This window comes from Rothia sp. HMSC064D08, assembly GCF_001809525.1.
GTDB classification, from domain to species: domain Bacteria; phylum Actinomycetota; class Actinomycetes; order Actinomycetales; family Micrococcaceae; genus Rothia; species Rothia dentocariosa.
Genome location: NZ_KV797895.1, coordinates 237,098 through 293,824, shown reverse-complemented (window position 1 = coordinate 293,824; position 56,727 = coordinate 237,098). Strand labels below are relative to the sequence as shown.

Genomic DNA, 56,727 nt, shown 5'->3' with positions numbered 1-56,727 from the left:
GCCAAGGATCGTTCACGAGATGGCGATTCTTCCTTCGGCTGGTTAGAAGATTCCGACGAGTCTGCCGGCAGCGACTCCGTGGATCAGTTGCGCCCCGCCGTGCCCAGCAGCATGGTTACCTACAGTACGGAGGCGCTTCCCCCGCTCCCTGAGCAGCCCACGACGCCCAGGGAAGGCGGCGACAGCGATGCCATTGTGGCCGTGTCTGCTCCTTCCCCCGCGCAAAATTACCTTATAGAAGACAGTGAAGATACCGACGAGCACGCCCCCATTCTTACGGCGGCAACTGCGTTCGAGCTTCAGAAAGCACGCTACGGACGACTTCAGGTTATCCCCGGGCTGATGGGCTGGTTCGCCGCAATGGGTGTTTTGCAGTTTTTGCTCTGGGTTACAGCGACCGTGGTAGAGGCCAATCACGGAGCCCCCTACGATTCCTTGGCCCCCATTGTGCGTGGGCTATTCTCGGGGAACGATGCGCTCGCCCTCTGGCAGGGTATCGGAACCGGTGCCGCATACCTGGTGGCGTACTGCATCGGCGGGTATGTGGCTGGCCGCATGGCACGGTTCTCCAGCGCAAAGCAGGGCATTTCGGTGTGGCTGTGGCAGGTCATGATCATGTTTGCGGCAAGCCTGCTCACCTATTTCACGCCCCAGGTTTTCCAGGGAGGCTCCGCAAACCTTTCCGTGCAGTGGTATACGCAGCACGGTACGGCAAGCGCTATTCTTTCGGTTGCGTTGGTTCTCTGCATCACCTTCATCGCCGCAGTTCTGGGCGGCCTGTTGGGCGGTCTCTATCACCGTCGTGTGGAACGCTACGCACAAAACTATGTGGACCAGGAGTTATAGCGTTTCAGGTATATAGCCCATAGGGAATATAGCGATCGGGGCAGGGTTTCGTGACGACATGAGAACCCTGCCCCCATTTTTGTGTGCACGATATGGCTATATGCCAACTCGGGAATATTCCAGAAACAGAATATGTGTGGTTTCAAGACCCAAAAAAAATACACTAGGGCGCCGAAAGAGGAGAATCCTTCGGCGCCCTTGAGCGTTACTGTACTTGTAAGCGCTACATATCCAAAAGCATAGCGGGCTCTTCGAGAATCGCGGCAACATCCGCCATGAAACGCGCCGAGAGATCGCCGTCTACCACGCGATGATCGAAAGAACCGCCCAGCGTGGTTACCCAGCGCGGAATAACCTCACCATCAACCACCCAGGGCTTCTGCTTAATCGTGCCGAAGGCAACGATCGCCACCTCGCCGGGGTTGATAATCGGGGTCCCTGTATCGATACCAAGCGAACCGATATTCGTAATCGTCAGGGTTCCATTCGCCATCTCGGCGGGCTGGGTCTTCCCCTCACGGGCGCGAGTCGTCAGGTTATTCAAGGCGATCGCCAGCTCACGCAGAGAGAGCTCCTGCGCGTCCTTGATATTCGGCACCATCAGCCCGCGCGGGGTCGCCGCCGCAATACCCAAGTTCATAAAGCGCTTGATCTGAATCTCGCTGTCCGTCCACGTAGCGTTCACCTGGGGGTTCCGTTCGGCCGCCCAAATCACGGCGGCGGCAAGCACCAGCAGCGGAGTTACCTTCACGCCCTCGAAGTGGCGCGACTTCTTCAAACGCTTGATAAATTCCATGGTGCGCGAAGCATCCACGTCCACGAAAATCGACACGTGCGGGGCGCTAAACGCCGAAGAAACCATAGCCTTCGCCGTTGCCTTGCGCACCCCGCGCACCGGAATATGCTGCATGCGGTCGCCCTGCGCGGACGGGGACTGCCAGAAACGCTGGCTCGTGGACTCCTGCACATCGTTAAGATGCGCCACATAGTTCAACAGGTCTTGTTTCGTCACCTGCCCGCGCGAGCCGGTTGCGGTCACATTCGCCAGATCGACGCCCAGCTCTTTTGCCGCCAAACGCACGGGTGGCGCCGCCAGCGACGGGCGATGCGGCACCGACTCCTGCGTCGACTGTGCGGTTACGACGGGCACCTCAGCCCCACCCTGGAAACGCTGCACAACCGTATTGAACGGGCTGTTCTCTACGAATTTGGAGGCGCGCTCGGCAAGCTCGCTGAAAAGCCCCTGATTGCGTGACTCCGGCACCGAGGGAGTATGCGCCACCGGCATCTCCTGAGCGGGCGAAGCCTGGACCTGCGGCGCGGCGTTCTGGGTCCTTGCGGATGCGGGGCGCTTGCGGGCGCGGCGCTTCACCGAATCGGCCTTGGGCCCCGAACCCACGAGTGCCTGGTTACCGCTCTCGCCCTCATCGGCGGATGCGGCGGGCGCATCCTGCGGTTCGTCTGCGGTGGATGCGGCACTGCCGGAGATCGCGATAATAGGCGTCCCGACTTCGATCGTCTCACCCTCGCTCACCAGAATCTTCTCCACGGTGCCGGTGTAGGGCGAAGGCAGTTCCACAACCGATTTGGCGGTCTCGATTTCGACGAGAACATCGTTGATGCTGACCTCGCTACCAACGCTGACTTTCCAGGTGAGGATCTCAGCCTCGGTAAGACCCTCACCCACATCTGGGAGATTAAAAATCTGGGACATTTTATGCCTTTCGCTAGGGAATATAGCCTATCGGGAATATTCTTCGCGGGTTATATAAGGAATATGGAATATACGGTTTAGTATTCAAATGAGCGATCAACGGCTTCAAGAATACGGTCAATATCGGGCACGTATTCGTCCTCCGTGCGTGGTACCGGGTACGGCATATAGTAGCCGCCCACGCGCAGCACCGGGGCCTGCAGGCTGTAGAAGCAGCGCTCAGTGATCGCGGCGGCGAGTTCGCCGCCCATGCCCCCGAAGGTCGGCGCTTCGTGGGCAACGATCAGGCGCCCGGTCTTCACCACGGATGCGGCGACGGTGGGCACATCCATCGGGGAGATCGACCGCAGGTCAATGACTTCGATCGAGCGCCCATCTTCGACGGCAGCCTCTGCGGCGGCGAGCGCTACCGGCACCAGCGGGCCGTATGCCACGATGGTCGCGTCTGTGCCTTCGCGCACCACCTGCGCCTGGAACGGATCAAAATCGGTGTCCGCAAAATTCACCTCGCCCTTGAGCCAGTAGCGGCGTTTGGGTTCGAAAATAATCACCGGGTCGTCGCATTCAATGGATTTACGAGTCATCCAGTAAGCATCATGCGGTGAGGACGGCGTTACGATGCGCAGCCCGGCGGTGTGCGCGAACAGTGCCTCGGGCGATTCCGAGTGATGCTCGACCGCCCCGATTACGCCGCCGTAGGGAATGCGTATCGTAACCGGAACAATGTATTTTTTGTCGCTGCGGTTGTGGATTTTGGCGAGCTGGGTGGTGATCTGGTTGTAGGCGGGGAAGACGAACCCGTCGAACTGAATCTCGGCTACGGGCCGATAGCCGCGCATCGCCATGCCGATGGAGGTGCCCACGATACCGGCCTCTCCAAGGGGAGAATCCATCACGCGCTTCTGCCCGTGCTTCGCCAGAAGCCCTTCGGTTACGCGGTATACGCCGCCGAGTTTGCCGATATCTTCGCCGATCAGCACGACTTTGCGGTTATCTGCCATCGCGTCGTCGAGGCCGCGAGTGATCGCTTTCGCCAGGGTCAGGCGCTCAACCTGTGCATTCTGCTCGCTCATTCTTAGTCCTCCTCGAAACCTGCGACGTAGTTGCGGTAGAACTCGCGTTCTTCTTCTACCTGAAGGTGTTCTTCGGCGTAGGCGCGGTCGAAGAATCGGTCGAATTCATAGGGTTCGGAGGCAATCGCCGCCTCGCGCACTCCGTTAGCAAGTTCTTGTGCTTCTTCGGCGAGTTTTTCGAAGAAGGCATCATCTGCGTGCCCGTTCTCGCGCAGATATTTTTCCAGGCGAATCAGCGGGTCTGCGTTCAGACGCTGCTGGAGTTCTTCGTCGCCACGGTATTTGGTGGGGTCGTCGGCGGTGGTATGCGGGCCCAGGCGGTATGTTTCCGCCTCGATCAGCACGGGGCCTTCGCCGCGGCGGATTTTATCGAGCGCGTAGCGGGTGACGGCGAGGGTTCCGAGCACATCGTTGCCGTCAACGCGCAGCCCTTCAAAGCCGTAGCCTTGGGCGCGGGTTGAGATGGGCACGCGCGACTGCACGTCGAAGGGTACCGAAATAGCCCAGCGGTTGTTTTGCACGAAGAAGAGTACGGGGGCATCGTAGGATGCGGCGAAGGCCATGGCCTCGTGGGCTTCGCCTTCGGTGGAGGAACCGTCGCCGAAGTAGACGCCAACGGCGGGTTTCACGGTGTCGTTATCGGGGTTGGTGGCCTGCCCTTGGCCTGTTTGCAGCTGCCCGGTTTCCGCCGCAATATCGGCATCAAAGTTCAGTCCCATAGCGTAGCCGACTGCGTGCGGAATCTGCGCGGCAAGCACTTTGGTGTAGACGTGGAAGTTATGTTTTTTAGGGTCCCACCCGTGGGTGTGTGAACCGCGGAAAACCGTGATGAGTTCGCGGAAATCTACGCCGCGGGCAAAGGCGACCGCGTGTTCACGGTAGGAGGGAAAAATATAGTCGTTGGGGGCGAATGCCAGTGCGGAGCCGACCTGCGCCGCTTCCTGCCCGCGGCTGGGCACCCACAGAGCCATTTGCCCTTGCCTCTGAAGCGCCGTTCCTTCGTCGTCAATGCGGCGGGTGATGTACATCAGGCGGTAGGCTTCGCGAAGCTGTTCTGCGTCTACGTCCTGCACATAAGAGCTGAAGGTGGGGTTCTCGTGTACCTTGCCGTTCTCATCCATCAGCTGGATGCGTTCAGGTACTCCCGGATATTTTTCGTTCTCGTGCATCAATCCTCCACGCAGATACGAGCTGTCCTTCACGCTGAGCGCACACAGAGAGTTTCGGCGCGCGGGTCGGAAGGCTTGGGCATATTTCCTCTTATTTTACTCGCTTAAGAACGAAGTGAAGGTTTATTGTGCGGTTTTCTATGCTTTCCTTCTGGCGTAATGCACCGTCCCGTGTGCATGTTGGTTCGCGGAATACTTACATGAGCGAAGAGCATTCTAAGTGTTGTCGCCGAGAGCCCACACGGTCCCTTCCCGATCCCTCGGCGACATAGCTCAACCCCGCGGAGTTGAGGGAGTTTAGACTCTGTGCGGGAACTGCTCGCAGATGCTGATGAAGCGATCATTTGCCTCGTCTTCACCGATGCTCACCCGCACGCCCTCGGAATCGAAAGCGCGCACCGCCAGAGCGTTAGCGCGCGCCAGTTCGGTAAATTCCGCAGTGTGTTCTCCCAGAGGAAGCCACACGAAGTTGGCGTAGGTTTGCGGAATGTTGTACCCCAGCTCGTGCAGCCGGGCGACCACACGCTCACGCTCAGCCACCAGGTGTTGCACACGTTCCATCACCTGATCTTCATGTTCTATGGAGGCGACGGCGGCAGCCTCTGCCACGGCGGTGACGGCGAAGGTTGTGGCGCTCACCCGCAAATACTGGGTCAGCTGCGGATGCGATACCGAGTACCCCACGCGAAGCCCCGCAAGTCCCTGTGCTTTCGAGAAGGTTCTGAGCACGATCACGTTCGGGTATTCACGGTACAGGCGCAGACCGTCCAGCGGCGCATCTTCCCCATCGGGTACGGGTGATACCGTGCAGAACTCGAAATATGCTTCGTCGAGCACCACCACAATATGAGGCGGCACCTGCGCTAAGAACTCGCGGATTTGTTTTTCGGTGACGGCGGGCCCGGTGGGGTTGTTAGGAGTGCACACCAGGATCACGCGAGTGCGGTCGGTGATCGCATCGATCATTCCCCGCAAATCGTGGGCACCGTTGGGCAGGTTCGGAATCTGCACGCTTTTTGCGCCCAGCAGCCCCACCAGAATGGGGTATGCCTCAAAGGAACGCCAGGCGTATATGACTTCGTCCTGCACGCCGTCGGCATCGACTCCGGCAAACGCTTTGAGAATCTGGTTGAGTGCGCCCAGGCTTCCGGCGCCGGTCACGATATTCTCGGCATCCAGGTTGAACCGCTTGGCGAGCGCTTCACGCAGCTTCGTTGAGAGCGGGTCTGGGTAACGGTGTACCGCATCGAAGGTGCTGAGAATTTCGGCGACCTTGGGTACGGGTCCGAGAGGGTTCTCGTTGGAAGATAGTTTGTACTGGGTTAGTCCGGCAACCTGCGGCGCGGGTTTTCCTGCTACATAGGCCGGAAGGTTCGCAAAAATATGGCGCGGGGGAATCGGTGATGTCTGCGGTTGGTGTGATTCACTCATATCCACAGTATAGTGCTCGCCAACCTCCCCGCCCCGGATTTTCACGCTAGGTCACGCGGGTTTCTGCCGATCGGGCGCGGTTGTGTTTACGCCGGTGCGCCCAGGAGCCTGGGGTCGTGTGAGGTGCGCATCTCGGGGTCTGGGGTGATGGTGGGCATACGGCTGCCGGTATCGGCGGGGGTTACGGTCTCACCATCGGGCTGCAGCTGATTCTGCGGTATGTGCAGGTGTGGTGCCTCGGCGGGGTTGTTCATCAGGTGCTCCCCCAGCGGCGGCAGGTACCCTTCCTGTGTTTTCAGGTCAAGGTTCGGCAACAGGTTTTCGCCTTCGTCCGTGCTGTGGGGTATATCGAGCTTGGGCAGGTTCAGGTCATCCAGCAGGCGCGGCGCATAATACGGTTCGGCGTGAGAGCCTGCCCCGGAAGGTATGATCCCTGCCCCGTGATAGCTGTACGGCATGGGTTTTGGCCCCGATATGTTCTCCAGTGACTCGGGCACATGCCATGCTGCAGGTGAGTGTTGGGTATCTGCGGTGCCGGGATTCTGCACCGGTGCGGGCAGTCCCGAAATCTTCGGGTCCGTGTAATCCACGGGCTTTCGTGGATCAAGCGCATCCATACTGGGTTTCAAAAAATCGGGTGTCCATGACCGTGCCTTATCTTGAGCCAAGTCAATCCCCATATTTCCAGCTACTTGAGGATTTACACCACGCTCATTTGATAATGTTGCGGCTCCGCTCTCCCATAACGAAGGTCCTCCCTCAGAGGTAGCGTTATAGACATTTCCGCCTTCGTAGGTGTATTTACCTTGAGGCGTAACAGCCATAGGTTTCTGCGCGTTAGCATCCCGTTCTAATGATTCACGATAAAACCTCATATCGTGAGTCATTTCATGTGGTTTAGGATCTCCGCCCTGGCGAAAACTTCTACGGTCAGTAATCACGGTCGAGTCACCTGGGCGTTCCTTCCACGTCTGGCCGCTAATGATTGCGGGTATAGGATCGCCTTTGTCTTTGGTTTGATGCACGCGGAAGGTCTTATTTCCTCGGTCTGGTAAAGCTTGTACGGGGCCGCCAAAAGTGTACACATCGCTCACGTGGTAGCGTGAGGCAAACTCGTTGTTATTGGCGGCGTTATAGGCGATAGCTGCGCCTTGAGAATGTCCCACAAGAATCACATCATCGGCTGAGGTTACGCCTTGATCTCTCAGCGCACGGTCTAGGGCGCGCATCATGATATGGCTGTCTTGGATAGAGGCGTTCGGGGTATCGGCGCCTATCTGCAAGGTGCCTTGGATACCGTCGGGTTCGCCAGGTTTATTGGAAAAGTCCGTCCCTGGGATATAGGCATATACGATTTTGCGGCCGGTTTGGGGGTCTCGGTATACCTGTACCTCAATCCCCGAGTAACCCTTCCCGTCTTTATCTTCGCCTTCGTATTTTTTCGAGAGGTCTCCCTTGCTCACGCGCTCCATATTCTGGGCGATCTCGGCGCGGGTGCGGGGCATTTTATCCGTCGGTTCTGCCTTATCACGATGCCAGTTCTTGAGTTCACCTCGGTTCTTGTTGTCCTGTTCTTTCTTCCCGAGCCACGGCATTTTTCCATTCACAATTCGTTCGGCTATCTCACGGGGAATACCCATTTTTTCGAGTCTTCGCGCTATACGCCTGCGCGCCATCTCTGGGTTAGCACGCATATCCTGGTAGGCGGTCGCCCCGAAAAGGGTAATCGCCGTCAGTGCGGAAAAGCCCATAATATAGGGGTTGCCGCTACGCATACCCCACCCGAAAATACTCTCTGCGGCACTATATCCAAGCTCGTACTTTTCCCAGGACCACATGTCGTTGAAGGCGCCTTGCGGATGCATGATCGCGTTGCGCATCCACTCTTCCTGCGACATACCGTTAGGCATCTTCCCACCCTGAGTGAGCCCGATGCGGCTGAACAGTCCCTTCGCGGCTTCTTCTGCCTGATGGTAGCCCTTCGAGCAGGTATCTATTGCACTGGCGGTTGCCTCCAGCTTAACGGCCCGCTCCCCCAACGTCGCCGCGGCAGAGGTGGTCATGACCGAGGCTTGCCGCCCGTGCTCGTTGGTGCCGAGAAAAAGCATGAGCTGCGCCGCGATACCGCCCAGCGGCAGGGGTAATGACCCGCAATCGCCGCCTAGCTGGTGTACATTCTGTGCGAGCTGCGGCAGCTCTTCCAGCAGAACGCTAATGGTTTTATCGTCCCCACCGGCTGCTATCTGTTGTCCCGGAGTGTTCATCGTGAGTCCTTCCCTATTGTCTAGCGATTAGTGAATGCCCGAACTCTGCAAGAGCCCGGTGGGAACCTGCGAATAATTGAGTAACTGATCCAAGGCATGCTGAGCGTTCAGCGCGCCGGAGGATTTGATGATGTCTGCGGGGTTCAGGTTGTCGAGGGCATCGGCGGTGGTATTCAGCAGGCCTTTGAGCATCCCGTCTAATCCGGCGGCGGCACCCAAAATAGTGTTTGCTTGGGACTCCAAGGCTGCGGCAACTTCTTCGCCAGCGCGGCGCGCATCCTCGGCGGCATTCCGTACCTGCTGGTGAGTTTCGGTCAGGCTTTTTTCGTGCTGGTCTAATGCGTTTCGATAGGCTCTCCCAGCCGAGGATTTCCAGTGTTCGGCACGCATACCGTGGGCTTTGTGAAGCATCGTCTGAATGCTCGCAGCATGCTGTTCTAAGCTGGCGGCGAGTTCCTGGCTCTTACTGCGCGCCTGCCCCGCTAACCCTTGCAAAGACGCCGCAAAACTGGTTGCGGCGCTGGTACCGATCCCCATGTCACCGGCGGCACGCAGAATATCTGCGGACGTGGGCGGATGCGCTCCCGGGGGAATATCGCCGGTATGCGGCTGGGGCGTTGGTGCGGGTGCGATGGCTGTCATATCTTCCTCGTTAGCTCTTAGGTCACGGCGGGCAGCTCCCGGTATGCGGCCGCACGGGTACGCCTGAGTGCCCGTTGCGCGTGACCGATGCTGTGGCTGCTGTACCTGTTTACCTTCACCCTAGAAGGCTCGGCTCCGGTTAATACCCGCTCTCTCGTTGCCCTGTGGATAACCTGCCGTGGCGGGACACTTTTCCTCGTTATCCACAGACTGTTTCTCCCGATTTTGTCGGGTTCGCACCCTCACGTGACCGAATATGACGCAGACCCGCACAGGCGTGGCAGACCGCGCATCCCATAAATAACGCCTTAGCAGATCACAGAAAGACACCCAAAATTCCTGAGACGCTGTGCTCAAGACAGACACGGCACGTCATCCGCCGCAGAAGACACCCAATCTGACCTTTTACGCCAAAACATGCGAAGATAGAGGTATGTCTCACCCTGAAAACACGCTCCTGCCCTCGGGAAGAATTGACCTGGGCACCAGTAATCTCGCGCTCGGCCCTCTCGATGGGCGTTACGCCCCTGTGACCGCGCCTTTAACGAACTATCTCTCCGAAGCCGCGCTGAACCGCGACCGCATCCACGTAGAAGTCGAATGGTTCATATACCTGTGCGAGCATGCCGTTCTTCCCGGGCTCACGCCGCTCACCGATGAGCAGAAGTCCGGTTTGCGCGCTATCGTGACCGAGTTCAACACCGACTCCGTCACCGAACTCGCCGAGATTGAGGCGGTCACTGTTCACGATGTGAAAGCCGTCGAGTACTATATCGGTCGCCGCCTCGAAGCGCTGGGGCTGGGACATCTGGTACCGCTCGTGCATTTTGGGTGCACCTCCGAAGACATTAATAACCTCTCCTATGCCCTGGGTATTAAGGACGCGGTCGAGAACGTATGGCTTCCCGCCGCCCGCGATCTGGTGCAGGTTTTGCTGGATCTCGCCGAGACCGGCAGAGATGTTCCGATGCTCTCACGCACGCACGGCCAACCCGCAACCCCCACCACGTTGGGCAAGGAAATGGCTGTGCTGGCGTACCGTTTGAAGCGCCAGATTTCCCATGTTGCCGCCACCGAATTTTTGGGCAAGATTAACGGCGCGACGGGCACCTATGCGGCGCATTACGCCTCGGTTCCGGGGGCTGACTGGCAGGCTATTTCGCGGGGTTTCGTGGAGCATCTGGGCCTTAGCTGGAACCCGCTAACCACGCAGATCGAATCGCATGACTGGCAGGCGGAACTGTACTCTGATGTGGCGCATTTCAACCGCGTGCTGCATAATCTGTGCACCGACGTGTGGAGTTATATTTCGATTGGTTTCTTCCGCCAGATTCCGGTGGCTGGTGCAACGGGCTCGTCGACGATGCCGCATAAAGTGAACCCGATCCGCTTCGAGAATGCGGAAGCTAATCTTGAGCTCTCAAACGCGATCTTCGATTCGCTGGCATCCACGCTGGTGACTTCGCGTTGGCAGCGTGATTTGACCGATTCTTCGGCGCAGCGCAATATTGGCGTGGCGTTTGGGCATTCGGTGCTGGCGATTTCCAATGTGATTAAGGGTCTGCAGCGCCTCGATATTGCCGCCGACGTTATTGCCGCCGATCTGGAGTCCAATTGGGAGGTTCTGGCGGAAGCCATTCAGATGGTTATGCGCGCGGAGGCAATCGCGGGCACCCCCGGCATGGAGAACCCCTATGAGCGTTTGAAGGAGCTTACGCGCGGTCATCGGGTGGACGCGGTTCGCCTCAAAGAATTTGTGGGCACCCTGGGCCTGTCTGCCGAGGCGCAGGAGCGGCTGTCAAACTTGACCCCGCATACGTACAACGGCATCGCCGCGCAGCTGGTGGATCACGCGAAGGATGCGCAGGGCTAAAACTCCTACGGCTCCTTTCGCCCGCTCTCTACGTTCTAAATAAGGCTCTTTGTTCACATAAAGCGGTTTTTCCAATGCTTTATGTGGACAAAGAGCCTTTTTATGGTTCCGAAAGGGGCTATAGAACACCCATTTATTCGCCAGGTTTTCTCATCAACACAAAAAGTTGTTAGATTAAGGAGGCTCTAATCTAACAACTTTTCGCACTTTGACAGAAAACTGTTAGATTAGCACCCCGCTAATCTAACACTCTCCCGTGTATGTCTCGTGAAAACCGCATCAAAACGGGCGCTCTTACCCGCGAAATACCGGCGAGCAGGGGCAAGGGGTTAGTTTCTTCTAGTTCTCCATCGTCTTGCGATGCTGCGCGCCAGGATTTTGCAGCCCGTGAGCGTGCGCATCATGATTCTTCGTATCGGTCTTAGTGCGCTTGAACTTGCCGGTCAGTGCTCGCGTAACCTTGGGTCCGTGAGAGTTTTTCTGCTCATCAGACGTGAACTTGGGGGCGCGCGGGGTAAGCATCAGCTCAGCCGGGAAAAACGCGGGAGCATCACCAAACGCATTACGGGCGCTCTTAACCACGTCACGCCCCAGCGCCAAGTTTGCGCCGCCGCCGACCACCGCGCCCACACCGAACGGCAGGGCACGCCCCAGCAGGGCTCCGCTCTGGCGGGTCAAGAAACGCTTGATAAACATATTGCGAATCGTGCGTTCCACGCTGAAAGTCTTGCTCGCTGACTTACTGCCCAGCAGCATGCCCCACCGATTGGAAACGCCGCTCGCCTTCCCGGTCTGCAGCAGCACGGTATTCATCAGCTGCGAGCCTTCTTCGCCGAGCATAATCGCCATCACCATCGAACGTGCGACCTCGGGGTTCTCCACGTGCACGCCGTGTAGCTCAGCCACCGCCTGCGCGAACAGTGCGGTCCTTTCCAGGTACCCGCCAACCGCGAGCGCCGAAAGGCTCATCGAGGTCACGGTTCCGATTCCGGGCACGAAGGCAGATGCGCCCGTCACCCCGCCGATCGCGGTCACGTCACGCAGATAGTTGCGTTCAAGGCGCCGCAGAATCTTTTCGGGGGTTTCATCCGGATGCGCCGCCCGCAAACTTTTCACCATCGACAGCGCTAGGGGGCGCTGAACGCGCAGAACGGTATCAAGCGTTTTGGTGAGTGCCGGGCGGGGATTGCCGTTATCGTCAAAAAGTGACTTTTTCGGGTCTAGCATAATGTCAGTAAAGCACGTTTTGACTCAAAGTAGGTACCGCATCCTGCAGAAACGGTGCTTATTCCGCCCAGCGAGTATTCCGCCGCGTTCATGACACGCCCCTGGCCTGGAATTTTAGTGCGTCAAGAACTACTTTCCCCGGCTCTACCTGTGCACACTACACATGACATAAATCTTGCCCGCTAACCCATCGGTACGGTATATACGCCCCAAGTCCAGACCTGGTATCTCAAAGTGGCATGGCTCTTTCCGCCGCTTGCCTTCGATAGATTTCATGATGGAGTAAATTTCACGGTATGACGTTTCAGTTCGGCTTTTCGCCCCGAGGGCTTAGAATTGAGCTAGGTTACACAACACACTCGTTCATTCAGGCGCTCCGACGCGTCTTCTGCGGTGTTTAGCAATGGCACTAACACCGGCCTTCACACAGTAAGGAACCTATATGTCTGCTCCTGCTTCGGCGCGCTCGCCACTGGCGGCTCAGGGCCTCGGTATGGCGTATGCTATCGGCGCCATTATTTCGGCACAGTTCGGTTCTGCGCTCGCTAAGACGATGATGGGCGATCTGGGCGCGTGGGGCGTGGTGGCTCTGCGCATGATCACCTCGTCGCTTCTGCTGTATCTCTTTTTCCGCCCGCAAGTTCGTCAATGGACGCGCCCGCAGTGGCTTGCCGTGATCGTCTTGGGGGTTGCGCTTTTCGGCGCAAACGCTTTCTTCTATGTGGCAATTCAGCAGGTTCCGCTGGCGATCGCGGTGGCTATCGAGTTTATGGGTCCGCTCGTGTTGGCAACGGTTCTTTCACGAAGAAAACTCGACCTGATATGGATTCTCCTTTCCTTTACCGGTATGGCTATTTTGACGGCAGAGTCGCAGTCAAAGCCCGAAGATTTCGCACTGATAGGTATATTTTTCGCTATTCTCACCGCCGTTTCTCGTGCCGCCTATATCCTAGCGACGGAGCGTGTGGGCGCCACAATTCCGGGGATGGGCGGTATGGTGATGGGCAATCTTGTCTCCACACTCTTAGTTATCCCATTCCCTTTCTTCATCACGGGCAATCATTTAGGGAAAGTCATCACCGACCCTGCCTTACTGGCGCTTGGTTTTGCGATGGGGCTTCTGGCCTCTGCGCTTCCCGCACTGGGCGAGATTTCGGCGCTTCGCATGCTCCCCTCGAATGTATACAGTGTGGTGCTTTCGCTGGAACCTGCGGCGGCGGCGCTGGTGGGCGTTATTATTCTGCAAGAACCCACTGATGCGGTGCGTTGGGTTGCAATTGCGCTGCTGATTACGGCGAGTATCGGGATTACGATATCGCACGCTCGGGTGGAACGCCAAGCCCTTGAGGAAGGTACAGCGGAGACAATTACGCACTTCCTGCCCGGCGCGGTTGACAGCATCGGTGCCGATATTGTGCAGAAGACCGGGGTGATTACCCTGCCCACCACCGAGCAGATCAAGCTCGATCGGCAGGCTAAAGAAACTCCGTCAGAAGGGGCTTCCCAAAAATAGGACATATTTCAAATTTGGGGTATGTCCTAGGTTACAACAGTACGCAGGCGGCGATACCATTAGTCTCACGTGGTACCGCCGCCTGTTGTCGATGTGATCCCTAGGAGGTTTCTTGACCAGCCTAAGCCCTCATAGTCACCGCAAGCGCCCCACCGTCGGCATTATTTTTGTGATCATCTCGTGCCTTTCTCTGCAATTCGGCGCGGCTTTCGCGGTGCACCTTTTCCCGCTTTTTGGTCCGTGGCTCGTCACAGTTCTGCGCCTGCTTCTCGCCGCGATCACGGTGGGTGCGGCGGTCTGGATTGCCGGGCGCTGGCGGGCGCATCGGGCAGGTGCACAAACCGCATATATGGCAATACCTGCGAAAACATCCGGCGGGTTCTTAGGCTGGTCTTCCCGCCAGTGGCGTGCCATGCTCATTTTTGGTGTCACGCTTGGGCTCATGAACGGCTTCTTCTACAATGCGCTGGCGCGCATCCCGCTCGGGCTGGCGGTGGCGGTCGAGTTTACCGGTCCGCTCGTGCTGGCTTCTATCCTCACGCGGCGTAAACGCGACCTAGTGTGGGTATTCTGCGCGGCGGCAGGCATGGCGGTACTTGGTTTCGAAGCGGTACACGGGCAGGAAACAGACTTGCTGGGCGTACTATACGCCCTGATTGCGGGCGCATTCTGGGCACTCTACATTCGCTCAAGCGCCTCGGTCGGCGAACTCGTGCCCGGCGCAAGCGGACTCGCCGTAGCAATGGCCGTGGGTGCCATCTGTGTGGTCCCCGGAGCCCTACTTTTCCCCGGCCCCGTAGCGCTCTGGAGCGTTACGCACGATACCCAACTGGTGCTCTTCATGATCGGAACCTCCCTGCTGGCATCGGTCGTGCCGTACAGCAGCGAGTTGGCAGCCCTGCGGCACCTTCCCGAACAGGTCTTCAGTGTGCTTCTCAGCCTGGAACCGGCGATTGCGGCGCTCGCGGGGTGGGCGCTGTTGGGCCAGGAAACCGGCCTGATGCGCTGGGTTGCGATCATCCTGCTGATCACGGCAAGTATCGGAATTACCCAAACGACCGGGGGCTCGGCGCCTGCGGACGAAACTTCTGATTCTTACCGGAGGAACGAGCCTCCCGAGCAAACCTCTCCCCTGCCGCTGCCGGAATAGACTACGGGATACTACGCTGCGTGCAGGGTCGGTTCTGCGGCGGACGGCGTGGGCGGTTATTGCTCGGCCAGGTACCCCAGAAAATCCCGCAGTTCTTCGGTACTCAGCACCTCCGCCGGATGCGGTCCCCGCGCGAACAGCGCATCGGCGGTGTCTTCGTCGAGTTCGCGTGCGGTTGCGATCAGCACCAGGTTCCCCTCGTGTTCACCGCTCAGCATGGAAGAATCGCACAGGCACCACACATGCTCGAACGTGTCTAATAGAGCGCGCGCCTGCCCTTGGAAGAAGGGCAGCCCGGCATCATCGCCAACGTTCACGGCGAGTACCCCGCGGGCGCTCAGGAGCTCACGCAGCTCGGCGTAGTAGTCGGCGTTGGCAAGGTGTTCGGGCGCATCCATGCCCGTAAAAATATCAAGAATAATGGCGTCGATCCCGCGAAAAACGCCGTCGTCGGATGCGGCATGAGCGCCGAAAAGCGTGGGAATCTCGGGGAGCACGGCGCGCGCATCCGAAACCACGAACTCGCACCGAGTACCTGCGGGTAACGGCAGTATCTCGGTCACAAACCCCATCAGCTGTGGCTCATAATCGACGGCCACTTGCGAAGACCCCGGGCGCGTGGCCTGCACATAGCGGGCAAGCGTGAGGGCCCCGGCCCCCAAGTGAAGAGCCGTCACGGGTTCGCGCGAAGGGGCAAGTACATCCAGCACATTGGCGATGCGTCGCAGATACTCGTAAAACACGACGGTCGCATCAGCAGCATCAACATGGGATTGTTCGGCACCGCCGATCTCAAGCACATAGCCGTGCTCGCTGAATCCGTCCTCAAGAATGCGGGCGCGCTGGCCGCTCACACTCAGGTGAACGCCCAGCGCGGCACGCTCTCGCTGTCTTTCATCCATCACGAAAGACTAGTTCAGCCCTGCGGCTTTCTTGAATTCTTTGGCCATATCCTCGGCGGAGGTCGAAGAATCCACATTCTCAAGAGGCTTATCGTTCACCGCGAATTGGGGGGTGCCCTTCACGCCGATCTTTTGGCCGTACTCAAAATCGCCCTTGATCAAGTCGATGGTTTTTGGATCGACCAGGTCAGTCTTGAATTTCTCCTCATCCAACCCAAGTTCCTGAGCATAGCTGAGGAGAACTCCCGCAAACTCGGTCTGCTCGGTAATATCCTTCCAGCTGTCCTGAGTTTCAAAAAGCTTATTCGCCATCTCCAGGTGCTTACCCTGAAGCTCTGCCGCCTGCACGGCCTGTGCGGCGGCAATAGCATTCTTGTGAATTTGGGACAGCGGCATATTGCGCACGGTCACATTCATGGTGCCCTCAAGGTCCTTGGCAACCTTCTCATAGGTGGGTTCGGCCTTGGCGCAGTAGGGGCACTGGTAGTCGGTGTACAGGGTCACGGTGGGCGCACCCTGCTTGGGGGTGTTGAGGTGGTATCCAACTTCGTCACGCTCGCCAACTTTGGTGGCGGTCATTTTGGCGGAGTCACCCGAGGCCGAAGCCGAACCGGATGCGCTTGCCTCTCCCCCGGCGCTAGCGCTGCCGGAAGCATCGCCCGAGGGAGCGCTGCTTGCTGAGCCGCTTGAGCTGGCGTTAGAGCTTGAGCTACCGCTTGCGGATGCACTCGACCCGGAATTTGAGGTGGCATTAGCGCATGCGGAGAATACGACTGCGAGAGCGGGTACCCCGAGCGAAAGCGCGGTACGGCGATTGAGCATAGATGTCATGAGGGTTCCTTTACCGTAAAGATAATAGACTTGCTTTTTATCCTCCCATATCTTGCGGGGGAACGCACCCCTTTCGAGTTATGGGTCATATTCGCCCTACCCTGTAATCTCTGCTAATATTGGCGATGGTATACGCGCCATATAGGTCGTATATCGTGCGCCTCCTTAGCTCAGGGGTAGAGCATTTCCCTCGTAAAGAAAAGGTCGTGGGTTCGAATCCCACAGGGGGCTCCATTCGCACGTCACTCTGGATACAAGAAATCCCGCTCCAGCCGGGAGGTGTCCAGGGTGGCGTTTTTGCTGTTCTGACGCGGTTTTTTGCGAGGCTCGACTCGGTCGGCAGCGGTCCGACCTACGAGCGTCCATGAGCCCCAGAGAGTGCCTTCGCGAGCTACGGCAATCGGGTCAGGGGAGGTTTCGTCGCCGGTTGCCACCAAATGGGACAACCCCATATCAAAAGGTTTACGGTGTTTGGCTGAGACCTATATGTGAGCTGGAATCCAATGTGAAGGCGCTAAGCTTGCAAATTGTAACTACTAGTATGTACAGTTATGGTTATGGACAGCAGGACTCGACTTGTGGAGGCAACCCAGGATCTCCTGTGGGAACAGGGGTATTCGGCGACCAGCCCGAAAGATATTATGCGCCGATCAGGTGCTGGTCAGGGCAGTATGTACCACCACTTCACTAATAAGCAGGAACTGGCCGTGGTAGCTCTAGAATGCAGCGCCCAATCCATGCGTCAAGACGCAGAAAAGCTGCTTGCGACAGATGGTAGTGCTTACGAAATAGCAACAGCTTATCTGCGTCGACAGCGCGATGTTCTGAAGGGGTGCCGCATGGGAAGAATGACATTCGATGCCGATGTCTTGAACACCCCAGAACTCATCGAACCTGTCAAACGCACGTTTGTGTGGCTGCTCGAAGCTCTCACAGTACTCTTTGAGCGAGGCAGAGACCAAGGCGAGTTTGCAGCAGACATTGATGCCCGCAATCTGGCTTCACTGGTGGTAGCAACAGTACAAGGAGGCTATGTGCTAGCACGTGCCACACGAGATACGGATGCCTTTGATGCGGCGGTTGAAGGGGCTGCTGCGCTCCTACGCAAGGCCACAGTACCTCTGACTACCGAGGTGTCGGATCATTCTGAGTGAGTGACCGCATGGACTAAGAAGAAATGGGGAAAGACGTATGTATTCAATGCAGTACCGTGTCCAGCTTCCAACGGACTACGACATGGAGATCATCAGGGACCGCGTCCGTCGCACTGGGCACTTGATGGATGGATATCCGGGCCTGGAATTCAAGGCGTACCTTATCCAGGAGAAAGCCAAAGGAGCCGTGGAAAACTGCTACGCACCGTTTTACGTCTGGAACGACACAGAGGGAATGCGATCTTTCTGCTGGGGAGAGCCTGGGTACTCATCAATTGTGCGCGATTTCGGCCGTCACCCCATCCAAGATTGGACAGTCCACAAACTCATCAAAGGAACTACACCTCTCACCCAAGCACGCAGCCTCAATATCCAAACTGTCACTCTGCCCGAGTTCGCCGCACCGTCTGAAATCATAGAGCCCCTGACTGCGGACTTCCTTAACGGACAGAGCGCTAACACGCTCTGCCGCCTGGTCGCAGTCGACGTCACAACCTGGAAACTCATCCAGGTTGAACTCAGCAGTGCCAACCCCGACCACGCACAACCGAAAACCACCTCCTATGAGGTCGTCCACGTCTCGACCACCGATATTGACTCCCGCTGATCAGGAAACCACTCAGCACGAACCCCAACTTTGCTGGGAGGTGTTCGGGCGGCGTTTTACCTGTTCTGGGGCGGTTTTGCAGGGGTGGAGTGGTTGACACCAGACGGTCTGAGAGCGGATTATGAGACGTCAAGCGTGCTTCCACTAGCTCTAACAGCCGGGCGAGGCACCTTCGTAGCCGGTTGCCGTCAAAAGCTAGAGCCTCCCGCATCAAAAAGTATGGGTCTGCCGTCAAAAGATACACTGAGGCGTGTGGGTGAATCGAGCCAGCTCCGCTTTGGTTACCAGGCGGATTGTTGGTGAGATGATGAGGAGTAATCAGTTGTTGCAGGGAGAAGCCGGGTCTTAACGTACGGCTGAGGACTTTGAAAGCTTGCGTGGTTTATAGGTATAGGACATATTGTGTGTCCGAGGCTGGCGCTAGTACCCCTCTTTTATTAAGGGTTATCCTCGGTTTCTGATTCCTAAACTTTCTTGCTAGAGCACCTCAACTGGTCCATCCATCAAATAGCCACCTGCTCTTGGTAGGGCGAGAATATCCAGGATAGACACACAATATATATCCTATAAACCCGATTACCCTTGAAAACCCGTACAATAAGGGAAAGAGTTTTACCGTTTTGTTTGCACTTCGAGAGGGGCATCATGCGTCATAAAAAACAGACCCAGCGTTTTGGGTTGGTATTCGTGCTTCTGCTGATACCGTGTTGTGCGCTGTGGTTCTTTTATCGATGGATTTTCGGTGAAGATACCATTATTGCCGTTCCCATCGTGCTGGGGGTTGTGACCTCCTATATTTGCGCCTATGCCTTTACCGGCGGCAGGACTCCGTACAACTAGCTGCTCACGACGAAGCCGTACCGTATAGAGAACACGTGAGCCGCGCATCCTGATCAAAAGCAGGATGCGCGGCTCACGTTTATATACCAAGACTTTAGACGTTGGCGCGCTGGGCGTCGCTTTCGGTCTTTCCCCACAGCCCGTAGACTTTGGCGAGTTCTTTAACCTTCTTGGCACGCAGGTAACGCGGCAGATATGAACCGTCGTGCGGCCCGTCGATGGGAACATCAAGCATTTTGTGCGCCTCGGCGATTTCGTGGTCACTCGGCGAGAATGCCTGGTTAATGGTATCTGCCTGATCGGAGTCAAGAGTGAGTTTTCCGGTCATGCCGTGGGCCGTGGCGTAGGTGCAGGCCTCGGTGAGCGCCGCCTTGTACTTACCCACGGATGGTCCATCAATAGGGCCGGGAATACCGCCCAAAGTTGAAGCGATCACGAGCTGCGAGCGCACATAGGCGAGCGCCATCGGGGTGTCGCTGGAGCCGGTATCGCGGCGATAATCGCCTGCCCCGAAGGCGATGCGGAAGGTTCCGATAGCGCTGGCAATTTCGACGGCGTTGTGCACCCCGAGAGCCGATTCGATAAGCGCGATGATGGGCGTTCCGGCGGGCAGTTCGGAGGCGGTGCGGTCAATATCGGTCGCGTGTTCTGCGGTGGCGAGCATAACGCCGCGCAGACCTTTGGTGTTTTTGAGGGCTTTAACGTCTTTCCACCAGTGCTCGGTGGTGATAGCGTTGATGCGCACCCATGCGACCACACCTGAGTTGAGCATTTTGACGACTCGACTGCGGGCTTCGTCTTTTTCGTCTTCGGGGCACCCGTCTTCGAGGTCTAGAATAATGGAGTCTGCTTCACTAGCGAACGCTTCTTCAAAGTCTTTTTCGGCGGAATTAGGGCGTACAAGAAGCCAGGAGCGAGAGAGACTAGGGCGTAGCTGGCGCGCACGTTCATTGCGATGGAATTCGAGCATTGGTTGGTCTTTTCCCTGATGTGCTGGTGTCCGAGCTTTTAGTGTAGGCGTCTGGTCCATGATGGTTATACTAAGCTCAACCTTAGTTAAGGTTCTAGTTACCTCATGTCGTGTGGGGTTTTACGCGGATTTATATGGTTTTATGTTGGATAGTTCGCGACGTGAATCCCTCAAAAGAAACTAAACCCCCGAAATTATCGGGGAAATTATACGGAGCCCGCGACTACACAACTATTCGCACATCGCCGCTAGTTTCACGTTTATGACGTTAAACCGAGGTTGTCTGCAGAGCCGGGTTTTCGTTACGCGCCTGCGCAGCTTTTTCATCACGTGCACGGGCGATCAGGCGTTCCGCATTCTCGACATGCTCAACCACACTCTGCACGCGGCGCTCCACCGTGATCTTACGATGGCACTGCACACTGCACTCGCCAAAGCACCGCGCCATCGCCAGAGCCTCAGCGCAGAGGGCTACCGCATTGCCAGCTTTCGAAAGCGCCCGATGCAGATCCGAGAACGTGCCCTCAGGGGAGGCAGGAATATCCATGCCATCACTGGGGGCAATACGCTGCGCCTCCATCGCGACGGTACGAACCCGCGGAATAAGATCGGCAAGAGTATTCGCATCCGGCACGATAAGTTCGATCATCTCGGTATCGGCAAGGCGTTCAAGAACCTGATGGAAACGATCAATACCGCGAATAAACCGATCGTGCGCACGACGCCAGAGACCACGCCCAAGTTCCGCGTCATCACGCCGTGATTGTAGGAAATCTTTGAGTCCCATAGCCCCTCCTCATGCTCAGCCGGTCGTGCGTCTAGAAAGCTCTATATACTTAGGGTACCCTAAATCTTATTTTGGTGACAGGATGTCGTACAAAAAATGTTGATGTGGGATTAAGCTCTCGAAAAATTCACGCATTTAGCCCAGCCAAACCAGCACAACACGACTTACATCACACGCAAAACAACCTTGCCGCGATGCTGACCAGTATCAAAGTACTCATGGGCCTGCGACGCCTGCCACCACGGAAATTCACGGTCAAGATTCGCCGAAAGAACGCCGCGCTCAAGCAACGGTAACACGTTCTCATGTACCCCTGCCATAATTTTTGCCTTCTCATCCGCAGACCGTGACCGCAAAGATGTACCGTGCACCGATAGGCGCTTCGTTAGCATAAGACCCAGATCAAGTTCCGCGCGGCGGCCGCCCTGCACGGCAATCGTCGCCAGATGCCCACCATCGGCTAAAGACCGCAGATTATCTTCCAGGTATTTCGCGCCCACCACATCAAGAATATAATTCACGCCGTGACCTGCACTCTCACGCTGAATCACCTGACGAAAAGACTCCGTGCGGTAATTAATCGGATGCGCCCCCAACGCCCGCACCACCTGAGCCTTCTCGTCATCACCGACCGTCGCAAAGACCCGCACACCGGCGGCGCGCGCCAGCTGAATAGCGTGCATGCCCACGCCCCCGGTACCGCCATGCACCAGGAGCGAAGTCTGCTCATCTTCCGCCGGGTTATTCTGCGCGGGATCAAGGCTCATCCCGCACAGAAGCACCAGATTCGAGTACACCGTCGCGGCAACCTCCGGTATGCACGCTGCCTCAACCATGCTCATACCCTTGGGAACGGGTAGAGTATGGCGCACATCTACCGCCGCATACTCGGCGTAACCGCCGCCAGCAAGAAGCGCCATAACGCGCTCGCCCGCCAGAGCGGGATCAACGCCCTCGCCCACAGTCTCTACCACGCCCGCAATCTCAAGACCGTATACGGAGCTTGCCCCCGCAGGAGGCGGATAATGCCCGCGCCGCTGCAGGGAATCCGCCCGGTTCAGCCCGGCGGCATGCACCCGCACCAAAACTTGCCCGGGTGCAGGGGCGGGAATCGGAACCTCAGAGAGCGTTAGAACCTCTGGATCTCCATGTTCTTTCTCGACAATGGCGCGCATAGTAGCCTCAACAACCTTCTTATCTGTATCTTCCTGCACCGAGATTAGCATGTGTTCTCGGGGCATACCGCAATGTTCAGATTTACAGAAAAGCATAGAACATGAGATAATCGGCGGGTACCTTTTCCGCTCAAGGGCGGAAAATACCGGGATGGTTGTCCGAGCGGCCGAAGGAGCTGGTCTTGAAAACCAGTAGGCGGTAACCCCGTCTCAAGGGTTCAAATCCCTTACCATCCGCATACTAAAACCCCGCGATGCGCCTGAATTCTCAGGTGTACCGCGGGGTTTTCTGCGTAGAATCTGCAGGTTACGAGACCAACCTTGAGAGGAACCACAGCACAATATCAAAGACACCGAGGATACCCCCGATAAGCGCCATAGCGGTATAGCCAGCATTCTTTCCCTTATTAGCAATAAGACCCCTAATACAGGAAACTACGGCAACAATCCCAAAACCGATGGTAAAAATCCCAATACCGACAGCACCTAGAACAAGGGAAGTAATGGAATAGATTTTTGCGTTTTTCTCTGCTTTGATTGCTTCAGGATCAATTGTCGGCGGGTACGGCTGCTGGTAACCCTGCTGGGGGTATCCGTCTTGCGGGTTCTGCTGAGGCTGGAAGTTATAGTTTTCGGACATTACTATCCTTCTTGGGGTAGACGATCCTATCGTTGCACATAAGATCTATTTCATTATCGGCTTTATTTACTGTACAGGGTTAAAGATAAGTACACGCTTTCCAACATGCCGTATTAACAAATCCATACCAACACCGTGTACGTGCTAAAGCGCCCAGATCATGCACGATAAAGCCCCGCTGTCCTCCCGACATCGGGATTCTGCGGGGCTTCCACGGCTGCTACCGAGTACTGGCTATAGCGGCTATCACAAACGCCACCATCGGAATAAAGAAGAACAGAGTCTCAATCGCCCCCAGCGACAGGGCAATCCAGCTGGTGGCAAGGCCGCCTCCGGCGGGAACTCCGACACGTGAAGCCTGAGCACCTTTAATCGCGCCCCAGATCCCCAAACCCAGTGGAATCACACTCGTAACCCAGAAGAGAGCGAGCACCAAACCAACAATGCCCAGCGCTAAAGAGGTTTGTGCCGCCTGCTCACCGGCAATCTGCTGCGGGGTTTTGGGGACAACCGTCATCATGGGCACGGGCTGCACATATACCGGCTGCTGATAGTAGTGTTGAGGAGCAGGCTGTTGGTAATACTGTTGGGGGGCGGACTGGTGATAGTACTGCTGAGGAACAGTTTGTTGATAGTCTTGCTGTCTAGGAGCGGGCTGCTGCTGGTTCTGATAAAGCTTAGTGTATTCGGGCAGAGAGTCAGAGAGAGAGCGAGTTTTCTCGTAGGCGTCCTCACCCTGATGGGGGTTTTGCGACTGAGACGGTTGCTCTCCCGCGGGATACTCAGACATAGCTATTCCTTTCGGTGACAAGAAGCGACAACTAGACCTGCCCACTGTCTACCTGCTGTAAGGAAATATCTGGGGAACCGTTTTCAGCCTGCGTGAATGGGCGTGGCGACATCTCTAACTATAGCGCGTTGTTTTTCGCTCATGGGGGAAGTTTGGTCGGCAATTCCGAATTGACCAGTCTGCTTACTCCCGATATTCTTATAGGGATGCACTCGTTTTGTGCACCGTGGAGACGTGCCAGAGCGGCCGAATGGACTTCACTGCTAATGAAGGGTCGGGGTTGAACTCGACCGGGGGTTCAAATCCCCCCGTCTCCGCCAAAGAACGAACCCCCGAACCGTAAAAGGTGCGGGGGTTCGCTGCGTCCTAGGTGCGTAGGGCATCAAGTTTTTGCAGTCTGTCTTATGATGCAGCTTTGTTTCCGCCTGGCTAACCTTGCCCTCCCAGTCGAAAAAGCTGCGGTTCAGCAAGAAAGGGCGAGGGCGCAGTGTGCCGACTGCGGATAGGATTTAGAAGCTCATAAAGTCGATGAGGCGCGCATCCGCACCATCAAGAAGCGCCCACTCCCCCGGCACCTCAAAGACCGCTACGGACGAAGGCGAAAAGCCATAGGAAGCGTCCATCAGGGAATTGTAGTCAGAATCGGGGCTCGCAAGCTGTAAGGTCACATCTTGTACCGCAGGCAGGTGCGACACCACCATAAGCGTGCGCACGCTCTCAGAAACCCCGTTAATGCGCGCCAGCACCCGGGATGCAGGAACCTCATACAGACCCTCGTCCAGGTGCGGAGTAGGTGCCTGCTCACCGAGCGCATCCGAAATCCAGGTGGTGGTCTGCCGGGTGCGCAGCGCCGCCGAAGACATCAGCTGCTCGGGAATATAGCCCTTCTGCTTGAGCCAGGAGCCCGCAGCCGCAGCCTGCCGATGCCCGCGCTTAGTCAGTGGGCGATCAAAATCATCCATACCCCAGTCGGCTTCGGCATGACGCATGATAATCAGGCGCTTAACGTCTCGGAGTGAGTTCTCAACCATACCTTCATAGTACAACGTAGGCGCCCCGATACGCCGGGTTGCCGCGTGATAACGCGCCACAAAAACGGCATGTGAAAACCCCGCGCTCTTAAGAAAGAACGCGGGGTTTCGAGCGTAAAAAGACTAGATAGAGTATTCGGGGGCGGCCCACACCACAACTTCGGGATGCTCAAAGAACCGGTACCCCTGACCGCGCACGGTACGCACGGTTCCCGAAAGACGCCCCAACTTCGAACGCAAACGCCGAATATGCACGTCAATAGTGCGTTCGTGGGGATGCTCGTCCCCAGCGCTCCAAAGCGACTCCAAAAGCTCATCGCGCCCCACGGTGCGAGTGGAGTTCTCAACCAGATGCGCCAGAAGCTCAAACTCTTTGAAGGTGAGCATCAACTGTTCCCCATCAAGGAACACCTCACGACGTGCCAAATCGATCAGAACGCCATTAGAACTGGGAGTTGCGGGCTGTTCGGCTTCACGCGCCTGCTTGTGCAGCTCCGCCTGGTAGAACACGGCAGTCGGATCGCCAAGCGCATTGCGCACAACCTCAAGATCGCTGCCCTCCGCATGAACGGGAGCCAAAGCAACGGCGGCATAGGATTCGGCCTCAGGTGCCAGATGGTGTGCATAGGTTCGCAAATCCTGCACAATACGCACCAGCGATGTGCCGTTGGCTGCGGCAAGTTCTTCATTGAGCCCCACATACAGCACAAACCCGCGCGCCTCGTTCTCCTGAGCTCCTGCCTTCTGGGTGCCCTGCTGATCCCCGGAGGAGAAGGTCATCGGGCGCAAAGTAGCTGCGGACCCTTGTGTGCGGTTCTGCTGCGGCACTTGACGCTTTGCAGCACGACCACGCTGGGAGATGTGGACGTATCCAGGTACTGCACCTGACATTGTTCAACCTTCTCTCAAGATTTGTTGCGTACGGGTCCCTTGATTCTGCATGATGCGGAATGCTCAAACACCGCGCGGTAAAGGCGGCGTTTCCTTTGCTATCAATATTTCTATTATTTGACTCATAAATCAAGCAACTTGGGGTATCTGCGACGTTCTGCTCGCAGCTTCACACCCTCGTGAACTTTGATTCAGTGCCGGGAAACGACGCTGACAAGCACCGTTTCTCCCTCATATTATACATGGAGATTCGGAACCGATACCCCAAAAAGCCGCGTGCTCAGAGCCTCTGACCGCATACGAACCGGGCGCAATTTCCACGTTCTGGAGCGGAGGCTCCCAAGGATACCGGCGACTCGTACAGTACTAGTGTTTTTCGCCGCATTCGCAGATGCATGTGGTGAAGGGTGCACATCACAGCATGGAGGGGTCCAGAAGGACCGACGCTCCGCGTGCAATCTCAAGAATCAATCGCCAAAGCACATGTTTGCGGCACCCGACGTCTAAGACCGCCCGCGCGGAATCGTCAGACCCTTAAGGATGCGCTACTGCGCCAGCCCGTAGAGACGGTCGCCCGCATCGCCCAAACCGGGCACAATATACGCCCTTTCGTTCAGGCGCTCATCTTTGGCGGCAAGGAACAGGTCGATATTCCGCAGACCCTCAACGCCCTTTTCGAGGGCCGCAATACCTTCGGGGGCGGCAATCAGGCAGACACAGGTGATGGATTCGGCGCCGCGTTCGCGCAGGAATTTAATAGCCTCAATCAAGGTGCCACCGGTAGCGAGCATAGGATCGAGAAGGTACACCTGACGACCGGTCAGGTCTTCGGGCAGACGCTCGGCGTAGGTGACAATATCGAGGGTCTCTTCGTTACGAGCCATGCCCAAAAACCCGACTTCAGCAGTGGGAACCAGGCGAGTCATGCCTTCAAGCATGCCCAGCCCGGCGCGCAGAATCGGCACAACCAGAGGCTTCGGGTTAGCGATAACGGTTCCCATCGTGCGCGCCACCGGGGTTTCGATAGGGCGCTGCTCAACCCGAATCTCACGGGTAGCCTCATAGGCGAGCAGGGTAACGAGTTCATCGACGAGCTGGCGGAACGTGGGTGAGGGAGTGTTTTTATCGCGGAGCACACTAATCTTGTGCGCCACCAGCGGGTGATCAAGAATCTTAATACGCATACTCTCAGTTTACTCTGCCTACTAGTGCGGGCGCTGTTTGCCGGTTACTACAGTTTGCCGTGGGGATGGTCGAGAAGATACTGTACTCCACTATTGGTTTCGATAGATTCCTCAAGTTTTCGCCGGTCATCAGTGCTATACGGTTGAGCCCAGCGTCCTTCAGTCATGCGGAAAGCCAAGTGGAAAAGGGATAACTGCGTAGAGGTTTTTAAGGGGCGGATAAGAGTTTTTCTGCCCCGAAAGTCTTTAATGATGAGCTTATCGCTGTGTGGTTTAAAGATGTACTCAGAAATATCTGTATATGGTATATTCTTCCTACGTCCATAAAATTTTCTCACGGTAATTCCTTGGGGATCTATGCGCACATACATATCACTGAAAGATTTGTGAATGTATATAAAAATAATAGAGAAAATAGCTATGATAACCCAAAACATGGGAGCAACAAGCGCTCTAGGACCTGATGTTATCGATCCCCATATCAAGAATACAGCGACCATTAAACAAATAATATCAATGACTACTACAGAAATTTTGTATACCCAATGGAGCCTAAATTCTGTATTATCATCTGCACCAGAAACAAGTGGTTTAGGTTCTGAAATTCGAGCAATGAATGAAACACACCAAAATACGGCAATAATTGCCGAGATAGGGATAAAGAATCGTAACAAATCTATCAGTGCCATGACCTGTCACTCTGGCTTCTCTTCAGGAACATGTTCAATAACGCAACGAGAAATTTGAAAGAGATATTCACATGTCTCTTTGTCGCTTTCCAGATACTCCTGAATTTCCCGCTGGTCTTCTGGACTATCGCTCCGTGCCCAGTATCCTTTTTGGAGGCGGAACGCCAGCTGCGCCATCAGCAAACCGGCATCCGTTAGTATGGGGTCAAAACGTAAAGTACCTCCACGAGCTGTTTTTACCACAAGCCACGTAAGATCAATACCGATATCTCCACTATCGCGTGAGTTATAGGTAAATTTAACAATATCTTTATACGGCGCGTGATGAGATATTGCCAGGAAATTAGCCCACATCATACCCTCTGGTGTCGTCTGCAAATAAAAATTTTTACAATCCAAATACATAAACAAACATAAATACCAGCCCAAAAATCCCAAAGGCAACATAACAAATGCACCACCAAATTCTGGGTCAAATAATATTAAAAGAACCGTTATAGAATTCAAAATAAAGCAACACACTAGCCCAAATTTTGTAAATCTTTCAAAGATATATGTCCTTCTTCCACAACGAGGGAATTTATAAGTAGTGTAATTTTTATTTTTTACACTCTTATATATCAAGACACAGGATAAAAGCTGAAGAGCAAGAAGAGTAACTCCAAAAATCTGATCCACTTCTAAAATCCTTTAGCATACTTTGCTACATCCTCCACCTTGTTCGGATCAGCATAATACCCATTTTCTGAGGCTACCAGATACCCCATCATCAATTTACACGTCAGGCATAGGCGCCGGCTTACCGCCCAAAGAACGTGGTGAACAGCTGTTTTCAGGGGCGATAGGTTCAGGGCGGACGTGCGGCATCGCTGCTCCTTGTGTGGTTGTAGTTATATCAACGTAGATATAGTTAATGTTTGCGAGTGTCACAGAACACTGTATAGGATATATTTACCCTAACCTTCACATAAGGGTTAGTCAAGGATATTCGTCATGAACAGTACATTTAGGCGCGGCATGTCGGGCTGCTTCGCGTGTGAGGCGGTTGCCGAATCATGCATATACGGGAACGGACATGCACCGGTCGAGTACAACCAACCTGACCTTTAAGGGGTGATGTTTAGATTTCTACCTCCGGCAGTGTAGGCGCTGTACTCACTCACGGGAAGTCCTGACTTAAAGGTCGAAATCATAAGTTATTGGTAGGAATAATAGGGATAAAGAGTATAGGGGGCCTGGAGAATAACAGCAATGGGAAACTACATTTACTATTCCCTCATCTTTAGCGGCATCGCTATCTTTAGTTACCTCTCGTATCGAAGCGAGAAAAAACAAAAGAACTACTATCAAAAAATAACCTCGACGTATGCCATGGACTGGGGTGCCACACCGTCCTCGCATCGTGTGCCAAGAACACCCGACAAGACAGGAGAAGACTCGTCTGCTGAGGGAAGTGCTGCGCATGAGAACGAGCGCTCTGATACTTTGGGAGAAACTCCTGAATCTGTTCCTGCTAGGGATGTCGAGGAGTTTGTGGAGAGTTTTACGAATATTGTTCAGAGGCGGCCTTTGTTATTCCCTATTGCAGGATGGGCAACGATTGTAATGCTTGCATTTTTAGTCTGCTCCTCTGTTTTAGACCTGATAGGCGGAAAACCTATACAGGATTATTTACCTTATTTTGTGGTTGCTTGTGTAACGTTTCCTGTTGCTGTTTTTTGTATTAGGTTCGGTCGTGATGATTATGTGAATTTTCGGCGTGCGGAAATCGTGCATAAGCCTTTGGGTAGTGCTCGAAAGAGTTTTCCGTATCATGCGATTGCTGGGTATTATTTTGATCCTCGTAATACGGAGCATGGGGTGTTTGAGGTGCAGACTCGGCAGGGGTATAAGGCGCGGTTTGTGCCAGGGATGTATAACTGTGTGTATGTGGGGTCGCAGATTGCGTTTCGGCTGGATTATGGGTATTGGGCTGATCCGTTATCTGTGTCTGATATGTGTGCGCTTGCTGCGTATGTGACAGATTTTCGGTGGGTGTATCGTTTATTGGAGGTGCCTGCTAGTGCTCATTTGGATCAGCGTGATGTGGGGCTAAGGCCGGTTGGGAGTCCTTCGCCTGGTGCTGGGTATGTTCGCGTGGTTCCTGAGGTGGAGGATTTTGTGTATGCGAAGTCTGTGATTACACGGTAGGTATTTGAGCGGTTCAAGGATTAATTCGCTTGATGTTTATAAGGTTGGGGTGAATAGCATCAAATCTGGGTTCACTGCTGGGGCGAAAACCTATGGCGGCACCATTAAAAATGCTCGTGGGGAATCCGAGGCTCCCTGGGCTAGTCTTCAGACCGGCACATCAGGGACGGTAGCTGCTGATGAGCAGTGAACTTATCTTTGGTCTCTTCTGCCTAGTCTTTGTGGTGGGGACGTTTTGGCTCTCAGCAGTATTTGAAGGGCGCCGGCGTGAGCGTGAGCAGAAAACCCAGCAGGTGGTAGAAGAAACTTCTGATCCTCGGGCTGTGGTGCGGGTGTTGGCGTCGGTGCGGTTACAAGCCTCGTGGTTCATTAAAATGCTCTTATGGGTAACGCTTTTGCTGTTACTCTTTTTGGCTTCTCTTTTGGGCCTTATGACTATCGCGACTCTTGTTTCACAGGATTATAAGCCTGGATATACCACAAGTGAATGGGTTGAATTAGGACTTATTATTGTGGGTTTTCCTTCTGTGGTGTGGGGTTTGTGGGTGTGCAGGGTCTCGTACCGGGAAATCCTGCCCGAGAAACTCATGAGGGTCAATAACCGGGGACGTAAGCAGGTGCTGCACTACTGGCAGATTGACTCTAGTTATTTCACTCTGTTAGGGGATGAGAACGGGCTCTTTGAGCTGACCGATACCGCAGGGGTGGTGTATCGGTTTAAACCGCATATAGAACCGTGCCGGTATGTGGGTTCTCAGGTGGCGTTTCGGTTGGATTATGGGTATTGGGCTGATCCGAACAATACTCAGGATGCTGAAATACTTGTGCAATATATTCGGGAAAAGTTGTGGGTGCAGCGCCTGTTGGAGGTGCCCACTGTTTCGGGGTTAGCCCTAGACGGGTACGGGGAAGGGTACAGGCCTGCTGGTGAGCCTGATTTCCGTAGTAGGCAGAGTGTGTCGGGGGATTTCACCTGGACCACAAACTTCGTCCTCACCTAAGCCTATGGTTCCATAAGCGTGACATGCAGAAAACCCGTTGGGTCTTAAAATTCTTAAGACCCAACGGGTTTAGCTATGCGGTGGTGGAGGGATTTGAACCCTCGTTGGCTGTTACACCAAACATCATTTCGAGTGATGCACCTTCGGCCGCTCGGACACACCACCAATAGGATGTAATTCTACCGCATCCGCCCCAAGGGGGCAAAAACTCTACCCCCTTGCTCGGTTCCATCCAAGGTATGGGGACACCCCTCAAATCCTTAGTGACAAGCGCATCATACCGCTTATTCTGCCTGCCGAACTTAGTTCCTACCCAAGGGGTTTAGCCTTCAGTCGAGAGCGAACCCATAGCGGCTGTGCACCCCAATATCGCCTGAAAGCCGCATCCATCAGTGCCGAATATAGCCGTCAAATACCAGCATGACCGCACGGGTGGAGTCCTCGATGCTACGCTGCACCCCGTGTATCTCCCGATCCATCGCCAGCATAAAAGTAGCACCAAAAATAGAAAGCGCCAACGCACGTGTATCCTGGGCGGTATCGATCGTGTAGCGGCTGCGCAGGGCGCGTACCCGCGACTCTATGAAATCCAGGATTTCTTGGCGGTTGTCCACCATTGAGTCGGTCCAGGCGTCCAACCCCTTCCACACTTCGCTCACCCAGAGCCTGGTGAACCCTCGGTGTTCGTGCAGATAGGCGAGCGCCGTGGAGATGCTTTTGCGCAGCCCTTCGCGCGGGTCGCTCTGAGCGATGGAAGCTTCGCTCATGCTCTCCACGAGCAGGTGCGTGCCGTATTGCAGAAGCCGGTCGATCATGGTTTTCTTCGATCCGAAATTGTAGTACACGGTGCCTTTGGAGACCCCGGCGCGTTGGGCGACCTCTTCAATGCTCACGTGAGCGCTTCCCCGATGCTCCATGATCTCCATCGTGGCGGTGAAGAGTTTGCGTTGGGTTTTGCCGGTGCGGCCCGGTCGGCGTGCGGGGTTCGGCGTATCGGGCATGGGGATGGTTCCCTTCGTGGCGGTTGCTGTTCTCTCCATACTAAGGCCCTACACCGTGATTTCGGGGATTAGTTTTTTCAGGGACCAGATGCGGTCGCGGCGAGTTCCCAGGTACCCCAGCACCAGACCGGCGGCACCCCACAGCAGCAGGTACATCATGATCGGCATCAGGCTGGATTCGTTGATGCCGTAGCTGAGCCTGCGCATACCGGTAACGGCGTAGCCCATGGGGAAGAAGTCGTGCATCCACCTCATGGCGTGTGGCAGGGTTTCGTAGGGCATGGTGCCGCCCGCCGTGATGAGCTGCAGGATCATGATAATCAGGGCTATGAGCTTGCCGGGCGAGCCGAAGAACACCACCACGCCGTGAATGAACAGGGTGAAGATCGTTGCAACGAAGCAGAGGAAAAGGAAGGCAAGCCACGGATGTGCCATCTGGAATCCGAGCCCGAATTTCACTGCCGCGAACATGAGTACTGCCTGGGCGATACCGATCAGTCCGAACGGCAGCCAGCTTCCTAGGATGATGCGCGCCGTCGGTGCCTTTGAGGCCAGTGCACGGTTGTTGAGCGGGCGCAGGGTTTGCACGAGCATCAGGCCGCCGATCCACAGGGCTAGGCACATGAAGAACGGTCCCATGCCCTCGCCGTAGTTACGCCCGTTGGCTAGGGAACTGTGTTCGAGGTCCACGGGTGAGGACATGACGGAGGCTACGTCTTTTTGCTGTTCTTCGTTCAGGTTGGGGATTTGGCGGGTGCCGTTTTGCAGTCCGGTGGAGAGCTGCCCGGTTCCGTCTTTGAGCTGTTCCGTGCCGTCGGCGATTTGGCCGGTGCTGCTGTTGAGTTTTCCGGTGCCGTCAGCCAGCTGAGATGACCCGTCCTGCAGTGTGGTTGCGCCCTCGTGCAGTTTGTTTTGGCCGTCTACGGCTTCTTTTTCACCATCGGCAAGCTGCTGTGCGCCGTTGTGCAGGTTTCCGGTACCGTTTTTGAGTTCGCCGGTGCCCTCAGCCAGCTGGGATGCTCCGTTATTGAGGGTGGAGGCACCATCGGCAACTTTCCCGGTGCCGTCGGCGAGTTTAGCTGAACCGTCCGCTAGGGTGGTTGCCCCAGAATCGAGTTTGGTGATGCCGTCGCGCAGTGTTCCGGCACCCTGCGCTACCGCCGTGGCGCCGGAATCGAGCTTATCCACCCCGTCAATCAGGGTACTGAGTTTTTGCGCTGCAGCGGATTCCCCGGTGGCCACGCAGTTGTCGTTTTTGAGGGTTTGCAGCTTCGTCAACACATCTGAACCAGCTTGTCCGTGCTGCGCCAGATGGTTTTTGAGTGCCTGATCGTTCGCTGATGCTACAACCGATTTCGTCTGTTCAGAGTTGATGTTGGCGACGATCGCATCGGCGGTTTCCTGGCTGATGGAGCCGGATTCGACGAGAGGCGCTAGTTTCTGCCGGGTATCTTCGGCAACCTTAGACACCACCGTATTTGACAGGTCTGTGCCGAAATCCCCGCTTGGGGCGGAGGTGTCGATCGAGTTCAGGTTTTGGCACATGGCGGTGAGCGTTCCGGGAAGTTGACGCACCCCGTCCTGATCCAGCGCATTCTTGAGCGAATGCGTTCCGTCGGCGACCTGCTGGGCACCTTGGGCGAGGTCGTTCGCACCTTTCTTAAGGCTGCCGGTGCCGTTTGCGAGGGCTGCCGAGCCATCCGCCAGCTGGGAAGCGCCGTTATGCGCGTCAGAGGCACCGTTGGCCAGGGTTGATGATCCGTCCGCGAGCTTGACGGCACCGTCATTGACTTTTCCGGCACCTTGGTTGAGGGTGCCCGCGCCGTCAGCCAACTGGGATGAACCGTCGGCGAGCTTATTCTGCCCTTCGATGAGCCTACCGGAACCATCCACCAGCTGCCCGGAACCGTCCGCGAGCTTGACGGCACCATCGTTGAGGGTTCCGGTTCCGTCAGCGAGTTGGGTCATCGCATCGGAAAGTTTGACGGTGTTCGCGTTGATTTTGTCGGCGCCGTCAGCTGCCTCATTCATTTTGCCGTGAATGGTCGTGAAGCTTGCCAGCAGAGTGTTCGCCGTCTTATCCCCCACCTTGGAGGCTACGGAATCCCGCACGGCTGTTCCCGCCTTCGTCACGATGTTGGTGAGCACATAGTTATTGGCGTCGTTCGTGATGATTTCCAGTCCGGCGGCCTGCGGGTTAATGGGACCGGTGTTGCCTTTCTCATCGGGTTTGAACGAGCCGGTACTCACGAGCCTGGCCGAGAAGTCTTTCGGAATCACGAGCGCAAAATCATAGGTTCCGTCGCTGACGCCTTGGACGGCTTTATCACGGGTCTCTACGCTCTTCCAGTCGAAGGTTCCCGCATCCAGCAGGCTCTTTTTGACATCCGCACCGGTGTTCAGATCGTTACCGGAGGCATCTTTCGCGCCCTCGTCTTCCACCACGAGCGCGCCCACGATACCGTTCACATTCCCGTAGGCATCCCAGTTGCCGTACAGGTACAGTGAACCGTACAGCAGCGGAATACACGACATAGCAAGAAGCACCAGTACCGGAAGCACCCCGGAGGTTAGACGCTTAAGTTCGACGAGCGCAACACGAACTACACTCACAGTTACTGTTCCTTCTCTGCTGGATTCTTCGGGTTTGATAATTCTTCGAGCTGCTCTTCGTGATCTTCGAGGAGAGCCTCGGATACTTCGGACGCGTTCACCGCCGAGTCTTCCTGCGGTGACCGGACGGTCTGTACCTTCGCGCCCGGATCTTCGCTCTCTAGCGTCTCGCGATCGTTCGGGTCGCCATGATCATCGTGGTGGTCGCCACCGCCGAGCAGGTCATCCAGGGACGAGTCGGTTTCCTCCCGCGCGACGGTAAGGCGGATACTCTCGCGCGCATCCTGCGGGGTTTCTTCAAGGTCTTCGTGGGCGTCACCAACCACGGCAGTTTTGCCGTCCCAGCTTTCGGAAATATGCGGAACTACGGCGATCACGGCACGCGGATCGTCTTCGTTTTCGGCGAGTTCCTGCAGATACGGCAGCCACATGCGGGTGTGGTCCAGATGCCGTGACGGAGTATCAAATACCAGAAGATCGGAGCGGGTATGCGCCGCTAAAGCGCTCATCAGACGGATATTCTGCTCACCGGTAAGCTGTTCGGTCCAGAGCCTGTCGAGCTCGCCTAAATCGTTCTGCTCCAGCCAGTGGCTTGCCCGGGGCCGACCAAAGAACGGCAGAGAGTACGAGAGCATTTCGGAGACGTAATCATGCACGCGCATATGCACTTCGGGGGCGGTAACTTCTGGGGAATCAATAATGTCAGAGATACTGCGCAGGTGGCGCAAGCTGACGGGGCTTCGATGATCCCAGCTGAGAGTTCCGCCGCTGAGCTTCAGCCGCCCGGTAAGGGCTAAGCTCAGGGAAGTGCGTTCAATCTGGCTGTCGGCCTGTATCAGGATGACTTCGCCGCGTTCCACCGTGAAGCTGGTACGGCCGAAGAGCGCCTTATGGCGGCCCCGAGCCCAAATATCGTCTGCGGTTAACATGTGTGACCTTTAAATGAATACGTGTCAGGATTCTTGGCGCGTCTCCGCGTTAAGTGGCACGCAGGACCCTGAATTACCTCATCTATCGTAGATCCGCAGAAACAGTGCACATGACCATTTTTTGACGATTCCCGATATTATTTTTGAAATTTATGGATTATTTTTCAAAGAAAAAGCGATTTTCGTTCAAATAAGGGGGGAGGAAGTCGTACCGGTCCCTTTCGCTTCCTCTCTCCCCTATCGTCCTCCTTGTCTTCTCCGAACAAAAGGCTCGTGATGTGAATAAAACGTTGGAAACCGTTTGATCACATCACGAGCCTTTTATGAGGGCACAAGGATTTTAGGCAAAAATACCCAGCGGCTTAGACCCCTTGCTGCGGGCGGCGTGCTTCAAAAAATGTGCGCATCAGCCCAGCACATTCCTCGCGCAGCACCCCGGCGTAAACCTGCACATCAAGCCCTAAACGACGGTCACGGAGCACATCATATTGACTCCCCACCGCACCCGTTTTTTCTTCCCAAGCACCCATCACCACCGTGGGTATGCGCGCCATCAGAATCGCCCCGGCGCACATGAGGCATGGTTCAACGGTCACTACGAGCGTGCACTCTTCCAATCGCCATGTCTTAAGATGCTGCGCCGCCTGGCGAATCGCGTGGATCTCAGCGTGCCCGGTGGGGTCATGATCGTGTTCGCGGCTATTGTGCCCCGAGCCGATAATTTCGCCTTCGGCATCCACCACTACCGCGCCGATAGGTATCTCACCGGCGCATGCTGCGCGCTTGCCTTCGTCGATAGCCAGGCGCATCCAGCGTTCATGCTCAGCCAATGTCGCAATGGTGCTGAGAGCTTCACCGTCACCGGCGTGAGCACCACTATTGTTATATTCCATATCGTCTATATGTCCTTGTCAAAAGCTATATATTCCTCATGAGAAATACAATTCTCAGTGCGTCACACCCAGCGCGAAGGGGTATACGGCGGATGCTCCGCCCGCCCGCAGCCGCTGCGCCAACACGGTTATGCTCCAGCGAGAATCCACAATATCGCTCACCAAAAGCACAGGCCCCGGATGCTCACGCAGCCTCTCGATCACCTCAGGCGGAATCTGGTAGGAACGCATAACATCGGCGCATCGGAAAACACTGTTACCACCAAAGAAACGCGGTTCGGCAGCCAGCTTAGCCTCGCCCAAATACACGAGTTTACCGACATGAGCCAGCCCCTCCCCCAACGAGCGCGCTAACGTGGGACGCACCGGAGACGGTACCGTAAGTACAGTTTCGGGACGGCCGGTTTCACCCCAGTCCCATGCCGCAAGAACCCGCACGCAGGCCTGCCCGAGGGCTTGGGGAACGGGCGTATCGAGAGGTTCTCCGGATTCGTCGGTCGCCAAAAGTTCACGCACGCGGCTGCCCCACCCCACATCACTGAGGCGTGCCAGCGCGTAACCCGGTTCGGCGCGCTCTGACACCGGAATCTTACCCTTCGGCGCGTTCTCCCCCGCAAGCTCCTGCAGCCCGGTAGGCCACATGCCGCGCGGGGCTATTTCCACGCCAACCGCGTTGAGGGTTCCTTGAGCCTGCTGCACGGCGCGCTCAGAAACCTGTTCGGGATACCAGGGGCCCGCGCACCTATCGCATTTTCCGCACGGAGCCGCCGTGGTATCGTCCAGCTCGCGTGCCAGAAAGACCATGCGGCACCCTTCGGTACTCTCGTAGGCGAGCATGGCCTCTTGCTCCCGAACGCGCGCCTGCGCCACGGCACGGTATCGTGGCGCATCGTAGCTCCAGGGAGCACCTGTGGAGTACCAGCGTGAGCCGATTTTGCGCACCGCATCCTCAACATCAAGTACTTTGAGCAGAAGCTCTAAGGTGCTTCGGCGTAACTGTACACGTGCCTCTAGTGCGGGTATAGAAAGCCCATCGGGCTCATCCGCCAGCGCCTCACACATGGCGTAGGCGTTCTGTTCGTCGGGCATGGATGCGGTCGCAAAGTACTCCCAGATTGCGCGGTCTTCGCGCCCCGGCAGCAGAAGCACATCCGCGTAGTCGGTGCCGCGACCGGCACGACCCACTTGCTGGTAGTAGCTCACCGCCGAAGAAGGCGCCCCTAGATGCACCACAAACCCCAGATCCGGTTTGTCGAATCCCATACCGAGGGCACTCGTGGCAACAAGCGCCTTAACTCGGTTGGCTTTGAGGGCTTCTTCGGCTTCGCGGCGTTCATCGGGATCAGTTTTTCCGGTGTACGCAAGAACCTTATGCCCGGCGGTTTGCAGCAGTCGTGCGGTGTCTTCGGCGGCGGATACTGTCAGGGTATAGATAATTCCTGAGCCCGGCAGCGTATCAAGGTGTTCAACCAGCCAGCCTAGACGCTGCGCTTCGTCGGGCAGCTGCAGCACGCCCAGCCTCAGCGAATCGCGGGTGAGCGAACCGCGTAGCACCACAACATCCTCGGGGCTGGCGCCTGCGGCAAGCTGTTCGGCAATATCGCGGCTTACACGTTCGTTCGCGGTCGCAGTCGTCGCGAGTACGGGAACGTTCGTATCAAGCTCACGAATAAGCGCCCCGATGCGCCGGTAATCGGGGCGAAAATCGTGCCCCCAATCGGAGATACAGTGCGCTTCATCAACCACCAGAAGGCCGAGCCGCGGCTGCAGATAAGGCATCCATTCTTCACGAAATGCGGGATTATTGAGTCGTTCAGGTCCGATGAGGAGAACGTCCAGCTCGTTTGCATCAAGGCGGGCGCGTATTGCCTCCCATTCGGTCACGTTAGCGGAGTTCACCATAGCGGCACGAACCCCGGCGCGTTCGGCTGCCTGCACCTGGTCGTGCATGAGCGAAAGCAGCGGGGAGATAATAAGGGCAACCCCGGAACCTTGGGCACGCATCAGAAGCGCCGAAATAAAATACACGGCAGATTTTCCCCAGCCTGTACGCTGTACCACAAGGGTGCGGCGGCGGTCGGTGACAAGCGCCTCGATAGCCTCGAACTGCCCGGGATGAAAGCTCGCATTTGGGTTTGCGGTGAGCTTTCTGAGCAGGGTTTGGGCGTTTTCATGGAGTGTTGGCATGGGGTTCCTTTGTGAGGGGTTTCTCCCATCATGGCAGATTTCAAGGCTCCGCACATGCTGTACGGTTACCTCGTGCATGCAGGTTTGGGAATACTATCACGGTCACGGAATATATGGGTACTGACTTCACTATCCTTTATATTCTTCATCGGGCATAGACACCATGATTCCATCAGTTAGCCAAGCTCATGAGGCAGGTTCACACTCTTAATCGTTTCTCACAGAGAATCCCGGTAGAATATTGCGAGACACTTCATAGCTTCCACATATTTTTGCCTTAGTGGTCTCTCAGGCAGACCGCATAGGATTGTGTGCAAGCACCGCGCGTGCCTTGTGTTCGACTACTTCAGGATTTTTCTATGGCTTTTTTTATCCCCGCACTTCTTGCCCATCTTCCGCTGGGGCTTCTCGGTTTCAAGCTTGAAGATGTGCTGATCAGCACCGGTCCGTGGGTTCTGGTGGTTTCGGCCATCATCGTTTTTATCGAATCGGGCGTGCTGTTTCCAGTGCTTCCGGGCGACTCTTTGATCTTCGCTCTGGGTATGCTCCACGACCGCATGGGGCTGTCGCTCTGGTTGGCGTTCCCGGTTCTCATTATTGCAGCGGTAGCTGGCGGCGAGGTCGGGTATCAGCTGGGTGCCCGTTATGGCCGTAATCTTTTCAAAGACGATGCAAAAATCCTGAGCACCAAGAACCTGCACGCCGCGGAAGAATTTTTTGCTAAACGAGGCGGTTTCGCACTTGTTGTAGGTCGCTTCGTACCGATCGTTCGTACCTTTGTTTCGCTGGCGGCAGGTATTTCTTCGTATCCGCGCCGTAGGTTCAACCTCTGGAATATTCTGGGTGCCGTCCTGTGGATTGGTTCTATTGGCATGGCAGGCGTGCTGTTGGGTGGTGTCGAGTTCATCCACAACAATATTGAGATGCTTGCGGTCATTATTGTATTGGTTTCGGTTCTGCCCGTGACTTTTGAATACCTGCGCGGTCGTTCCAAAGCCAAGAACGAAGCAGCCGAGTAGGGGGCGCCTAAATCTCAAACTTCTGCGTATGCATAAGGGGGCGGCGAATACAGACTGTATTCGCCGCCCCCTTGTATATGCTTATATTCTTATCAAAGCATATACCCTAATAGTTATAGGGTTGGTTCCCCTGCTGCTGGTAGGGATTTACGCCGCTCTGATTCTGCTGGTACATACGCCAGATGCGGCTCTGAGCGGTATACTGCGTAGCATCACGCAGCACCATGAACACGATAATGGCGCTCTGCAAAACCGTGGAGAAGATTGTCATACCAATTGACACAGGGTCGTTCATCGTAGAATACGGGGAATAACTTACCGACCCTGTGCCAGCACCCATGAGGAGCATAATCAGTGTAATCACACCGAATGCAGTACCAATACTACTTAAGACCAAAGCTGTAATACGCGCCCAAGTGTGCCCTTTGGCGTAAAAATAACCGATAACGACCGTAAGAGCGACTATGATGACGGCTATCAGAATGCCAACAACAATACTCGTTGTTATCATCGAGTCTGAAAAGTTGACGCTACTGTAGTTCCCATACGGAGAGTACTGGTTCTTCTGCTGTTCGAGCAGGGCATTCATCCTGTCTCGAAGGGTTACCGAGTTGTAAATACTTGATACCAGGGCATAAAGCGCGTACCCAAAGATCAGATAAATACCTGTTTTTACCACCGTGCTGGGTTCGGGCTTTTTCTCTGGAACAGGCATATAAGCCCCTGGCTGGTACCGCTGGCCATAAGGTCCTTGAGGCTGTTGGGCATATGAGGGCTGATACTGCGGATCTTGATAATAGGGATTTTGGCTCATGGTGTGTCCTGGTGACTCTTATCGTGTGTACCGGTGTTATGTCTGCGGCAGTCGTATGCATGCCAGCAACACTTTTATATGTTGCAAAAACGCAAAACGCTCGCCGTACTTCAATGGTAGTGTACGGCGAACGTTTCCGCGCTGTTGAGGGCGCATCCGGGTGTCTGTAGGTTAGTTCAGGCGGTATCCATCGCTACCACCGTCGTACCGGTCATTAGGATTCTGCGGTGCGGGGTTTGGTCGTGATTGCGGATTCTGTGCCTGTGGGTTTTGTGCAGCCTGACCGAATCCTTGCTGAGGCTGGGAATCTGTGGGCTGTTGAACGGGCTGCGGACCCTGATCCTGCCGGTAGTTGCGCCAGAGGCGGCTATCGCTCGTGTACCGAGCGGCATCACCACGAAGCATGAAAACCACTACCGCAATCTGCAAAATAATGCCCAATATAAGAACTATGTATACAGCAGGGCTTATAGATACCTGCTGCGCCCCATCCATCTGAGATGTAACGGACTGTACCAGCGACTGGGCGAGAAGGGTGAGCAAGAAGTAGAGCAGATCGCGAATGGTACCGATAATCCCCAAGACAAGGGCGGTAATGCGCGCCCATCCGTGACCCTTAGAGTAGAAGAATCCGAGGAGAATGGTAAACGCAGCAAAAATTGCACTGATGACATAGCCGAGTCCCGTCGAAGAGTTTACTTCGGTCGTCTTGCCGTTCTCCGTGTGGTATGTCTGGAACCCGAAATCATCCAAGCCAACGATGGCTCGCATGATCATATACAGCGCCACGGCGTAAATCAGGTAGGTACCGATCTTGACGACGGTAGTGGGCTCGGGTTTCTGCGTTGGCACGGGTGCGTATTGAATCGCCGGGTGCATGGGCGCGTTGGGATGCGGTGGCTGGTATGGGGGTTGTTGACCATAAGGATCTTGACTCATGGTTCCTCCTCAACAATGTTTTCTGTGGTTGGGCTGCGGAATTCTCACTTCGATTGTTGAGAGTTCCTTAAAGAATGTTCGTCGTGCCCCCGTCTGAGGTGCACGACGAACATTGTTAGGCATGCACGAAGTGCATCAAACCTATGAAATTTTCAATCTCTAATTCAGATTGTACCCGCTATTACCCTGCTGGTCTTGGGGATTTTGCGGGTTTTGCGGCACATTATTCTGCTGAGCCTGCGGATTCTGAGGAGCTTGCGGGTCATATCCATACCCTTGCTGCCCATTCTGAACATGCTGGGCGTTATGCTGTGCAGCGGGTGCCTGTCCCTCAGATGCGGGCACGGCTAGAGTGCTGGCATCGACGGGCTGGTTCTCGGGCTTCTGGGCTTCTACCGCGCCGTAATATTCCCGAGCCTTTCTCATATATTTGAGGGTTGTTGGCAGCCAGATCAGGATAATCAGAAGAACCTGGATCACGATAGAAGCTAGTTCGAGATAAACCCCAAACTTTATAGCGGAGAAAAATCCTTTGTACTTCTCTGGGAAAAGGGGATCGCTTATAATTTCGTCAAAGCTATTAACGTTATCCAGAGCCTCTGGCATTCCATTAGCATAGATCACTGTAAAGATACCGGCTACAGCAGTAAGACCGATAGCCGAACCTAGACCTCCTTTTTTCATATTTCTTGCTAGGGTAAAGAAAAGAAGGGCAATTACGATGCCAAAGATAATTCCTCGGGGACTAGAATCAGTAATTCCAAGTTCGCTTTCGCTGATGTTATATTCTTGGGCGAAATTTTTTGCCTGCGGATGTAGGTAAAGCCCCATAATAATATCAATAATCCGCAAAAGAGCCGCAATAATACCCACGATGAGAACGGCAACAACGGTTCCTCGGTACGCGGGCTTCTCAGGAAGTTCAGCGGCGGGAGCGGGGGCGTTCCCATACATGGGCTGACCGGCGGGTGCGGGTTGTTGGGGGTAGCCTTGGTTTCCGGAAGGCTGGGGATTTTGAGGCAAAGCCGGGTCAGGTCTATGCTGCTCGCTCATCGGTGGTACTCCTTTGTTCTCGGTTACCGTGTTAAACGGCTGTATTATGAGCATAGCGGAGCCTTAGTTTCAGGTCATACATTATTGACCAATGTCGTGAAATATTTTTTAATCACGCCGAGCTCAACCTGATATTTCGTCATACACGACAAATTTTTGGACACGCCCGATCTCGAATTTTATTCGGAAAAACCCTTCAGCGACCACAAACCATCGCTCCCGAATTCAGAAAGCTGACACGCCGCCGTTAACTCAGGAGCATAGCCCGGATATGTCTTGTACATAGGCTCCAAAACCTACGGCTAACAGTGCGCGCATGCCTGACGGTAGGCGTTGCTCTCACGCATATACAGGGTAACGCTGGCGGGGAACATCAAAAATCCTAACAGCACCAAGTGCGTCAGTGCCGCCATGCTCAGCACCACAACCGACAAATATGACCCCGGAATATCGGGAACGGCGGGGCGCAGCCAACTCAGAGTCAGCAGGGATGTTCCCAAGGTTAGCAGCGCGAGTGAAACCAGCAGAGCGCGCGCCAGCGCATACCCCCGAAGAATAAAAATTCCTAGAATAACGTGCAAGAAAACGTTGGCAATAGTCAGAGCATTCCCCAGAACAAAATTGTCAAAATACCACGATGCCGTCAAATATATGGTGCGGAGAATAGCAATCATCATGCTGGCGCATGCGGCTATCTTCACCGCACGCGGTAAATAAGGCCGCTCTAAAGAGGCTCTCGGTACGGGCGAATAATTCACCATATTCTCTTCGCCCATATACCCAGAGGTCAGTGTTGCTTTGGAGTATTCAGAGCGTACAGCACTGTCATAGCTCATTGGCGGTATTCCTCCTAGAGGGCTGCGGCATTGTACGAAAGTATCTAAGGTCTTAGCTGAGTGTTACGAAGAACCTCCACAACCCTTAAAGCACACGTTACAGGTTCATCAAGCAATATGACAATATCTCTAGTTTTTTGCACTATGTTTTAATGTCAGAAAAGCGTCGGTTTAAGGCGCTTATAGTTTCATTATTTATCGGTCAGATGCCCAGAAATAAAGGCTTTATGGGCATACAAGAAATTATTTACGCGCAACGAGATTAGTTATAAAAAGGGTGCTGCGACATATATTTCATATATGTCGCAGCACCCTCACGAAGTAAAACTCTTATATCCTCGGGGAGCTAAAGCTGCTGCCCTCCAGAAGGAGGCTGATTCCCCGGTGCCTGCCCCGGATGCGGTGCGGGTGCCGGATATGCATAGGGCTGCGGCATTCCGTAGGGGCTATTGGCCTGGTTTCGCGCCCGCCGCACCGAAGTACGCTGGCGAACATACCTATTCGCGGGCGGCAGCCACATCAGAATCAGGGGCAGAAGACCCACCACCAAAATGGCGATATAGATGATGACAAGTCCGAAAGCTTGACCTCGAAGATCCACCAAATCCGTAAAATTGGCAAACTCGTTGTAGCCTACGATCGAGTCCATCAGGAAAAGCATGACTAAGAGCGTATTCAACACTGTAAAAACCGTCAGAACAATACGCGCCCAGTTGTATCCCAGGAAAATAAAAATTCCGAAAAAAATGTAGATGACGCTGAAGAAAATACCAAAAACAAAACGGCCTACTAGACCGACCTGCATATCTCGAAGTTCATAAAATTCCGGTTTAGCAATAAACTGTTGATAAGCGCTCTCCCCCAACGATTGACGGAGCGCTTCCATCAGGCTACTCACCATAGAGGCCATAACGCCGTATTCGATGACGCGTAAGATGGGCATCAAGATCGCCAGGATGAGGACAGACAACAGCAGAATCGACATTTTCGGTTTTGCGGCTGATTCCGGCGGCGTAGAGGGTGACGACACCGCCTGATGCGCCGGATTCTGCATATACGGCTGCGAGATCTGCGGGTTTACGGGTTGGTTCTGCCCATACTGATTCTGCGGCTGGTTTGGGTATGCGCCCGATGTCTGCGGACCTTGCTGCGGCTGGAGGTCTGGGCCGGTTGGCCTGGGGTATTCATTCATCGACAATAGTCCTTACGGTTATAACGGGGTGAAGCACCGCTTTGGGCTTCTTTTCGAGAATAGCGGAAAGCGCTCACACTGCCTAGCATCTGGGCTATGAGCTTGTACCTTTAGTCTGCTCTTCCGAGGCTGATTCCGTCTGAGCCGCAAACCGGTCGGCGTAGCTCTTACTACCCGCCTCAAGCGCTTCTTTAGCTTTCCAGTAGGCTTTAGTATTCCGCATATACACGTTCACAGGCGGCATCCACACGAGAACAACTAGGCATATATTCGCCAGGAAAAGTAGCATATATACGGCCACCAGAGCCCCTAAATACCCCTGCGCATTCGCAAAAGTCGGCGCCTCTGGGTCGGATATCGTATAAGCCTGCCCCAAAGCGCTCATACCACTCATCAGCACGCCCAAGGAGGCAAGAATAGTCAGCAGAATGCGACCCCAGTTTTTTCCACTATTCACGACGAGCCCAAAAAGAATATAAAGCAGAGCAGATGTCAGTACGGAAAGAAAATGGAATGTGAGCGTTGAGTTTAGCTGCGCCTGTGCAAACATTCCAGATTTCATCTGCTCAAGAGACATATCACCATACGCAGGTACGTATGTGCGCGATTGATGCCATTTAAAAGCCTCACTCAAATATGAAGACGTTAGGACATACTCCACAAAACGCAGGATTGGGCACACGGTAGCGGTAAAAATTGCGAAGACAAAAACAAAAGTAGGTCTTTTAGGCTCCTTAAAGGCGGCAGCGAGACCTCCCGGATTCAATGCTGCCATATGAGGCTGATACGAGGGCGTGCCTTCCGGCATAGGCGCGGCAGAATATGTCATGGTGCAGTCCTTACACGGGTTTTATGAAATTTATAGTGTTACGTGAATACTCTTTTGAGCATACTAAAAAGTTCTTTGAACACCAGCATTGTGGTTCTCTTATGAACTGAACCTTGGCGGCTTAGATTCTGCCGCCGCCCTAGCTGCCGATCACAATCTGCTCGTCTACGACTGCCGCCCGGTATTGGGGTTGTAACCTCCTGGCTGCTGACCCGCATAGTAACCTGGCTGAACAACGTGATATGCATATACCTGCTGATATTGAGTCTGTTCCATTAAACGCGCCAGCCGATATGCCTTGAGTTTGCGTACATAACGATTAGCCGGGCGAAGCCACATCACAATTATCGTAAGCAGGTTAACCGCGCAGAGGGCAGCGTATAGAATCACGAGCACCCTCATATACCCCTGTACCTGTGGATTTTGTGAGATCCCTTCAATACCTGTCTGTGCGGTATTAAAAGCCCAGCATTTGAAGGCGCTCATAATAATCCCGATAACGGCAATAATTGTCAGCATAATACGCGCCCAATTCCGCCCCACATATGCGAAACAGCCGAAGAGCAGATAAAGACACGAAGACACGAAAACAGATACCAGCAAAAGGGCTGCCTGGGCGCCCGAGAGTAAAAATGCGGGAACCGCAATGGCCTCGCGATCAATATTCTCTGCATACTGTTGGGAGCTTACCCAGCGTGCCGCCTCGTTCATTAACGATGCACTGACCAGATACTCTATGATCCGTAACGCGATGCATGCCAAAGCACCCACAAGAACCAGCGTCAGTACGAATGTTCGTACAGGTTTTTCAATCTTAACCGCGTTATTGTCATATGTGCCCTGAGGGGCAGCCTGAAGGGGAACTGTAGGATTCTGCCCCTGCCCCACCGCCATATGCTGCTGCAAATGCTGCACATAAGGGTTTGAAGGTTGCTGGGGTGAGGGGTCTCCTGAAGTAGGGTTTGGGTGGTTGGTCATCGGCGATTCTCCTTGAGGTTTTAGCTCAATAGAACTGTGAACTTATTTCTGAGAGTAGCCGACCTCAAGGGCGGTTTGCAGTATTTACACCCGTATTCCATATGTGGAATATTTCTCAGCAGGTTTTCTGCGATATACAAAAGGTACCGCACCAGAGCAGAAAACACCTGGCACAGGACCTTCAAAATACTCTCTCACCTGTATATATTCCAAATAGAGAATATACTGTGGGGTGGTTTAGAACAGCAGGGAATCCTCACGCTGCTCGGCACGCCATAGGCTTCGCGCATGCATATATTCGCGGGCGGCACGGCTCCAGATCAGTCCAAGAGCAATAACGCTCACCACAAGATACGGCATGCCCACATAAAGAGGCACATAAAGCGGCGACGAGTTGGAATCTAAGAGGAACTCTACTTCCTCCATAGGAGCCCCATTAAGACCGGCCATGATAACGCCCACCAGCAAGAGCACAATAAAGGTGCAGAGCATTCCCAACAGCAAGGAGGCAGTCAGCACATACGCAGCCCACCTATGCCCGCGTAAATACGCAAATAACACCACCACATGAAGCGCCATCAGCACGAAGGTAGCCATCATGAAAAATACGAGGGGAAGCTGGTCTTTGAGCGTCAGAAAAGTTTCTGATTCCCAGAGCGATACGCCCTGCAGCGGCACCGTAACAACCCAGACGATATACGAGATCAGAATGTACGCCCACATCCCTATAAATATCGTCATGATGAGGGCTGCCAGAGACACTTGAAGGGGCCTTATAGGCTTGCCCGATATCTTCGACACTAATACCGTGGCCCGATCGTCATGCGGATGCTCTGGCTGGTTTTCCACCCGGGTTTCCCCTCTCGTACTAGTTTCTAGTGTTAGATTAGCAAGGTTTCCCAGCAAGAGACAGAAACAACGCCGCTGTGTATGTCATATCGCGTCGCACAGCGGCACAGTGGGTCCTGTACATACGCCCTAGCGAATACTCAATGTTGGGCGAGCAAGTATCGCACGCAGAGTATTGAACTTATACAGGGTTACACTCAGCAATGCGATTTCAAGAAGCCATAAAGCACCCAGCGCGCAGAGCACAATCATGGGGTCAAGACCCAGTGAAATACCATCCCAGTTCAAGACGAGAAGTAGGAATGTGATGGGTGAAAGTACTAGTCCAACACCAATAAAGCAGATCAGTGAAAATATTCCCCACACGGAATATACGGATGCGTCCGAAGCGTCTTTGGGCGGACGCGCTAACGGCCATACCTGAACAACAGCGTAGATTGTGATAATCAGCCAAAACCCCCACCCCATATTCGTGGTGTAGCGTGCAATAATAGAGCCTTCAAAAATCCCCAAGAGAGCGAGCACTGCTAACCGGACACCAATGGTGATGTTCAGAGAACGTCGTCGTGCATTTATTGTTTCAATGCCTACCTGCATTTGAGAGAATGCGCGGCTCAGGTTCTTCGGCGTATATGCCTGATGTGGAATACTATTCCGTCGCGGCGATGCATCCTGCTCAACCTCTTGTGAGGTTTGTGATGGGGCAGGTTTTGATGCAGCGGATACTTCCGAAGAACTAGGCGCTGGCGGCGTTGATGCAGGGGCGGGAATAAAACGTGGGGCAGGCGCATCCTGAGGTGCCTGAGGCTCGGCAGTTTTCGACTTCGTAGCTGCCCGAAGCGCCTGACGAACCGTGCTCTGTTTCTTGGGCTGCGGCGGCTGTGGGGCTGGTTCCGGTTCCCCCGAATTCTGCCGTGCATGCTCAAGGGCGTATGCGGGCGGCGCTGCCGGAACCGCGTGGCGAATCGGTGCCGTGTAGCGGGTGGGCACCGCATCCTGACCGGCCGGCGGGGCTTCGTCCCGAGGCGAAGAATCTTCGGCGTTCATGCGGGCAGAAGGAAACGCATCGGCATCATGCACGCGAGATTCGTGATCCACAGCAGTTTCCTCCTCCCCATATATCCTAATCCTAAGGATTTATACGGATTTTCCGACGTATAAATTCCCGAAGCCGCATGAGTTTTTTATCTACGCATACCCTATCACGGTTGATAGGGGTTCTTCGGGGAATATATGCCTCGTTTCATACGCGATGCATACACAACAAATACGATCGAGAAAACTAAATCAACCGCAGGTGCAACCGTCGCCAGGAGGGCGACTAATGCCCCTCTACCCCCGTTATGTCCCCAGGTCGCCATACTTCCAACTGCTATGAGTAAAACTAGGGCTCCTCCCATAGTTCCCAAGGCTGAAAGTACAATCCCAATAATGTTGATAACGCGCACCATCAGATAATGGCGGTTATTTTTAACGGCTAACCAGCCAAAAATATTGCAGATCATAAAGGCCGCGATAAATATTACTAAAATATACCCAGGTGCAACGACTATACGTTCACGTGCAAGGCATTCATCCTGATTCAACGCCCCTCTGCACGAATCAAACGTGTCATTAATACCTGAAATAATACCCATCGCATACAGGGCAAGAAGCGCGCCTACGCCACCTAGACGCACCAGATATATCGATGCATATTTTCTGATCTCGGAATTATCAGGACCCGTCGATAATGCACCAGAGTACCCGAAGGTACCAGGCATACCGTACGCTGCGGCTCCGGCAGCATAGGGGTTCTGGGGTGCTGCATAAGTGGGCACACCAGGCTGACCCTGCATTGGATAACCCGCCGACAAGGCAGGGTGCGCTACATGGTGTTCCGCACCCCGACCCGTCGACTGTACATCGGAATTATTGCCAGATACGTTTTCTACCGGCTCGTGAGCCACATTTTACCTTTCACACCAAGAGCACTCGAATGGGGCACGGTGCGGCACCCCGCAGTGGTTATACACCGGGTTTCGTGAAGTAGTCCTTATGGTTCATCCACGAGGCATGCCGGACGAAAATAATCGAGAAAATAAGCTCTGCCACGGGTACTGCCCCAGCCACGAGGAATATGATAAAAATGGCGAGTAATCCCGAGGATCCAAACGCCGTTATCATCGCTATACCGCCCAAGAGCATTAAACCAGCAAGCACAATCCCCAGAGACGAAAGCACAATGCCAATAATGTTAATGACAAGCACCCTCACATGGTGCTGATTTTTCCTAACGGCAAGCAGCCCAAAAATATGACATATCGGGTACGCGATTAAAATGACAAGGAAAATCGACGCCCCCGTGATTGCTGAGGTGTTATCCTCACGGCATACTCGCTGCGAGTATTCACTCCATGAGTAGCTGCCGGTTCCGCAGTCGCTAAGTTCGATGATCGCACCGATAAGGGTGAAAGTCGTCGTAACAATACCGATCGCAATGAGAGCACCCACAATACACAGGCGCAGCAGGTACATCAGCGAACGTTTGCGGACAATCTCATCGTGCGGGTTTGCCGGATATGCAGTGTACGGGTATGCGGTTGGGCTCGGCACTGCATATCCCGAATATCCGGGTACGACATGCGGATTCGCATAGGGATTTGGAGGCGTCGATGGACTCGGCGCAGGATAGCCCGGTTGTAACCCGACATACCCTGGCGCTGACGGAGGAGTCTGTTGGTTCTGGGTGTTGCCGGAGTTGTTGGGGTTTTGTTTATCCTCGGGTGAGGGATCCGACTTCGCGGTGTGCTCGCTATGTTCGTGCTGCGATGCGCCACCGGTTCCGTCGGTTTTATGCGCGGTGCTATCCTCCGAATGATCGTCTACAGGCGACGTCGCCGAAGATTCCTGCGGCGTAGTTCTAGGTTCCTCAGACTGACGGGAAGAATCATCGTTTTTCATGGGGTCTGTGCTCATATATACATCCTCATTACCGGTAATTTCTGTGTAGCCCGGCGCGCGGGTGCCTCGCTACACCAACGTTGGGTTATGTCATACACTACCACGCTTGCAAGGAGTAACGGCTGCAATCATGGCACGTTGGGGAACGGATGAGCTCAGGAGCTCATTATGGCGTATCCGAGTCTGAGCGGGGTGTGCCCTGTGCTTCGGCCTTAGTCAGCGTATGGTCGTTGACTGCCTGGTCTTCAGGCGGGGAAGATTCTTGTGACAGTTCGCGAGTCTCTTGGGCTTCACGTTCGGCACGGGAGGGGAACCTGCGGAAGATCAGGAAGACGAATATGAGAGAGCATAAAATCTCGATCACGAAGGACGCCATAATCCAAATGGTCAGAATGGGGTACGAGCCTCCCAGGAGTTTCCACAGGGTTCTTGGCCCGTGAATAAACACCAAAATATAGGCGAAAAATCCGGTGATGACGGACGCCGCCAAGGCGCTGAGCAGGTTTCCCACCATCACGAGCCCCATAGATTTATTGCGCGCATACGCGACCGCAAACCAGCCGTGCAGAGACAGATACATGAGGGGAACCGCGCCGATAGGGTCAAGCCCGATAGCCTCGAAAAAATACACCAGCGTCAGTGCAGGCACCACGAGGAAAAGCATACGGACAAGGTACAGGCGCCGCGCGGGTGGCGGCGTGGAACAAGCCTGATCCCAAAAACCCGGGTTATATTTTTCACTCATAGGTACCCTGTCTGCCGCTGGCGTTGTAGAGCACTGCCGGAGGGGCCATCGAGAAAGCACTCAATACTACGGTACGAGATGAAACTGAGATAACGCTGAAATTTACGCCCTATTTACTGAAGCGTCACCAAGAGCTTGCAGAACGCAGCAAAAATTTCAGAGTTTATCCCTCGAAAATCCCGCGGGCACGATCCTTACGCACGGTGTGCGCCGGGAAAATTCGGCCGCTCATGCTGATGTAAACGCCCGGTTCCAGCAGGTTAAGCGCGGAAATCGCAGCCCCCAGGTTGAACCCCGCATCCGAATGCGCCATGACCGCCGGCTGCATGGCACCGGTCAGCACCACAACCTTTGAGCCCAGCTCGGCGTGCTCGGCGATGTATCGGGCGGATTCGCTCATCGTGTCGGTCCCGTGGGTGATGAGAACCTGGTCGTGTTCAATCGCGTTGAGGGTGGCAACGAGTTCGGCACGGTCTTCGTCGGTCATATCCAGGCTGTCTTTGCCGATGAGCGCACGAATATCAAAACGAATATCGGTGAGCACTCTCGACAGCACATCGTGCGCGGCAGGCTTGCCAATATCGAGGGTGCCCGCCACCGAGTAGAACTTATCGATAGTTCCGCCGGTTGCCAGGATAGTGATAACGTCCGGGTTTTTGATGGTGCTCATGGGCGCGGGCTCCTTAGGGGCTGAAACATCGCCGGGGTGTATCTTTGCCCCGGTACCGCATATATTCTAGGGCATTGACGGGTGTTTCTTCATGCCTTGTGGGGCGCAATGTGGTGCTGGGTCGCGTGTAATTGTCGGGGCGTAAAATACCCACCCGGGCGTGGAGGAGGAGTCCGCCCGGGTGGGTAAGCCTTATAGCATGCGCTTATCGCGGTGGTTAGCGGTTGTGCCTGACCCGACAGCACTTACGAATTTTGCTCCGCCGTGGATGCGGTATATGGCACGATCGTTCGCACCGACGTTGGTCCTTCCGCGGGGCTGCTGACGAACATTTCCCCATCGAACGTGGCGAGCCTGCGGCGAATGCCTTCCAACCCGCCGGATGCTTTGCTGCCCAGCGCATCCTGTGGGATACCACCGGCGCCGTCATCCTGCACTTCCAACATAATGAGCGATTTACCCTGCGTGATACTCACGGTAATATTTTGGGCATTCGCGTGTTTGACGGCGTTCGTCACCAACTCCGCTGCCGCGAAATACAGCGCGGTCTCCAGCGGTTCGGGCAGGCGCCCGGTCAGCGTGCTCGTGAATGTAGTCGGTACCGAGGTGCTGGCGCACAGCGAGCGCACTGCCTCATTCAGTCCGCGGTCCGCCAGCAGCGGCGGGCGAATACCCCGCACCAGTCCGCGCAGCTCCTGCAGGGCCGTCACCGAGCTGTTCTGCGCCTGGGAGAGCATCTGCTGGGCACGTTCGGGGTCTTCTTTCATGAGTGCGGCAACCTCGTTGAGTGTCATGCCCATAGAGACCAGGTGTGCCTGAACCCCATCGTGAAGGTCGCGTTCGATGCGTGAGATTTCATCCTGCTGAAAGTCCAGGGCATCGTTGCGGGTGTCGGTCAGGTGGCTGATACGCTCGCGCAGCACCAGTTCGGAGGGGCGCCCCAGCACAGGCTGAACCCAGTAGCCGTAGGCCTTCAGCAGAGGTCGGGCGATGATGAACGCCAACGGGATCTGGATAATACCCATGATTCCGGCATACCAGTACGCATTGGGGGTGGTCATATCAAGGAACATGTAGTGTGGTCCGCCGGGATCAACGTCAAACAAAGGGACGAAATAATGCTGCCCCATCATGAGCGCAACACCCCACACACCGCTGAGGAATAGCGAGATTGGTAAAATCCCGAGGAATGTACCCACGAAGACATTTACAAAGTGCCAGAGAATATCGCGCAGCACCAAACTATCGCCCAACCGGGCGAGGCTTTTGCGGGGGCTGATCGAGTATTTACCCCCTTCTACGGGTTTGTACCCGCCGATCACCTCGACTCCGGCGCGGTGGCGTGCGGTATTGCGCTCTGCCTCTGCATTGAATTTCATCCAGTTCAGCATGAACGGCAGGAGCAGGAAGCCAATCCCCACCAGGCACAGGCTGATGACGACGCAGAAAAGAGCAAAAACATAGACCTCATAGAGGGCACGAATGAAAATACCCGCCATGAGAAGAATAGTTTGTCCGCGCCCGGGCGGATTGTAGTCCCGCGCAGATGTCTGGGTGCTCAGCGGTTTGAGGTAGGAAGGTCGTGAGCTGATTGAGTCCGGGTTGGTTGGCTCCGGGCGTGCGGGCTGAGGTTTGGAGCTAGGTTGGGGCGCGGAACTCGACTGCGGGTCCGTGTACATCCGCAGGATCGGTTCGGCGACGTTTTCGGTGGGCATCGTGCCGCCTCCTGTCGGTAATCCGTGGTGGTGTGGTTGCGTTTCCATATAATTAATAGTGTCACCGAAGGGCTGGCCCCGTCATGGGTGCTGGCACCACCTTTTTCCGCAACGTTGTATCGGAGGGCGGATGCGCATCGTCATAGCCGAAGACCAGTTTTTGCTCCGGCAGGGGCTTGAGAACCTGTTTACCCGCCACGGTTTTGAGGTTGTTGCCGCCGTGGATGATGGGCCGTCGCTCACGGATGCGGTGCTCACCCACCGCCCGGATGTTGCGCTGATCGACATTCGCATGCCGCCGACTTTCACGGATGAGGGTTTGCGCGCGGCGGTTCAGATTCGCAAGCAGATTCCGGGGCAGCCGGTGCTGATTCTTTCGCAGTATGTGGAGCGCCTGTATGTGGATGAGCTGCATATGGACGGCGGTTTGGGCACCGGCTACCTGCTCAAAGACAGGGTGTTTGACGATGCCGGGTTTGTGCGCTCGGTCAAGGCGGTTGCCGCGGGTGGCGTGGTGGTAGACCCGGAGACCCTCAAGGAGTTGATGGAGCATCGGGCGGTGCAGCAGCGCTTGGAGCGGTTGACTTCCCGCGAGCTTGAGGTGCTGACCCTCATGGCGGAGGGTCTGTCAAACAGCGATATTGCTGAGAAGCTGTTCGTAGCGGAAAAGACCGTAGCGAAGCACATCAACACCCTTTTCGCGAAGCTCGACCTGCCCGATACGAACAGCAACGCCCGCCGCGTGCAGGCCGTACTGCATCTGCTGCGGAATGGGTGATACTTTCGGTTTAGCCTGGTTTTCTATTCGGCGAGTTATTGTGCAATGGGCGTTTATTTAAGCCGCCCGATAGACTTCACGATTGTAATTACACAAACGCTTGAACCGGATTTATGCACCGCGTATAGTCGCCTACTACGGAACTAAACCTGATGGAAGGAGTACATGATGCGCGCAAACTACCCCGAACTCGCTCCCGAGTCCTACAAGGCAATGATGGCGTTAGAAGGTACTCTCACCCTGGAAACCGCTCTCAAAGAGCTCGTCAAACTACGCGTCTCACAGATTAACGGATGCGCTTTCTGCACCGATATGCACGCCAAGGAGGCCAAACTCAACGGTGAGCGGGAGCTGCGGCTGTATCATGTGCCGGTTTGGCGGGAGTCCAATCTCTTTACTGAGAAGGAACGTGCAGCCTTGGAGTGGGCCGAAAAACTAACTCGCCTAGATGGCGGACATGTGACCGATGCAGATTATCAGGAGGTTCGCCAATACTTTGATGACAAAGAGCTGGCAGAGCTCACCTTCGTGATCACCGCTATTAATGCTTGGAATCGTCTGGGCGTGGCATACGCCGCCGTTCCCGGAAGTGCTGACAAAATGATGGGTCTGGATAAAGCAGGGCTGGAATAAAGGCTCTGTTACTCGACCCGATCGGGTCTATCTGCAACCGATTCAGCCTTGTGAGCGGTTGTGAAATACCCTATAGGTTCAAGTTCACGGTCATAAACTAATACATAGCTGGGTTTAGCTATAAGAATTTTTAACATTATTTCTTGATATTTATTTTTATGGCAGATATATACACTAATGTGCCAGTATAACTCAAAGGGTATTCGACAGTATGCATATACAGTGGTGTTTGTTTGTTGGACACCCAGAATACCAGAGCCCTACCTACTTCTTCTTTTGGTGTGTTGGGCTCTAACCCCGGTACTTCCTACAACCATCATTCATACCCCCTGACTTCCTACAACCATCATTCATACCCCCTGGTTGTATACCATCGGAGGAACACCAGCTAACCGCAACTGCACCCGCTGAGGGTTATACCACAACCATATACCGCACTAACGCCTCACGAAACTCTGCAAGACTACGGCAGGTTTCGCCCTGAAACATCTCCTGCTTCAGATGCGAGAAAAATTCTCTATCACCACATTGTCATAACAATTCCCCCGCCGTGACATTGATTGCACCGCACTGTGATACACACGTAGCACTGCCATTTAAGACATTTAAGACGTGCTTTTGAAAACAATCTTAAATATAGGGAGGGAGCTTCAAGTCGGTATATCCAAAAACAGCATCACAGAGAATTTTTGAATAAGAATTATAAAATAACAATAATAAACTATACTTAAATCGGAATTTCATTATTAAAATAATTAACATAAATATTGATGTGAGTATAATTTAAAGTGTATCAAATTAATAAATTTCTTGTTTGCCTTGTTTTGGCGTGTTATTATTAGGGTGATGAGTTCAAGAATATTAGTTGCGATAAACACATCTAGGTTCTTGGATCATTTTAGAGATATTTATTAATCAACATATATTAAAGGTGGTTTTATAGGTAAATTTTATTTAGTTGTCATTAAAAATTAAAGTAGAACGTTTCTGTAAATTTTAATGCAATATCGTTATTGCAAAAGTGAATTAGGAGGATAGTTTTGAGTAATAATATTTCTTTTTTGACGCCACTTACCGATCAGGAGCTTGACCAGGTAACTGGGGCTGCCAAGAGTTCTTATTGTAAATATCTGGACTCTACTTGGCTTCCCTGGACTTTTACTGATGCATACTATTATATCCATAATTGTTAGTAAAGTAATCTAATAGCACATGGAGGGTTATTCATTTGGGTAGTTTTGTAGACAGAAAAATAATCCCAAGTGAATAACCCTCGCTATTGGTCGCGCCGTGCCTCTACCGTCATCACGCGGTGTCAGTGTGGATACAGGGGCTCTACGCCTAAATCGTGTGCTGCCTCTAAAAGGAGCCTTTAGTCGCATAATGTGGTATTGTTTCTTGTTTGTTGCACATGCCAAATTGATGAGTTAAAGATAAGTCAAATACGTACGGACTTCTACTGTTACATCAGAAAGCTAGACCGTCACAAAGAACTTTATCTCAGCCTTAGTGCAGTACAACGTGCACCGCGGATGGTATACCTAAACCATACGAGCTATAGCGGGTTAATAACTCTGGACAGCTCAATACTCTGGACAGCTCAATGTAGTCTATTCATCAGTGAATGGAATACTGATAAATATAATATATTAATGAATTTAATTATAAGATTTTTACATTACTTCTTGATATTTATTTTTATGGCAGATATATCCGCTAATGTGCCAGTACGACCCAAAGGGTCTTCGACAGCATGCCTATTGCTAAAACATGCCCCCGAAGACCCTTGAGTTGAAAATATATTTTATTTTTAGAAATCTAATGCATTAAATAAAATACAAAATATAATGCGGTGCATTTGCATTAATTACCGTGCTGCCAACAGAGGAAAACCCGGGATATGGGTATGGTTCCAGACCACGACGGGATAGGAATCCTCACTCGTCGTCATGTCGCCCTGATCGTATGCAGTAAGGTGGACCTGGTACTTGTGGCTCGGGTTAATCTTAGCGCCATCAACGTTCACATGCAGGTCAAAGTGTCCATCGCTACTAATGCTAGACCCGTCTGCACTGGTGCTAACGTCATCATCAACGACGTTCCCGAACTCATCAAGCTCCTGAACAGTCAGAGAGTAACTAAAACTGGGGTTGTTATCGTACCAGACACCTCGCACATTCAGAGCATTGTCAGTTTTCTGCGGGTCAATGAACCCGTCAACAGAGTCGATCACAACAAAGATGCTCTCTACAGGAGCACTAGGCTGGCTTACCTGCCTCTGACCATTTTGCGATGCAGAATTCGAGTCGTTCTGAGAAGCGTTAGCGCCTTGCTGCTGGCTCTGAGATGAGCCGTCAGATGCAACCTGCGTAGCACCATCCTGAGCCTGCTGACCTTGATCATTAGTACTCTGCTGCTGCTGCCCCTGTGCATTCTGGGATGCAGAGCTTGCGCCCTCACCCTGAGGACTGGCAGGCGCTGCATTTGCCTGCGCAAGCGGAAGAACCGTTACACCTGCAAGGGTGAA

55 protein-coding genes and 4 tRNA genes (1 of these 59 running past the window's edge) are annotated in these 56,727 nt (G+C 54.5%); 17 read left to right on the top strand and 42 right to left on the bottom strand.

What is annotated here, in order from left to right:
- Positions 1-846, top strand: partial view of a hypothetical protein gene (locus HMPREF2625_RS03560; RefSeq protein WP_246826628.1) — the 3' portion only. Its footprint begins 294 nt before the window's first position; the window shows 846 of its 1,140 coding nt (coding positions 295-1,140); its start codon lies beyond the left edge, outside the window; its stop codon occupies positions 844-846.
- A gap of 223 nt (positions 847-1,069) precedes the next feature.
- On the opposite strand, the gene HMPREF2625_RS03555 is transcribed toward HMPREF2625_RS03560, so the two are convergent.
- The 6 genes from HMPREF2625_RS03555 to HMPREF2625_RS03530 form a co-directional block, all read right to left on the bottom strand.
- Entirely contained in the window at positions 1,070-2,560 is a 1,491-nt protein-coding gene (locus tag HMPREF2625_RS03555; protein WP_070521851.1) for a dihydrolipoamide acetyltransferase family protein, read from the bottom strand.
- Positions 2,561-2,637: 77 nt separating this feature from the next.
- A complete protein-coding gene (locus tag HMPREF2625_RS03550; RefSeq protein WP_070448791.1) occupies positions 2,638-3,633 on the bottom strand; it encodes an alpha-ketoacid dehydrogenase subunit beta in 996 nt (331 codons plus the stop codon).
- A gap of 2 nt (positions 3,634-3,635) precedes the next feature.
- Positions 3,636-4,802, bottom strand: coding sequence for a thiamine pyrophosphate-dependent enzyme (locus tag HMPREF2625_RS03545; RefSeq protein WP_070521848.1), 1,167 nt, complete (start codon positions 4,800-4,802; stop codon positions 3,636-3,638).
- Between the two features lie 297 nt (positions 4,803-5,099).
- The gene (locus tag HMPREF2625_RS03540; protein WP_210394367.1) at positions 5,100-6,233 is read right to left on the bottom strand and encodes a histidinol-phosphate transaminase; all 1,134 of its coding nucleotides are present in this window, start codon (positions 6,231-6,233) and stop codon (positions 5,100-5,102) included.
- A gap of 86 nt (positions 6,234-6,319) precedes the next feature.
- A complete protein-coding gene (locus HMPREF2625_RS03535) occupies positions 6,320-8,497 on the bottom strand; it encodes a hypothetical protein (protein ID WP_070521845.1) in 2,178 nt (725 codons plus the stop codon).
- Positions 8,498-8,524: 27 nt separating this feature from the next.
- Entirely contained in the window at positions 8,525-9,139 is a 615-nt protein-coding gene (locus HMPREF2625_RS03530) for a hypothetical protein (RefSeq protein WP_070521842.1), read from the bottom strand.
- A 433-nt stretch (positions 9,140-9,572) separates the two neighbouring features.
- On the opposite strand from HMPREF2625_RS03530, the gene purB reads away from it, so the two are divergent.
- A complete protein-coding gene (gene purB / locus HMPREF2625_RS03525) occupies positions 9,573-11,012 on the top strand; it encodes an adenylosuccinate lyase (RefSeq protein WP_070521839.1) in 1,440 nt (479 codons plus the stop codon).
- Between the two features lie 339 nt (positions 11,013-11,351).
- On the opposite strand, the gene HMPREF2625_RS03520 is transcribed toward purB, so the two are convergent.
- Positions 11,352-12,239 carry a di- and tripeptidase gene (locus tag HMPREF2625_RS03520; RefSeq protein WP_070521835.1) on the bottom strand — a complete coding sequence of 296 codons (888 nt, stop codon included), beginning with the start codon at positions 12,237-12,239 and terminating at the stop codon, positions 11,352-11,354.
- A gap of 442 nt (positions 12,240-12,681) precedes the next feature.
- Here HMPREF2625_RS03520 and HMPREF2625_RS03515 point away from each other — a divergent pair, with 442 nt between their 5' ends.
- Together HMPREF2625_RS03515 and HMPREF2625_RS03510 are read left to right on the top strand one after the other, a co-directional pair.
- Positions 12,682-13,752: an EamA family transporter gene (locus HMPREF2625_RS03515; RefSeq protein ID WP_070521832.1), complete on the top strand. Its 1,071-nt coding sequence runs from the start codon at positions 12,682-12,684 to the stop codon at positions 13,750-13,752.
- A gap of 112 nt (positions 13,753-13,864) precedes the next feature.
- Positions 13,865-14,902: an EamA family transporter gene (locus tag HMPREF2625_RS03510; protein ID WP_070521829.1), complete on the top strand. Its 1,038-nt coding sequence runs from the start codon at positions 13,865-13,867 to the stop codon at positions 14,900-14,902.
- A gap of 56 nt (positions 14,903-14,958) precedes the next feature.
- Here the strand turns inward: HMPREF2625_RS03510 and HMPREF2625_RS03505 are convergent, their stop codons facing one another.
- Both HMPREF2625_RS03505 and HMPREF2625_RS03500 read right to left on the bottom strand, forming a co-directional pair.
- The gene (locus HMPREF2625_RS03505) at positions 14,959-15,804 is read right to left on the bottom strand and encodes a spermidine synthase (protein WP_070521826.1); all 846 of its coding nucleotides are present in this window, start codon (positions 15,802-15,804) and stop codon (positions 14,959-14,961) included.
- 9 nt (positions 15,805-15,813) lie between these two features.
- Entirely contained in the window at positions 15,814-16,635 is an 822-nt protein-coding gene (locus HMPREF2625_RS03500; RefSeq protein ID WP_070521823.1) for a DsbA family protein, read from the bottom strand.
- Between the two features lie 159 nt (positions 16,636-16,794).
- On the opposite strand from HMPREF2625_RS03500, the gene HMPREF2625_RS03495 reads away from it, so the two are divergent.
- A tRNA-Thr gene (locus HMPREF2625_RS03495) sits at positions 16,795-16,869 on the top strand.
- An 8-nt stretch (positions 16,870-16,877) separates the two neighbouring features.
- Here HMPREF2625_RS03495 and HMPREF2625_RS03490 read toward each other — a convergent pair.
- Positions 16,878-17,087 carry a hypothetical protein gene (locus tag HMPREF2625_RS03490; RefSeq protein WP_141745409.1) on the bottom strand — a complete coding sequence of 70 codons (210 nt, stop codon included), beginning with the start codon at positions 17,085-17,087 and terminating at the stop codon, positions 16,878-16,880.
- Positions 17,088-17,192: 105 nt separating this feature from the next.
- Here HMPREF2625_RS03490 and HMPREF2625_RS03485 point away from each other — a divergent pair, with 105 nt between their 5' ends.
- From HMPREF2625_RS03485 to HMPREF2625_RS03475, 3 genes are all read left to right on the top strand, one after another.
- The gene (locus HMPREF2625_RS03485; protein WP_246826622.1) at positions 17,193-17,789 is read left to right on the top strand and encodes a TetR/AcrR family transcriptional regulator; all 597 of its coding nucleotides are present in this window, start codon (positions 17,193-17,195) and stop codon (positions 17,787-17,789) included.
- 46 nt (positions 17,790-17,835) lie between these two features.
- The gene (locus tag HMPREF2625_RS03480) at positions 17,836-18,396 is read left to right on the top strand and encodes a DUF4865 family protein (RefSeq protein ID WP_246826620.1); all 561 of its coding nucleotides are present in this window, start codon (positions 17,836-17,838) and stop codon (positions 18,394-18,396) included.
- Between the two features lie 645 nt (positions 18,397-19,041).
- Complete coding sequence (locus HMPREF2625_RS03475; RefSeq protein ID WP_013397915.1) at positions 19,042-19,236, top strand: hypothetical protein; 195 nt, start codon at positions 19,042-19,044, stop codon at positions 19,234-19,236.
- A gap of 94 nt (positions 19,237-19,330) precedes the next feature.
- Here the strand turns inward: HMPREF2625_RS03475 and HMPREF2625_RS03470 are convergent, their stop codons facing one another.
- The 3 genes from HMPREF2625_RS03470 to HMPREF2625_RS03460 all read right to left on the bottom strand — a co-directional run bounded on the left by HMPREF2625_RS03470 (position 19,331) and on the right by HMPREF2625_RS03460 (position 22,168).
- Complete coding sequence (locus tag HMPREF2625_RS03470) at positions 19,331-20,206, bottom strand: HpcH/HpaI aldolase/citrate lyase family protein (RefSeq protein WP_004005648.1); 876 nt, start codon at positions 20,204-20,206, stop codon at positions 19,331-19,333.
- 268 nt (positions 20,207-20,474) lie between these two features.
- Positions 20,475-20,993: a dehydrogenase gene (locus HMPREF2625_RS03465; RefSeq protein ID WP_070521814.1), complete on the bottom strand. Its 519-nt coding sequence runs from the start codon at positions 20,991-20,993 to the stop codon at positions 20,475-20,477.
- Between the two features lie 164 nt (positions 20,994-21,157).
- The gene (locus HMPREF2625_RS03460; RefSeq protein ID WP_070522608.1) at positions 21,158-22,168 is read right to left on the bottom strand and encodes an NAD(P)H-quinone oxidoreductase; all 1,011 of its coding nucleotides are present in this window, start codon (positions 22,166-22,168) and stop codon (positions 21,158-21,160) included.
- A 149-nt stretch (positions 22,169-22,317) separates the two neighbouring features.
- Here HMPREF2625_RS03460 and HMPREF2625_RS03455 point away from each other — a divergent pair.
- Positions 22,318-22,405: transfer RNA gene (locus tag HMPREF2625_RS03455), tRNA-Ser, on the top strand.
- Positions 22,406-22,475: 70 nt separating this feature from the next.
- Here the strand turns inward: HMPREF2625_RS03455 and HMPREF2625_RS03450 are convergent.
- Together HMPREF2625_RS03450 and HMPREF2625_RS03445 are read right to left on the bottom strand one after the other, a co-directional pair.
- A complete protein-coding gene (locus tag HMPREF2625_RS03450) occupies positions 22,476-22,808 on the bottom strand; it encodes a DUF4190 domain-containing protein (RefSeq protein WP_070521811.1) in 333 nt (110 codons plus the stop codon).
- A gap of 220 nt (positions 22,809-23,028) precedes the next feature.
- The gene (locus HMPREF2625_RS03445) at positions 23,029-23,598 is read right to left on the bottom strand and encodes a cell division protein FtsK (RefSeq protein ID WP_070521808.1); all 570 of its coding nucleotides are present in this window, start codon (positions 23,596-23,598) and stop codon (positions 23,029-23,031) included.
- Between the two features lie 228 nt (positions 23,599-23,826).
- Between HMPREF2625_RS03445 and HMPREF2625_RS03440 the strand changes: the two genes are divergently transcribed.
- Positions 23,827-23,918 (top strand) — tRNA-Ser (locus HMPREF2625_RS03440).
- A 189-nt stretch (positions 23,919-24,107) separates the two neighbouring features.
- Here HMPREF2625_RS03440 and HMPREF2625_RS03435 read toward each other — a convergent pair.
- The 5 genes from HMPREF2625_RS03435 to HMPREF2625_RS03415 form a co-directional block, all read right to left on the bottom strand.
- The gene (locus HMPREF2625_RS03435; RefSeq protein WP_070521806.1) at positions 24,108-24,629 is read right to left on the bottom strand and encodes a SixA phosphatase family protein; all 522 of its coding nucleotides are present in this window, start codon (positions 24,627-24,629) and stop codon (positions 24,108-24,110) included.
- 123 nt (positions 24,630-24,752) lie between these two features.
- Positions 24,753-25,520: a winged helix-turn-helix domain-containing protein gene (locus HMPREF2625_RS03430; RefSeq protein ID WP_004005657.1), complete on the bottom strand. Its 768-nt coding sequence runs from the start codon at positions 25,518-25,520 to the stop codon at positions 24,753-24,755.
- Positions 25,521-26,065: 545 nt separating this feature from the next.
- A complete protein-coding gene (gene upp / locus HMPREF2625_RS03425; protein ID WP_013397921.1) occupies positions 26,066-26,704 on the bottom strand; it encodes a uracil phosphoribosyltransferase in 639 nt (212 codons plus the stop codon).
- A 47-nt stretch (positions 26,705-26,751) separates the two neighbouring features.
- Complete coding sequence (locus HMPREF2625_RS03420; protein ID WP_070521803.1) at positions 26,752-27,393, bottom strand: hypothetical protein; 642 nt, start codon at positions 27,391-27,393, stop codon at positions 26,752-26,754.
- A 6-nt stretch (positions 27,394-27,399) separates the two neighbouring features.
- Positions 27,400-28,071 (bottom strand): hypothetical protein, encoded by a 672-nt coding sequence (locus HMPREF2625_RS03415; RefSeq protein WP_070521800.1) that lies wholly within the window; start codon positions 28,069-28,071, stop codon positions 27,400-27,402.
- A 573-nt stretch (positions 28,072-28,644) separates the two neighbouring features.
- Here HMPREF2625_RS03415 and HMPREF2625_RS03410 point away from each other — a divergent pair.
- From HMPREF2625_RS03410 to HMPREF2625_RS03400, 3 genes are read left to right on the top strand one after another with little or no spacing between them, the layout of a single operon-like run.
- Entirely contained in the window at positions 28,645-29,583 is a 939-nt protein-coding gene (locus tag HMPREF2625_RS03410; RefSeq protein ID WP_070521797.1) for a hypothetical protein, read from the top strand.
- A 49-nt stretch (positions 29,584-29,632) separates the two neighbouring features.
- Positions 29,633-29,773, top strand: coding sequence for a peptide methionine sulfoxide reductase (locus HMPREF2625_RS03405; protein WP_246826615.1), 141 nt, complete (start codon positions 29,633-29,635; stop codon positions 29,771-29,773).
- Positions 29,763-30,584 carry a hypothetical protein gene (locus HMPREF2625_RS03400; protein WP_070521794.1) on the top strand — a complete coding sequence of 274 codons (822 nt, stop codon included), beginning with the start codon at positions 29,763-29,765 and terminating at the stop codon, positions 30,582-30,584. The genes HMPREF2625_RS03405 and HMPREF2625_RS03400 overlap by 11 nt, the downstream gene beginning before the upstream one ends.
- 78 nt (positions 30,585-30,662) lie before the next feature.
- Here HMPREF2625_RS03400 and HMPREF2625_RS03395 read toward each other — a convergent pair.
- The 6 genes from HMPREF2625_RS03395 to HMPREF2625_RS03370 all read right to left on the bottom strand — a co-directional run bounded on the left by HMPREF2625_RS03395 (position 30,663) and on the right by HMPREF2625_RS03370 (position 38,207).
- Positions 30,663-30,749: transfer RNA gene (locus HMPREF2625_RS03395), tRNA-Ser, on the bottom strand.
- A 224-nt stretch (positions 30,750-30,973) separates the two neighbouring features.
- Positions 30,974-31,585 (bottom strand): TetR/AcrR family transcriptional regulator, encoded by a 612-nt coding sequence (locus HMPREF2625_RS03390; RefSeq protein WP_246826613.1) that lies wholly within the window; start codon positions 31,583-31,585, stop codon positions 30,974-30,976.
- A gap of 48 nt (positions 31,586-31,633) precedes the next feature.
- Positions 31,634-34,198 (bottom strand): YhgE/Pip domain-containing protein, encoded by a 2,565-nt coding sequence (locus HMPREF2625_RS03385; RefSeq protein ID WP_070521788.1) that lies wholly within the window; start codon positions 34,196-34,198, stop codon positions 31,634-31,636.
- Positions 34,199-34,200: 2 nt separating this feature from the next.
- Entirely contained in the window at positions 34,201-35,127 is a 927-nt protein-coding gene (locus HMPREF2625_RS03380) for an ABC transporter ATP-binding protein (protein ID WP_070521785.1), read from the bottom strand.
- 362 nt (positions 35,128-35,489) lie between these two features.
- Positions 35,490-36,020 carry a tRNA adenosine(34) deaminase TadA gene (gene tadA / locus HMPREF2625_RS03375; RefSeq protein ID WP_070521782.1) on the bottom strand — a complete coding sequence of 177 codons (531 nt, stop codon included), beginning with the start codon at positions 36,018-36,020 and terminating at the stop codon, positions 35,490-35,492.
- 54 nt (positions 36,021-36,074) lie between these two features.
- Positions 36,075-38,207 (bottom strand): RecQ family ATP-dependent DNA helicase, encoded by a 2,133-nt coding sequence (locus HMPREF2625_RS03370; RefSeq protein ID WP_070521779.1) that lies wholly within the window; start codon positions 38,205-38,207, stop codon positions 36,075-36,077.
- A gap of 359 nt (positions 38,208-38,566) precedes the next feature.
- On the opposite strand from HMPREF2625_RS03370, the gene HMPREF2625_RS03365 reads away from it, so the two are divergent.
- Positions 38,567-39,226 carry a DedA family protein gene (locus HMPREF2625_RS03365; RefSeq protein WP_070521776.1) on the top strand — a complete coding sequence of 220 codons (660 nt, stop codon included), beginning with the start codon at positions 38,567-38,569 and terminating at the stop codon, positions 39,224-39,226.
- A 106-nt stretch (positions 39,227-39,332) separates the two neighbouring features.
- On the opposite strand, the gene HMPREF2625_RS03360 is transcribed toward HMPREF2625_RS03365, so the two are convergent.
- Complete coding sequence (locus HMPREF2625_RS03360; protein WP_070521773.1) at positions 39,333-40,040, bottom strand: hypothetical protein; 708 nt, start codon at positions 40,038-40,040, stop codon at positions 39,333-39,335.
- 11 nt (positions 40,041-40,051) lie between these two features.
- Between HMPREF2625_RS03360 and HMPREF2625_RS10900 the strand changes: the two genes are divergently transcribed.
- Positions 40,052-40,210, top strand: coding sequence for a hypothetical protein (locus HMPREF2625_RS10900; RefSeq protein WP_168162326.1), 159 nt, complete (start codon positions 40,052-40,054; stop codon positions 40,208-40,210).
- A 1-nt stretch (position 40,211) separates the two neighbouring features.
- Here the strand turns inward: HMPREF2625_RS10900 and HMPREF2625_RS03355 are convergent, their stop codons facing one another.
- The 13 genes from HMPREF2625_RS03355 to HMPREF2625_RS03295 all read right to left on the bottom strand — a co-directional run bounded on the left by HMPREF2625_RS03355 (position 40,212) and on the right by HMPREF2625_RS03295 (position 52,789).
- Positions 40,212-40,979 (bottom strand): hypothetical protein, encoded by a 768-nt coding sequence (locus HMPREF2625_RS03355; RefSeq protein WP_070521770.1) that lies wholly within the window; start codon positions 40,977-40,979, stop codon positions 40,212-40,214.
- A gap of 159 nt (positions 40,980-41,138) precedes the next feature.
- The gene (locus tag HMPREF2625_RS03350; protein WP_239664761.1) at positions 41,139-42,032 is read right to left on the bottom strand and encodes a hypothetical protein; all 894 of its coding nucleotides are present in this window, start codon (positions 42,030-42,032) and stop codon (positions 41,139-41,141) included.
- A gap of 302 nt (positions 42,033-42,334) precedes the next feature.
- Positions 42,335-42,868 (bottom strand): mechanosensitive ion channel protein MscS, encoded by a 534-nt coding sequence (locus tag HMPREF2625_RS03345; protein ID WP_070521767.1) that lies wholly within the window; start codon positions 42,866-42,868, stop codon positions 42,335-42,337.
- Between the two features lie 346 nt (positions 42,869-43,214).
- Positions 43,215-44,060, bottom strand: a complete 846-nt coding sequence (locus HMPREF2625_RS03340; RefSeq protein ID WP_246826611.1) for a hypothetical protein — start codon at positions 44,058-44,060, stop codon at positions 43,215-43,217.
- 94 nt (positions 44,061-44,154) lie between these two features.
- Entirely contained in the window at positions 44,155-44,889 is a 735-nt protein-coding gene (locus HMPREF2625_RS03335; protein WP_070521764.1) for a hypothetical protein, read from the bottom strand.
- A gap of 165 nt (positions 44,890-45,054) precedes the next feature.
- On the bottom strand, positions 45,055-45,867 hold the full coding sequence (locus tag HMPREF2625_RS03330) for a hypothetical protein (protein WP_246826609.1): 813 nt from the start codon (positions 45,865-45,867) through the stop codon (positions 45,055-45,057).
- Between the two features lie 237 nt (positions 45,868-46,104).
- Positions 46,105-46,716, bottom strand: coding sequence for a hypothetical protein (locus HMPREF2625_RS03325; RefSeq protein ID WP_070521761.1), 612 nt, complete (start codon positions 46,714-46,716; stop codon positions 46,105-46,107).
- A gap of 129 nt (positions 46,717-46,845) precedes the next feature.
- The gene (locus tag HMPREF2625_RS03320) at positions 46,846-47,814 is read right to left on the bottom strand and encodes a skin secretory protein xP2 (protein APEG) (RefSeq protein WP_246826607.1); all 969 of its coding nucleotides are present in this window, start codon (positions 47,812-47,814) and stop codon (positions 46,846-46,848) included.
- A 104-nt stretch (positions 47,815-47,918) separates the two neighbouring features.
- A complete protein-coding gene (locus HMPREF2625_RS03315) occupies positions 47,919-48,665 on the bottom strand; it encodes a hypothetical protein (protein WP_070521758.1) in 747 nt (248 codons plus the stop codon).
- Between the two features lie 58 nt (positions 48,666-48,723).
- The gene (locus HMPREF2625_RS03310) at positions 48,724-49,674 is read right to left on the bottom strand and encodes a hypothetical protein (protein ID WP_070521755.1); all 951 of its coding nucleotides are present in this window, start codon (positions 49,672-49,674) and stop codon (positions 48,724-48,726) included.
- A 151-nt stretch (positions 49,675-49,825) separates the two neighbouring features.
- The gene (locus tag HMPREF2625_RS03305) at positions 49,826-50,404 is read right to left on the bottom strand and encodes a peptidase (protein WP_246826605.1); all 579 of its coding nucleotides are present in this window, start codon (positions 50,402-50,404) and stop codon (positions 49,826-49,828) included.
- 163 nt (positions 50,405-50,567) lie between these two features.
- On the bottom strand, positions 50,568-51,074 hold the full coding sequence (locus HMPREF2625_RS03300) for an asparaginase domain-containing protein (protein WP_070521752.1): 507 nt from the start codon (positions 51,072-51,074) through the stop codon (positions 50,568-50,570).
- A gap of 245 nt (positions 51,075-51,319) precedes the next feature.
- Entirely contained in the window at positions 51,320-52,789 is a 1,470-nt protein-coding gene (locus HMPREF2625_RS03295; RefSeq protein ID WP_246826603.1) for a sensor histidine kinase, read from the bottom strand.
- Positions 52,790-52,919: 130 nt separating this feature from the next.
- Here HMPREF2625_RS03295 and HMPREF2625_RS03290 point away from each other — a divergent pair, with 130 nt between their 5' ends.
- The gene (locus HMPREF2625_RS03290; protein WP_013397953.1) at positions 52,920-53,567 is read left to right on the top strand and encodes a response regulator transcription factor; all 648 of its coding nucleotides are present in this window, start codon (positions 52,920-52,922) and stop codon (positions 53,565-53,567) included.
- A gap of 165 nt (positions 53,568-53,732) precedes the next feature.
- On the top strand, positions 53,733-54,200 hold the full coding sequence (locus tag HMPREF2625_RS03285) for a carboxymuconolactone decarboxylase family protein (RefSeq protein ID WP_070521749.1): 468 nt from the start codon (positions 53,733-53,735) through the stop codon (positions 54,198-54,200).
- Between the two features lie 414 nt (positions 54,201-54,614).
- Here HMPREF2625_RS03285 and HMPREF2625_RS11165 read toward each other — a convergent pair whose 3' ends face one another.
- Positions 54,615-54,689: a hypothetical protein gene (locus HMPREF2625_RS11165; RefSeq protein WP_083295625.1), complete on the bottom strand. Its 75-nt coding sequence runs from the start codon at positions 54,687-54,689 to the stop codon at positions 54,615-54,617.
- A gap of 1,378 nt (positions 54,690-56,067) precedes the next feature.
- A partial coding sequence (locus HMPREF2625_RS03280; RefSeq protein WP_070521744.1) for a hypothetical protein occupies positions 56,068-56,727 on the bottom strand: 660 nt, incomplete at its 5' end.

Excerpts from the sequence above, each read along its gene's own strand:
- HMPREF2625_RS03300 (WP_070521752.1), bottom strand. The coding sequence starts at position 51,074 with ATGAGCACCATCAAAAACCCGGACGTTATCACTATCCTGGCAACCGGC.
- HMPREF2625_RS03305 (WP_246826605.1), bottom strand. The coding sequence starts at position 50,404 with ATGAGTGAAAAATATAACCCGGGTTTTTGGGATCAGGCTTGTTCCACG.
- upp (WP_013397921.1), bottom strand. The coding sequence starts at position 26,704 with ATGCGTATTAAGATTCTTGATCACCCGCTGGTGGCGCACAAGATTAGT.
- HMPREF2625_RS03365 (WP_070521776.1), top strand. The coding sequence starts at position 38,567 with ATGGCTTTTTTTATCCCCGCACTTCTTGCCCATCTTCCGCTGGGGCTT.
- HMPREF2625_RS03350 (WP_239664761.1), bottom strand. The coding sequence starts at position 42,032 with ATGAGCGAGCAGCATAGACCTGACCCGGCTTTGCCTCAAAATCCCCAG.
- HMPREF2625_RS03445 (WP_070521808.1), bottom strand. The coding sequence starts at position 23,598 with ATGTCTGAGTATCCCGCGGGAGAGCAACCGTCTCAGTCGCAAAACCCC.
- HMPREF2625_RS03450 (WP_070521811.1), bottom strand. The coding sequence starts at position 22,808 with ATGTCCGAAAACTATAACTTCCAGCCTCAGCAGAACCCGCAAGACGGA.
- HMPREF2625_RS03285 (WP_070521749.1), top strand. The coding sequence starts at position 53,733 with ATGATGCGCGCAAACTACCCCGAACTCGCTCCCGAGTCCTACAAGGCA.
- HMPREF2625_RS03500 (WP_070521823.1), bottom strand. The coding sequence starts at position 16,635 with ATGACATCTATGCTCAATCGCCGTACCGCGCTTTCGCTCGGGGTACCC.
- HMPREF2625_RS03390 (WP_246826613.1), bottom strand. The coding sequence starts at position 31,585 with ATGCCCGATACGCCGAACCCCGCACGCCGACCGGGCCGCACCGGCAAA.
- HMPREF2625_RS03480 (WP_246826620.1), top strand. The coding sequence starts at position 17,836 with ATGCAGTACCGTGTCCAGCTTCCAACGGACTACGACATGGAGATCATC.
- HMPREF2625_RS03370 (WP_070521779.1), bottom strand. The coding sequence starts at position 38,207 with ATGCCAACACTCCATGAAAACGCCCAAACCCTGCTCAGAAAGCTCACC.
- HMPREF2625_RS03430 (WP_004005657.1), bottom strand. The coding sequence starts at position 25,520 with ATGTCAGGTGCAGTACCTGGATACGTCCACATCTCCCAGCGTGGTCGT.
- HMPREF2625_RS03540 (WP_210394367.1), bottom strand. The coding sequence starts at position 6,233 with ATGAGTGAATCACACCAACCGCAGACATCACCGATTCCCCCGCGCCAT.
- HMPREF2625_RS03515 (WP_070521832.1), top strand. The coding sequence starts at position 12,682 with ATGTCTGCTCCTGCTTCGGCGCGCTCGCCACTGGCGGCTCAGGGCCTC.
- HMPREF2625_RS03505 (WP_070521826.1), bottom strand. The coding sequence starts at position 15,804 with ATGGATGAAAGACAGCGAGAGCGTGCCGCGCTGGGCGTTCACCTGAGT.
- HMPREF2625_RS03295 (WP_246826603.1), bottom strand. The coding sequence starts at position 52,789 with ATGCCCACCGAAAACGTCGCCGAACCGATCCTGCGGATGTACACGGAC.
- HMPREF2625_RS03420 (WP_070521803.1), bottom strand. The coding sequence starts at position 27,393 with ATGGCACTGATAGATTTGTTACGATTCTTTATCCCTATCTCGGCAATT.
- HMPREF2625_RS03470 (WP_004005648.1), bottom strand. The coding sequence starts at position 20,206 with ATGCTCGAATTCCATCGCAATGAACGTGCGCGCCAGCTACGCCCTAGT.
- HMPREF2625_RS03475 (WP_013397915.1), top strand. The coding sequence starts at position 19,042 with ATGCGTCATAAAAAACAGACCCAGCGTTTTGGGTTGGTATTCGTGCTT.
- HMPREF2625_RS03535 (WP_070521845.1), bottom strand. The coding sequence starts at position 8,497 with ATGAACACTCCGGGACAACAGATAGCAGCCGGTGGGGACGATAAAACC.
- HMPREF2625_RS03335 (WP_070521764.1), bottom strand. The coding sequence starts at position 44,889 with ATGACATATTCTGCCGCGCCTATGCCGGAAGGCACGCCCTCGTATCAG.
- HMPREF2625_RS03340 (WP_246826611.1), bottom strand. The coding sequence starts at position 44,060 with ATGAATGAATACCCCAGGCCAACCGGCCCAGACCTCCAGCCGCAGCAA.
- HMPREF2625_RS03435 (WP_070521806.1), bottom strand. The coding sequence starts at position 24,629 with ATGGTTGAGAACTCACTCCGAGACGTTAAGCGCCTGATTATCATGCGT.
- HMPREF2625_RS03290 (WP_013397953.1), top strand. The coding sequence starts at position 52,920 with ATGCGCATCGTCATAGCCGAAGACCAGTTTTTGCTCCGGCAGGGGCTT.
- HMPREF2625_RS03550 (WP_070448791.1), bottom strand. The coding sequence starts at position 3,633 with ATGAGCGAGCAGAATGCACAGGTTGAGCGCCTGACCCTGGCGAAAGCG.
- HMPREF2625_RS03360 (WP_070521773.1), bottom strand. The coding sequence starts at position 40,040 with ATGAGCCAAAATCCCTATTATCAAGATCCGCAGTATCAGCCCTCATAT.
- HMPREF2625_RS03460 (WP_070522608.1), bottom strand. The coding sequence starts at position 22,168 with ATGCGCGCCATTGTCGAGAAAGAACATGGAGATCCAGAGGTTCTAACG.
- purB (WP_070521839.1), top strand. The coding sequence starts at position 9,573 with ATGTCTCACCCTGAAAACACGCTCCTGCCCTCGGGAAGAATTGACCTG.
- tadA (WP_070521782.1), bottom strand. The coding sequence starts at position 36,020 with ATGGAATATAACAATAGTGGTGCTCACGCCGGTGACGGTGAAGCTCTC.
- HMPREF2625_RS03555 (WP_070521851.1), bottom strand. The coding sequence starts at position 2,560 with ATGTCCCAGATTTTTAATCTCCCAGATGTGGGTGAGGGTCTTACCGAG.
- HMPREF2625_RS03410 (WP_070521797.1), top strand. The coding sequence starts at position 28,645 with ATGGGAAACTACATTTACTATTCCCTCATCTTTAGCGGCATCGCTATC.
- HMPREF2625_RS03485 (WP_246826622.1), top strand. The coding sequence starts at position 17,193 with ATGGACAGCAGGACTCGACTTGTGGAGGCAACCCAGGATCTCCTGTGG.
- HMPREF2625_RS03330 (WP_246826609.1), bottom strand. The coding sequence starts at position 45,867 with ATGACCAACCACCCAAACCCTACTTCAGGAGACCCCTCACCCCAGCAA.
- HMPREF2625_RS03520 (WP_070521835.1), bottom strand. The coding sequence starts at position 12,239 with ATGCTAGACCCGAAAAAGTCACTTTTTGACGATAACGGCAATCCCCGC.
- HMPREF2625_RS03400 (WP_070521794.1), top strand. The coding sequence starts at position 29,763 with ATGAGCAGTGAACTTATCTTTGGTCTCTTCTGCCTAGTCTTTGTGGTG.
- HMPREF2625_RS03530 (WP_070521842.1), bottom strand. The coding sequence starts at position 9,139 with ATGACAGCCATCGCACCCGCACCAACGCCCCAGCCGCATACCGGCGAT.
- HMPREF2625_RS03310 (WP_070521755.1), bottom strand. The coding sequence starts at position 49,674 with ATGAGCACAGACCCCATGAAAAACGATGATTCTTCCCGTCAGTCTGAG.
- HMPREF2625_RS03465 (WP_070521814.1), bottom strand. The coding sequence starts at position 20,993 with ATGGGACTCAAAGATTTCCTACAATCACGGCGTGATGACGCGGAACTT.
- HMPREF2625_RS03380 (WP_070521785.1), bottom strand. The coding sequence starts at position 35,127 with ATGTTAACCGCAGACGATATTTGGGCTCGGGGCCGCCATAAGGCGCTC.
- HMPREF2625_RS03355 (WP_070521770.1), bottom strand. The coding sequence starts at position 40,979 with ATGAGTCAAGATCCTTATGGTCAACAACCCCCATACCAGCCACCGCAT.
- HMPREF2625_RS03490 (WP_141745409.1), bottom strand. The coding sequence starts at position 17,087 with ATGGGGTTGTCCCATTTGGTGGCAACCGGCGACGAAACCTCCCCTGAC.
- HMPREF2625_RS03345 (WP_070521767.1), bottom strand. The coding sequence starts at position 42,868 with ATGAGCTATGACAGTGCTGTACGCTCTGAATACTCCAAAGCAACACTG.
- HMPREF2625_RS03545 (WP_070521848.1), bottom strand. The coding sequence starts at position 4,802 with ATGCACGAGAACGAAAAATATCCGGGAGTACCTGAACGCATCCAGCTG.